At 69.8% G+C, this 56,022-nt stretch carries 49 protein-coding genes, 1 rRNA gene and 2 pseudogenes (1 of these 52 only partly in view); 15 read left to right on the top strand and 37 right to left on the bottom strand.

Annotated features, from left to right (window positions below; translation table 11 throughout):
• The 8 genes and pseudogenes from CHC02_RS20660 to tssB form a co-directional block, all read right to left on the bottom strand.
• Positions 1–1,058, bottom strand: the 5' portion of a protein-coding gene (locus tag CHC02_RS20660; protein ID WP_089393303.1) for a type VI secretion system Vgr family protein. The gene continues 1,336 nt to the left of window position 1, outside the view; 1,058 of the gene's 2,394 nt are visible here — the first part of the coding sequence; its start codon is at positions 1,056–1,058; its stop codon lies off the left edge, out of view.
• A gap of 2 nt (positions 1,059–1,060) precedes the next feature.
• Entirely contained in the window at positions 1,061–3,697 is a 2,637-nt protein-coding gene (gene tssH, locus CHC02_RS20655; protein ID WP_089393302.1) for a type VI secretion system ATPase TssH, read from the bottom strand.
• 108 nt (positions 3,698–3,805) lie between these two features.
• A pseudogene (locus CHC02_RS20650) lies at positions 3,806–4,297 on the bottom strand (Hcp family type VI secretion system effector).
• 12 nt (positions 4,298–4,309) lie between these two features.
• Entirely contained in the window at positions 4,310–6,067 is a 1,758-nt protein-coding gene (locus CHC02_RS20645; protein ID WP_208604347.1) for an OmpA family protein, read from the bottom strand.
• A 2-nt stretch (positions 6,068–6,069) separates the two neighbouring features.
• Positions 6,070–6,741, bottom strand: coding sequence for a type VI secretion system protein TssL, short form (gene tssL, locus CHC02_RS20640; protein ID WP_089393301.1), 672 nt, complete (start codon positions 6,739–6,741; stop codon positions 6,070–6,072).
• Complete coding sequence (tssK, locus tag CHC02_RS20635) at positions 6,738–8,093, bottom strand: type VI secretion system baseplate subunit TssK (protein WP_089393300.1); 1,356 nt, start codon at positions 8,091–8,093, stop codon at positions 6,738–6,740. Before tssK ends, tssL begins: the two co-directional genes overlap by 4 nt.
• Positions 8,094–8,116: 23 nt before the next feature.
• Positions 8,117–9,655 (bottom strand): type VI secretion system contractile sheath large subunit, encoded by a 1,539-nt coding sequence (gene tssC / locus CHC02_RS20630; protein WP_089393299.1) that lies wholly within the window; start codon positions 9,653–9,655, stop codon positions 8,117–8,119.
• A gap of 22 nt (positions 9,656–9,677) precedes the next feature.
• A complete protein-coding gene (gene tssB / locus CHC02_RS20625; RefSeq protein ID WP_089393298.1) occupies positions 9,678–10,178 on the bottom strand; it encodes a type VI secretion system contractile sheath small subunit in 501 nt (166 codons plus the stop codon).
• A 470-nt stretch (positions 10,179–10,648) separates the two neighbouring features.
• Between tssB and CHC02_RS20620 the strand changes: the two genes are divergently transcribed.
• A complete protein-coding gene (locus CHC02_RS20620) occupies positions 10,649–11,989 on the top strand; it encodes a chloride channel protein (RefSeq protein ID WP_089393297.1) in 1,341 nt (446 codons plus the stop codon).
• A 602-nt stretch (positions 11,990–12,591) separates the two neighbouring features.
• Here the strand turns inward: CHC02_RS20620 and epsC are convergent.
• A complete protein-coding gene (epsC, locus tag CHC02_RS20615) occupies positions 12,592–13,542 on the bottom strand; it encodes a serine O-acetyltransferase EpsC (RefSeq protein ID WP_089393296.1) in 951 nt (316 codons plus the stop codon).
• A gap of 252 nt (positions 13,543–13,794) precedes the next feature.
• Here epsC and chrA point away from each other — a divergent pair, with 252 nt between their 5' ends.
• Positions 13,795–14,997 carry a chromate efflux transporter gene (gene chrA, locus CHC02_RS20610; RefSeq protein ID WP_089393295.1) on the top strand — a complete coding sequence of 401 codons (1,203 nt, stop codon included), beginning with the start codon at positions 13,795–13,797 and terminating at the stop codon, positions 14,995–14,997.
• A 9-nt stretch (positions 14,998–15,006) separates the two neighbouring features.
• Here chrA and CHC02_RS20605 read toward each other — a convergent pair whose 3' ends face one another.
• Positions 15,007–15,444 (bottom strand): YqaA family protein, encoded by a 438-nt coding sequence (locus CHC02_RS20605; RefSeq protein ID WP_089393294.1) that lies wholly within the window; start codon positions 15,442–15,444, stop codon positions 15,007–15,009.
• 520 nt (positions 15,445–15,964) lie between these two features.
• Here CHC02_RS20605 and CHC02_RS20600 point away from each other — a divergent pair.
• On the top strand, positions 15,965–17,536 hold the full coding sequence (locus CHC02_RS20600) for a GGDEF domain-containing protein (RefSeq protein ID WP_089393293.1): 1,572 nt from the start codon (positions 15,965–15,967) through the stop codon (positions 17,534–17,536).
• A 33-nt stretch (positions 17,537–17,569) separates the two neighbouring features.
• On the opposite strand, the gene CHC02_RS20595 is transcribed toward CHC02_RS20600, so the two are convergent.
• From CHC02_RS20595 to CHC02_RS20585, 3 genes and pseudogenes are all read right to left on the bottom strand, one after another.
• Positions 17,570–17,809 carry a hypothetical protein gene (locus CHC02_RS20595; RefSeq protein ID WP_089393292.1) on the bottom strand — a complete coding sequence of 80 codons (240 nt, stop codon included), beginning with the start codon at positions 17,807–17,809 and terminating at the stop codon, positions 17,570–17,572.
• 132 nt (positions 17,810–17,941) lie between these two features.
• A complete protein-coding gene (locus CHC02_RS20590; RefSeq protein WP_089393291.1) occupies positions 17,942–18,583 on the bottom strand; it encodes a DUF1109 domain-containing protein in 642 nt (213 codons plus the stop codon).
• Positions 18,570–19,162 (bottom strand): annotated as a pseudogene (locus CHC02_RS20585) (sigma-70 family RNA polymerase sigma factor). Before CHC02_RS20585 ends, CHC02_RS20590 begins: the two are co-directional and overlap by 14 nt.
• A gap of 220 nt (positions 19,163–19,382) precedes the next feature.
• Between CHC02_RS20585 and CHC02_RS20580 the strand changes: the two are divergent.
• From CHC02_RS20580 to CHC02_RS20565, 4 genes are read left to right on the top strand one after another with little or no spacing between them, the layout of a single operon-like run.
• The gene (locus tag CHC02_RS20580; protein ID WP_089393290.1) at positions 19,383–19,670 is read left to right on the top strand and encodes a BufA1 family periplasmic bufferin-type metallophore; all 288 of its coding nucleotides are present in this window, start codon (positions 19,383–19,385) and stop codon (positions 19,668–19,670) included.
• Between the two features lie 16 nt (positions 19,671–19,686).
• On the top strand, positions 19,687–20,520 hold the full coding sequence (gene bufB / locus CHC02_RS20575; protein ID WP_089393289.1) for an MNIO family bufferin maturase: 834 nt from the start codon (positions 19,687–19,689) through the stop codon (positions 20,518–20,520).
• Entirely contained in the window at positions 20,517–21,275 is a 759-nt protein-coding gene (locus tag CHC02_RS20570; RefSeq protein ID WP_089393288.1) for an HvfC/BufC N-terminal domain-containing protein, read from the top strand. The genes bufB and CHC02_RS20570 overlap by 4 nt, the downstream gene beginning before the upstream one ends.
• Before the next feature lie 10 nt (positions 21,276–21,285).
• Positions 21,286–21,753, top strand: coding sequence for a DoxX family protein (locus CHC02_RS20565; RefSeq protein WP_089393287.1), 468 nt, complete (start codon positions 21,286–21,288; stop codon positions 21,751–21,753).
• Between the two features lie 22 nt (positions 21,754–21,775).
• On the opposite strand, the gene CHC02_RS20560 is transcribed toward CHC02_RS20565, so the two are convergent.
• From CHC02_RS20560 to CHC02_RS20505, 12 genes are all read right to left on the bottom strand, one after another.
• Entirely contained in the window at positions 21,776–22,561 is a 786-nt protein-coding gene (locus CHC02_RS20560; RefSeq protein ID WP_089393286.1) for a cyclase family protein, read from the bottom strand.
• On the bottom strand, positions 22,558–23,541 hold the full coding sequence (locus CHC02_RS20555) for an NAD-dependent epimerase/dehydratase family protein (protein WP_089393285.1): 984 nt from the start codon (positions 23,539–23,541) through the stop codon (positions 22,558–22,560). Before CHC02_RS20555 ends, CHC02_RS20560 begins: the two co-directional genes overlap by 4 nt.
• Positions 23,532–24,524 carry a fumarylacetoacetate hydrolase family protein gene (locus CHC02_RS20550; protein ID WP_089393284.1) on the bottom strand — a complete coding sequence of 331 codons (993 nt, stop codon included), beginning with the start codon at positions 24,522–24,524 and terminating at the stop codon, positions 23,532–23,534. The genes CHC02_RS20555 and CHC02_RS20550 overlap by 10 nt, the downstream gene beginning before the upstream one ends.
• On the bottom strand, positions 24,521–25,093 hold the full coding sequence (locus CHC02_RS20545; RefSeq protein ID WP_089393283.1) for a cupin domain-containing protein: 573 nt from the start codon (positions 25,091–25,093) through the stop codon (positions 24,521–24,523). The genes CHC02_RS20550 and CHC02_RS20545 overlap by 4 nt, the downstream gene beginning before the upstream one ends.
• An 82-nt stretch (positions 25,094–25,175) precedes the next feature.
• Positions 25,176–26,366 (bottom strand): MFS transporter, encoded by a 1,191-nt coding sequence (locus CHC02_RS20540; RefSeq protein WP_089393282.1) that lies wholly within the window; start codon positions 26,364–26,366, stop codon positions 25,176–25,178.
• Between the two features lie 160 nt (positions 26,367–26,526).
• Positions 26,527–28,998 carry an efflux RND transporter permease subunit gene (locus CHC02_RS20535; RefSeq protein ID WP_089393281.1) on the bottom strand — a complete coding sequence of 824 codons (2,472 nt, stop codon included), beginning with the start codon at positions 28,996–28,998 and terminating at the stop codon, positions 26,527–26,529.
• A gap of 3 nt (positions 28,999–29,001) precedes the next feature.
• A complete protein-coding gene (locus tag CHC02_RS20530) occupies positions 29,002–30,063 on the bottom strand; it encodes a WD40/YVTN/BNR-like repeat-containing protein (RefSeq protein WP_089393280.1) in 1,062 nt (353 codons plus the stop codon).
• 129 nt (positions 30,064–30,192) lie between these two features.
• On the bottom strand, positions 30,193–31,560 hold the full coding sequence (locus CHC02_RS20525) for a DUF1329 domain-containing protein (protein WP_089393279.1): 1,368 nt from the start codon (positions 31,558–31,560) through the stop codon (positions 30,193–30,195).
• Positions 31,561–31,574: 14 nt separating this feature from the next.
• Entirely contained in the window at positions 31,575–33,245 is a 1,671-nt protein-coding gene (locus CHC02_RS20520) for a DUF1302 domain-containing protein (protein WP_089393357.1), read from the bottom strand.
• 80 nt (positions 33,246–33,325) lie between these two features.
• A complete protein-coding gene (locus tag CHC02_RS20515; RefSeq protein WP_089393278.1) occupies positions 33,326–34,450 on the bottom strand; it encodes an FAD-dependent oxidoreductase in 1,125 nt (374 codons plus the stop codon).
• 141 nt (positions 34,451–34,591) lie between these two features.
• Positions 34,592–34,939, bottom strand: coding sequence for a Rieske (2Fe-2S) protein (locus CHC02_RS20510; protein ID WP_089393277.1), 348 nt, complete (start codon positions 34,937–34,939; stop codon positions 34,592–34,594).
• Between the two features lie 3 nt (positions 34,940–34,942).
• Complete coding sequence (locus CHC02_RS20505) at positions 34,943–35,884, bottom strand: VOC family protein (RefSeq protein ID WP_089393276.1); 942 nt, start codon at positions 35,882–35,884, stop codon at positions 34,943–34,945.
• A 283-nt stretch (positions 35,885–36,167) separates the two neighbouring features.
• Between CHC02_RS20505 and CHC02_RS20500 the strand changes: the two genes are divergently transcribed.
• The 3 genes from CHC02_RS20500 to CHC02_RS20490 all read left to right on the top strand — a co-directional run bounded on the left by CHC02_RS20500 (position 36,168) and on the right by CHC02_RS20490 (position 39,844).
• Complete coding sequence (locus tag CHC02_RS20500; RefSeq protein ID WP_089393275.1) at positions 36,168–37,106, top strand: LysR family transcriptional regulator; 939 nt, start codon at positions 36,168–36,170, stop codon at positions 37,104–37,106.
• 183 nt (positions 37,107–37,289) lie between these two features.
• Positions 37,290–38,447: an alpha/beta hydrolase family protein gene (locus tag CHC02_RS20495; protein ID WP_089393274.1), complete on the top strand. Its 1,158-nt coding sequence runs from the start codon at positions 37,290–37,292 to the stop codon at positions 38,445–38,447.
• Between the two features lie 203 nt (positions 38,448–38,650).
• Entirely contained in the window at positions 38,651–39,844 is a 1,194-nt protein-coding gene (locus CHC02_RS20490) for a Fic family protein (protein WP_089393273.1), read from the top strand.
• Between the two features lie 46 nt (positions 39,845–39,890).
• Here CHC02_RS20490 and CHC02_RS20485 read toward each other — a convergent pair whose 3' ends face one another.
• Positions 39,891–40,271, bottom strand: coding sequence for a nuclear transport factor 2 family protein (locus tag CHC02_RS20485; protein ID WP_089393272.1), 381 nt, complete (start codon positions 40,269–40,271; stop codon positions 39,891–39,893).
• A 259-nt stretch (positions 40,272–40,530) separates the two neighbouring features.
• Between CHC02_RS20485 and CHC02_RS20480 the strand changes: the two genes are divergently transcribed.
• Complete coding sequence (locus CHC02_RS20480; protein WP_089393271.1) at positions 40,531–41,874, top strand: metal-dependent hydrolase family protein; 1,344 nt, start codon at positions 40,531–40,533, stop codon at positions 41,872–41,874.
• A 2-nt stretch (positions 41,875–41,876) separates the two neighbouring features.
• Positions 41,877–42,320 carry a GlcG/HbpS family heme-binding protein gene (locus CHC02_RS20475; protein ID WP_089393270.1) on the top strand — a complete coding sequence of 148 codons (444 nt, stop codon included), beginning with the start codon at positions 41,877–41,879 and terminating at the stop codon, positions 42,318–42,320.
• On the opposite strand, the gene CHC02_RS20470 is transcribed toward CHC02_RS20475, so the two are convergent.
• From CHC02_RS20470 to salA, 5 genes are all read right to left on the bottom strand, one after another.
• Positions 42,311–43,240 carry a LysR family transcriptional regulator gene (locus tag CHC02_RS20470; protein ID WP_089393269.1) on the bottom strand — a complete coding sequence of 310 codons (930 nt, stop codon included), beginning with the start codon at positions 43,238–43,240 and terminating at the stop codon, positions 42,311–42,313. The genes CHC02_RS20475 and CHC02_RS20470 overlap by 10 nt on opposite strands.
• 365 nt (positions 43,241–43,605) lie before the next feature.
• Positions 43,606–44,631 carry a GlxA family transcriptional regulator gene (locus tag CHC02_RS20465; protein WP_089393356.1) on the bottom strand — a complete coding sequence of 342 codons (1,026 nt, stop codon included), beginning with the start codon at positions 44,629–44,631 and terminating at the stop codon, positions 43,606–43,608.
• An 18-nt stretch (positions 44,632–44,649) separates the two neighbouring features.
• The gene (locus tag CHC02_RS20460) at positions 44,650–44,982 is read right to left on the bottom strand and encodes a hypothetical protein (RefSeq protein ID WP_425262399.1); all 333 of its coding nucleotides are present in this window, start codon (positions 44,980–44,982) and stop codon (positions 44,650–44,652) included.
• 276 nt (positions 44,983–45,258) lie between these two features.
• Entirely contained in the window at positions 45,259–46,605 is a 1,347-nt protein-coding gene (locus tag CHC02_RS20455) for an MFS transporter (protein WP_089393268.1), read from the bottom strand.
• Between the two features lie 67 nt (positions 46,606–46,672).
• Positions 46,673–47,962 (bottom strand): salicylate 1-monooxygenase, encoded by a 1,290-nt coding sequence (gene salA / locus CHC02_RS20450; protein WP_089393355.1) that lies wholly within the window; start codon positions 47,960–47,962, stop codon positions 46,673–46,675.
• A 134-nt stretch (positions 47,963–48,096) separates the two neighbouring features.
• Between salA and CHC02_RS20445 the strand changes: the two genes are divergently transcribed.
• Positions 48,097–48,999 (top strand): LysR family transcriptional regulator, encoded by a 903-nt coding sequence (locus tag CHC02_RS20445; protein WP_089393267.1) that lies wholly within the window; start codon positions 48,097–48,099, stop codon positions 48,997–48,999.
• Between the two features lie 161 nt (positions 49,000–49,160).
• Here the strand turns inward: CHC02_RS20445 and CHC02_RS20440 are convergent, their stop codons facing one another.
• The 3 genes from CHC02_RS20440 to CHC02_RS20430 all read right to left on the bottom strand — a co-directional run bounded on the left by CHC02_RS20440 (position 49,161) and on the right by CHC02_RS20430 (position 51,265).
• Positions 49,161–49,370 carry a cold-shock protein gene (locus CHC02_RS20440; protein ID WP_009620169.1) on the bottom strand — a complete coding sequence of 70 codons (210 nt, stop codon included), beginning with the start codon at positions 49,368–49,370 and terminating at the stop codon, positions 49,161–49,163.
• Between the two features lie 343 nt (positions 49,371–49,713).
• Complete coding sequence (locus CHC02_RS20435) at positions 49,714–49,971, bottom strand: hypothetical protein (RefSeq protein ID WP_089393266.1); 258 nt, start codon at positions 49,969–49,971, stop codon at positions 49,714–49,716.
• A 166-nt stretch (positions 49,972–50,137) separates the two neighbouring features.
• Positions 50,138–51,265, bottom strand: a complete 1,128-nt coding sequence (locus CHC02_RS20430; RefSeq protein WP_089393265.1) for an AGE family epimerase/isomerase — start codon at positions 51,263–51,265, stop codon at positions 50,138–50,140.
• A gap of 193 nt (positions 51,266–51,458) precedes the next feature.
• Here CHC02_RS20430 and CHC02_RS20425 point away from each other — a divergent pair, with 193 nt between their 5' ends.
• A complete protein-coding gene (locus CHC02_RS20425) occupies positions 51,459–52,058 on the top strand; it encodes an NAD(P)H-binding protein (protein ID WP_089393264.1) in 600 nt (199 codons plus the stop codon).
• 5 nt (positions 52,059–52,063) lie between these two features.
• Complete coding sequence (locus CHC02_RS20420) at positions 52,064–52,408, top strand: hypothetical protein (protein WP_089393354.1); 345 nt, start codon at positions 52,064–52,066, stop codon at positions 52,406–52,408.
• A gap of 39 nt (positions 52,409–52,447) precedes the next feature.
• Here CHC02_RS20420 and CHC02_RS20415 read toward each other — a convergent pair whose 3' ends face one another.
• From CHC02_RS20415 to rrf, 3 genes are all read right to left on the bottom strand, one after another.
• The gene (locus CHC02_RS20415; protein ID WP_089393263.1) at positions 52,448–54,142 is read right to left on the bottom strand and encodes an NAD-dependent malic enzyme; all 1,695 of its coding nucleotides are present in this window, start codon (positions 54,140–54,142) and stop codon (positions 52,448–52,450) included.
• 55 nt (positions 54,143–54,197) lie between these two features.
• Positions 54,198–55,484 carry a dicarboxylate/amino acid:cation symporter gene (locus tag CHC02_RS20410; protein WP_089393262.1) on the bottom strand — a complete coding sequence of 429 codons (1,287 nt, stop codon included), beginning with the start codon at positions 55,482–55,484 and terminating at the stop codon, positions 54,198–54,200.
• Positions 55,485–55,944: 460 nt separating this feature from the next.
• Positions 55,945–56,022, bottom strand: a 5S ribosomal RNA gene (gene rrf, locus CHC02_RS30980); the annotation flags it as partial.

Here is a 56,022-nt window from a genome sequence, read left to right as displayed (position 1 = left end):
ATCAGGGCGCCCTGGGCGAAGGCGGCCGGCGCGCCGCCCTGGACTTCGAGCACTTGGCCCGGGGCCAGGGCGGCGCTGCTGCTGGTGCCGAACAGGCGGGTCTGGTCGTTGAGGTAGCGCTCGTGGGCCAGGCGCGCGTAGAAGAAGCCGCTTTCGGCATGCCCTTCCTCGTCGCCGCGCGCATGGGGGTCGCCCAGCGCCTGGTAGGGCTCGTCGGCGTAGTGGTAGGCCTCGCCGTAGGTGGTGGTCGCGCCATGGGCGAGGTCGGCCTGGCCGTCGAGGTTGGCGCCGGCATCGCGTGAATAGTAGGCGCGGTTGCTGACCTGCTGCGGTACCACCTGGTGGCTGGCCTGGAGGTCCCAGACGGCGTCCTGGCCGCTGCTCTGGGTGCCGCTCTGCGGCCGCAGCGGCAGGGCGATGTCGCGCTGGTAGTGCATCGGCGAGTCGTGGAACTCGACCACGTCGATCTTCAGCCGCGCGTCCATGCTGAAGCGGTACCAGATGCCCCGTTCGGCGCACAGGCGTTGCAGGTACGCCAAGTCGCTTTCGCCGTACTGCAGCAGTTGTTCGTGCTGCGCATAGGTCCGGCCGAGGTCGAGCAGGAAATCCTGGCCGCGCAGGCCGTGCCTGCGCAGGATGGCATCGACGATCTCGGGCACGCTCTGGTTCTGGTAGATGCGGTACTGGCAGCCATGGTCGAGCAGCGCCAGGCGCGGCTCCAGCGTCACCTCGTAGCGGGCCTCGTCACGGGATGCCGACAGCCGCTTGAAACGCGTCACCACGCCATGCAGGGTGCGCAGCGGCGCCACCGCCGGCGGCGTGTAGCCGCGCAGGCCCAGCGATTCGGGAGCCGCGCGCAGGCTGAAGCTGGCGTCCTTGCCGAGCACGTCCTGGGCGGCGATATCCAGTTGCGTGCTGGTGACCTCGATGCGGTAGCGGAACGTCTGGCTCAGCGCCTCCGTGCCTTCGAACGCGAGGACGTCCAGGGCCGCGTCGAGGCCATCCACGCTGAGGCTGTGGCGGCTGTGGTCGAAGAACGGACGAATCTGGTCGAGCATGTTCAGGCCTCCGCACCTTCGAGCCCCGAAGGCTCTTCGCTGAATTCCAGGGCGATGCCGTCGTCGGCGCAGTAGCCCAGGGTGACGCCGGTGGTCTTGCGCTGCTGCGCCTGGCGCTGCAGCAGTTGTTGGCTCAGCACCGGCAGGATCTGCTGGTTGAGCAGGCTGTCGATGTTGCGCGCGCCGCTGTCGGGCAGCAGGCAGGCCGCGACCAGGGCGTCGGCGAGGCCGTCGTCGACCTGGCAGGCGATGCCGTAGTGGCGCTGCAGGCGCTTGGCGACCTGGCCCAGCTTGATGGCGACGATGCGCTTGAGCGCGCCGGCATCCAGGGGCCGGTAGACCAGCGTCTGGAAGCGCGCCAGCAATGCCGGCTGGAAGTGTTCGCGCAGCACGGGCCGCAGCAGTTCCTGCAGCTCGCCGTCGCTGGCCTGCGGGCGCTCCTCCAGCAGGCCCTGCAGCAGGTCGCTGCCCAGGTTGGAGGTCATCAGGATGACGGTGTTGCGGAAGTCGATTTCGCGCCCCTCGCCGTCGCGCATGAAGCCACGGTCGAACACCTGGTAGAACAGGTTGAGCACGTCCCGGTGCGCCTTTTCCACCTCGTCGAGCAGCACCACGCTGTAGGGGCGCTGGCGTACCGCCTCGGTGAGCACGCCGCCCTCGCCGTAGCCGACGTAGCCCGGTGGCGAGCCCTTGAGCTGGCTGACGGTATGGGCTTCCTGGTATTCGGAGAGGTTGATGGTGATCAGCGACTTCTCGCCGCCGAACAGGCTGTCGGCCAGCGCCAGGGCGGTCTCGGTCTTGCCCACGCCGCTGCTGCCCACCAGCAGGAAGACGCCCAGGGGGGCATTGTCCGGGGCCAGCCCGGTCCTGGCGGCGCGCAGGCGTTGCGCCAAAGCTTGCAGGGCGGGCTGCTGGCCGATGACCCGCTGCCCCAGGTCGTGCTCCAGCTGCAGCAGGTTGGCCTGTTCGTCCTTGAGCAGGCTGCCCAGCGGCACCCCCGTCCAGTCGGCCACCACCTCGGCGACGGTGCGCGCGTCGACATCCAGCGACAGCAGCGGCTGGTCGCCCTGCAGCTGGGCCAGCTGCCGCTGCAGATCGGGGCAAGCTTCCGGCTCCTTGCGGCGCGCGTCGATCAATTGCCGCGTCAGGCGCAACTCGTCCTGGTACTGCTGCTGCAGCCGCCGCTGGGCAAGCTCCAGCTCGCACAAGCGCACGCCGATGTCGGCCATGCGCTGGATGGCCATCGAGCCGCTGAGCCGGGCATCCTCTTCCAGCGCCTGGCGCTCGAGCTCCAGTGCGCCGTGCTCGGCACGCAGTTGCACCAGCGCCTGGGGCTCGCAGTCCAGGTTCATGCGCACCCGTGCGCTGGCGGTGTCGAGCAGGTCGACCGCCTTGTCGGGCAACTGCCGCCCCGGCAGGTAGCGGCGGGACAGCGCCACGGCGGCCTGCACCGCCGAGTCGACGATGTGCACGCCGTGGTGGTTGACGTAGAGCGGCTTCAGGCCGCGCAGCATCAGGCAGGCGTTGGCCTCGTCCGGCTCATCGACCTTGACCATCTGGAAGCGTCGCTCCAGCGCCGCGTCGCGTTCGAAGTAGCGCTTGTACTCGGACCAGGTGGTGGCCGCGATGGTGCGCAGCTCGCCCCGGGCCAGCGCCGGCTTGAGCAGGTTGGCGGCATCGGCGCCGCCGGCCTGGTTGCCCGCGCCGATCAGCGTGTGCGCCTCGTCGATGAACAGCAGGATGGGCGTCGGCGATTGCTGCACGGCGTCGATCACGTTCTTCAGCCGCTGTTCGAACTCGCCCTTCACGCCCGCCCCCGCCTGCAGCAGCCCCAGGTCCAGGGTGCGCAGGGTGACGGCCCTGAGGGCGTCCGGCACGTTGCCTTCGACGATGCGCAGGGCCAGGCCTTCGACCAGCGCGGTCTTGCCGACGCCGGGCTCGCCCACCAGGATGGGGTTGTTCTTGCGTCGCCGGCCGAGAATGTCGATGACCTGGCGGATCTCGTCGTCGCGGCCATAGACCGGATCGATGCGCCCCGCCCGGGCCTTGGCCGTGATGTCCTGGGTGAAGCGGTCGAGCAGCGCCGACTGGGCCTTGGCCGCAGTGGGCGACGGGCCCTCCGCTTGCGCTGTCGGTTCGGCCAGTGCGGCCTCGGCCTGTGCCTGAGGCCGCTCTTCGGATTGCTCGTCCAGCAGGGGCAGCAGCCGCTCGAGTTGCAGCGCGCCCACGCTGAGCAGCGGCCAGGCGGCATCGCAGGCCAGCAGCGAGGGGGTGTCGCGCAAGGCGCCGAGCAGGTGCGAGGAACGCAGCACCTGGTTATCGCCCTGCATCGATGCCAGCAACCAGGCGTCCTTGATCAGTTGCTGCAGCGCGGCGGAGAGCTGGGGCTTGTCGCGCACGCTGCGCGGCAACTGGTCCAGGTGTTCGAGCAGGCCGTTCCACAGCCCCTCCAGGTCCCATTCGTAGCGCCGGGCGATCAGGGCCAGGTCGCCTTCGCCCTGTTCGAGCAGCTTGAGCAGCCAGTGCTCGATGGTGACGTAGGGATGGGCGCGGGCCTGGCACAGCGAGGCAGCCGCGCTCAGCGCCCTGGCGCAGTGGGGGTTGAGGCGGCGAAGCAGATGGGCGGACGACTGTTCCATGGGGCGTTCCTTGCTGTCGGCAGGCTTGTCGCTCCAGCTGGAGCATGAAAGCCATTCCAATCGGTAGAGAGTGACCGGCGGCTAGCCCGCCGGTCCGTAACGCCGGCCTCAGGCGCTCTGACGCTCGTTCCAGGCATCGGAGTGGATGATGTTGCCGTCCTTGTAGGTCCAGGTGATCTTCTCGTAGCGCAGTTCCACCTCTTCCAGGTGGTTGTGCTTCTCCTTGGTCGGGTCCTTCACGTCGTGCATTTTCGGCGCGACCTTCACGACCTTGACGTTCTCCAGCAGGGTGTTGAAGTACTCGACTTCCTGGCCGGCGTCATCGATGCGGTATCACTTGAACTCGGCGCTCTTGAGGGTCTGGCCGGTGCTCACCGCCTTGTACAGGTAGGGGCTGGAGGCGTCGATTTCCTTGGTGAAGTTGAACGGCGTGTGGATGCGGGTGCCGGTCAGCTTGCCGGTGTTGTTGTCGGTGGGGATGTACAGGCTGTGGTCCTGCGCCACCACTTCGACGCTGCCTTCGCGCTTCTGGACGTCGACCGAACCTTTGATGTCCGCACCGCCGTCGTCTTTGAGCCACAGGTAAACTGGAATAGCCATGTGAAGTTCCTTCTACAGGGACAAATGCGCCGCAGGCTTTTGCCGCGGCAGGGGTTGGCCGCCCGAGACCCGGCCCGGGAGCGTGCAGGCTCCCGACTCGGGTACCAGGCGGATATCGACCCGGCGGTTGGCTGCGCGCCCCTCCGGTGTGTCGTTGCTGGCGATGGGCTGGTCGGCGCCGAAGCCCTGGACGGCGAAGCAGCTGTCGGGGATGTCCCCCATGCGCTGCATCCAGTCGCGCACGGCGCCCGCGCGGGCACGCGACAACACCAGGTTGCGCTGCGCGTCGCCCGTGGCGTCGGTGTGCCCGGCGATGACGATCAGCCAGCCGGGCTGGGCCTTGATGTCCACCAGCGCGTTGACCAGCACCTTCGTCGAGCCGGCCTTGAGTTCGGCGCTGCCGCTGGCGAACAGCGACAGGCTGTCCAGGCGGACGGGGTCGGGAATCCTTTCCGGCGCCAGTGTCGGAGCGGGCGCCCGGTAGGCGGCGAGCGCGGCCAGTAGCGCCGGGCGCGTCCGTTCGGCGGCGTACAGGCCGAGCCCGAGGGACAGGGGCTCGCCTTCGCGGTAATAGCGGTCAAGCCTTTGCGCATCGTCCCGCAGTACGGCCAAGGCCTGCTCCTTCAGGCGGTGTTCGGGCTGTTCGACCGTCGTCGGCTGGGGTATCGCCTGGAAACGGCGCAGGTCGTCGCTCACCTGGCGCAACAGCAGGCGGTTCTGCCAGGCGGAGCTGCACAGCGCGACGGTCGCGGCGAGAACGAACAGCCACAGGGCCTGCAGCGCCGCGCGGCGGGAAGGCGCGAGGCCGGGCTGGCGGGGCAGCAGGGCCAACAGGGGATCGGGGAACGGCAGGGCCTCGGGGCCGGCCGCCTGTGCCGCGGCGAAGGGCTCCAGCGCCGTGCGTTCGTGCAGCCAGTTCGCCCACAGGTTGCCCGCTGGCGAAGCGGGCGAGCCAGGCACCAGCGTCATCGCACAGGCCAGCACCGGGCATGGCGGCTCCCCCGGCTCCCGGGACGCCAGGTGCGGCAATACCGCCTTCGCCAGCCAGGCGCCCAGGCTCTCGACCTGGACGCTGGCGCGCAGGCGCGCGGCGCGCGTGGGGAGGTCTGCGGGGCGCTGCTGCCAGTGGGCCATGGGCAGGTGGTTCGCACCCTCGCGAACCGTCAGCCCCTGACGCTCCGCCTCCCAGGCGAACCAGGGGCCGGCGCCGTGCAGGCTCGGCAGGTAGCAGCCCAGCAGCACGGGCAAGGCCACTCCGCTTCTGCGGACGCGGGCCACCTGCTGACGGAAGGTCCGCAGGTTGCCGGCGAGCAAGGCGTTGTCCTGCTGCCCGGCGGGATCAACGATATAGAAGAGGCTCAGTTGACCTGCCCAGTGCGGACGGTTCGCCAACACGTATTCGATGACCGCTGGCAAGCGATCCAGGCTGGGTATCCGCAGGTAGCAGCCCTGCTCGGTGACGCGCAGCGCCAGTTGGTCCTCGGGCGCCTCGCCGAACAGCGCGCGCAAGCCATCGCCACAGACCGCCACCACCGGTTGCCGGAACCCCGCCGCCGGCAGCGCACAGTCCTCGGCCAGCGCAATGGCCTGGCGTTGCCGCGCGACGTTGCGCCCGGCGAGCCACCAGCCCAGCGCGACCGCGATGACCACGCCAAGCGCCGACAGCGCGCGCCCGGCCGGGGACAACGGCAATACCGCCAGGAGCAGGAACAGCGCCAGCGCCCCCGCCCAGAGCCAAAGGCCGCGTACCCATGTGAGCTGCATGGACATCGCTACACCTGGCCGGGCAGCAGGGTGGTCACGGTATCCACCAGCATCCGGTGCAGCAACAGCCACACCCCTGCCAGCAGGATCGCGGCGGCCACCAGGTGCAACCATGGCATGCCGAGCCAGCGGCGCCAGCCGCCACCGCCGGCGCGCACCAGCACCGGGGCTTCACCCGCGGCGGCGAAGGGTTGTACGTGTTCGTTCAGCGCGTCGAGCAGTTGCTCCCGCTCCGGAGCCTGCTCGTCGCGATAACGGCCCAGGAACCCCAGCATCAGCACGCGCTGGTAGCAGGTCAGCACTCGCAGGTCGGGCGCCGGTTCCGCCAGGGCCGCGCGCATGTCCTCGTAGAGCTGCTCGCCAGCCTGGTGGCGGTTGAAGAAGTGCGCCTGGAGCGGTTTCGCGGCCCAGACGGCATGGGACTGCTCGCCGGCGTTGCGCATCACCGTCTCGTCGAGCAGCGCGCATTGCGCATAGCAGATGCGGTCGATGGCGTTCAGGCTCACGCCAGCCTCGGCCAGGCGGGCACGGCTGTGTTCGACCTGGGCCGCACAGTGCTTCCACAGCTCGGCGCCGTCCTTGGCCGAGGCCTTCTGCTGCAGTTCCACGACCAGCAGGTAGCTGTCCTGCAGCAGTGCGTCGATATCCACCAGCGGTTTTTTTCCGAATGCCTGGGTCATGAGCGCAGCACCGCGAACAGGTCCAGCTGGACTTCCCCGAGGGTGCCGGGGACGTAGAGCGCGCAGACGCCGGACGAGAGCATGGCTCGCGCCTTGGGATGGGCCAGGTCAAGGGCGAAGTACTGGTTGCCCAGGCGCATCGGGATAGCCGCGGGCACATGGCTGAGCGGCAGCAGCGGTACGCCGTCCAGGGCCACGTTGACGAGGTGGTCGACGTCGTCCGGCGCCCCCACCTTGCACAGGCGCGGGAACTGGCCCTGCACTTGCGCGGCGGGCAGGCTGGAGCGTACCGACAGGTAGAAATCGACGCCCTCGGCATCGCGCAGCCGGCCATCGTGCAGCGCCACCTGCCAGCGGTGCGCATTGGGCTGCTCCAGTTCCAGCGCGATGACGCGCGACGGCAGGCTGGCCTCCAGCAGCGTTGAGATCAGCCGGAACAGCGGCGGGAACACCGCTTCCAACTGGTCGTGCCGGTAGCCGGGAATGGCACCGATGTCGTGCTCCAGGGAAAAGGTCAGCAGGCTGCCGGCCAGCTTGATCAGCTCCTGGTAGACCTGCTCGGGGTGCCGCGCGGGGTGCGCCAGCAGGTCCGCCAGCACCGGCTGGTAGCTGTTCAGCGCGTTGAGCAGCCAGAACAGCGAGACGTCGGCCACCGCGAAGTCGGCCATGCGCTGGTTGCTCTCGCGGCGCATGCCCATCAGCCGGCTGCGCTTGGCCGCCAACTGGGTCATCAGGTTGTCCAGCTGGGCGAGCAACTGGGGCTGGGCATCGAAGCTGAGCAGCGGCGGGACGAACTGCGGGTCGAGCGTCCAGACGCCCTGGCCGTCGCGTACCACGCGCGCTACCGGGCAGGTGAGGTACTCGGCGTTTTCATCGCTGTCCAGGCGCAACGAAAGCATGTGTTCCAGCGCGGCCATGGACTGGCTTTCTTCGCCATAGAGGTCCTGCACCTCCCGCCAATCCTGGCGATAGCGCGTGGGCCGGGAGGGCGCGCCCTCCCCCGTCAGGCAGTTGCCGCCATTGGCATGCTCCAGCGGCAATGCCAGCAGCAGCGTGGCCACGGCAACCTCTTCCGTGGCCAGCCGGGCCAGCTCCACCGCCGGTGGCAGCCGGTCGCTCGCGTCGCTGTCGACCAGCGTGCCATCCGGCAGCCGCACGCGCAGCCGGGTGGCCTTGAGCTTGCCCAGGCGTAGTGCGTCCAGGTCGAAGGAGGCCACCTGGACGCCCCAGGGATGTACCCGCGACAGCCGCGCCAGGCATTCGTTGGTCCAGGCCTCCCAGCGGGCCTGCTGCTGGAATTGCTGCGGGGACAGCAGGGTCCCCGCACCCCACAAGGGGCGATCGATCTTCATGCGTTCTTCCCTGAAGCCGTTTTTCAGGCCTTGGCCTTGGGCATCTGCGAAACCAGCGACAGGTTGACGTCCATGCCTTCCACCTGGAAATGCGGTACGGCATAGAGCTTCACGCGGAAGAAGCCGGGGTTGTCGTCGATGTCCTCGACCGTCACCTTGGCGTCACGCAGCGGGTGCGAAGCCTGCAGGTCGTCGCTGGGGTCGGTCATCTCGGTGACCAGGCCACGGATCCAGTTGTTGAGTTCCAGCTCCAGGACGCGGCGGTCCTTGGTGGTGCCGATGTTCTCGCGCTGGATCAGCTTCAGGTAATGGGCGATGCGCGACAGCAGGAAGATGTATGGCAGGCGCGCGTTGATGCGGCTGTTGGCGGTGGCATCGGCGGTGTCGTAGAGCGCCGGCTTCTGCGCCGAGTTGGCGGAGAAGAAGCAGGCGTAGTCGCGGTTCTTGTAGTACGACAGCGGGATGAAGCCCAGGTTGGCGAACTCGAACTCGCGGGTTTCCGGGATCATCACTTCCGAGGGGATCTTCACCTGGTTGCCGGTGCCCAGGTCGTACAGGTGGATCGGCAGGTCGGTGACCGCGCCGCCCGCCTGCGGGCCGCGGATCTGCACGCACCAGCCGTTGTTGATGAAGCTCTTCACCATGTTGGCGGCGAAGGCGAAGGAGGCGTTGGTCCACAGGTACTTGCCGTGGTCCGGGCCCTTGACGCTCTCGATGTAGTTGAAGCTGCGCACCGGCAGGGTGTCGGGGCCGTAGGGCAGGCGGCCGAGCACGCGCGGCATGGTGAGGCCGATGTAGCGCGCATCGTCGGTGTCGCGGAAGGACTTCCACTTCAGGTATTCGGCGCGGTCGAAGTAGTTGCCGATATCCTTGATCGCGGCCACCTCCTCCATGCTCTGCTTGCCGAAGAACGCCGGCCCGACCGAGCCGATGAAGGGCATGTGCGCCGCCGCCGCGACCTTGGAGATGTTGCGCAGCAGGGCGATGTCCTGCGGGCCGCGGTCGAACTCGTAGTTGGAGATCGCAGCGGCGATGGGCTCGCCGCCGGGGGTGTCGTATTCCTGGGTGTAGGTGTGGACGTACAGGCCGCTCTGGGCGATCTCCGGGGCATCCTCGAAGTCCTGCACCAGGTGCTCCTTGCTGATGTCCAGCAGCTCGATGCGCACGTTCCGGCGGAAATCGACCTGGTCGATCAGCGACTTGACGCCGCGCCAGGTCGACTCGACGCGCTGGAAGTCGCCGTGGTGCATGATCGCGTCCAGCTGGCGGCTGATCTGCGCATCCAGCGAGGCGATGTGCTCGTCCAGCAGGTTCTTGTCCAGGCGCTCGACCTTCTGCGAGGACTGCTTGAGCAGGTCCAGGAAGACGCTGACCGCGGCCGTCACGCGTTCGTCGGCGGAGGCTTCGGACAGCGCATCGCTGTCCTGGTAGACCTCGAAGTCGCCCAGTGCCGACACCGGGCTCAGGTTGATCTTGTCGAACAGGCTCGCATAGACGCCCTGGTTTTCTTGCAGCGATACGCTCGCGCTACCGGTTTGCGCGGCAGTCCCTTCGGCGGACATGGGGCTCTCCTTGAATTGGTCTTCAGCGATCTTGCGGGGCGAGCTGGGCCAGTTCGGCACGCAGCTTGTCGCTCAGGGCGTCATCCTTGAGGATGCGCTCCAGCTCGCGGCGGAAGGTGACGTTGTCCAGCAGGTTGGACTTGAGGTCGCGCAGCAGGTTGCGCATGGCCAGCATGGCACGCAGCTCCGGCATCTGCCGTGCCACCCGCTCGGGCTCGAAGTCCTTCATGTTGCGGAAGGTCAGCTCGATGCTGGTGTCGGAACCGTCGTCGGCCAGGGTATTGGGCACGGCCAACTTCACACTGGGACTGAAGTCGGCCAGCACGTTGTTGAAGTTGTTCTTGTTGACGTCGACCTTGCTGCGCTCGGACAGCGGGCGCTGTTCGCGGCCATTGCTGTAGTCGCCCATCACCACCAACTTGAGTGGCAACTCGACCTTTTTCTGCGCACCGCCGGTATGAAGGTCAAGTTTGATATTGACCCGTGCCTTGGGCACTTCGTTTTGGAAACTGTTCGAAGCCATGACTACTCCAGATACCTCCCTGGTGAGGGGTGAGTCAAACGGGCTGGAATTCATGGCAATGGCGGGAAGGCGCGCGCCAACAGCCCGATCCGAAGATCGCGAACTCCATTTCTTACTTCTGAAAGAAAGAACTATTAGAGCGGTGACATTTCCGTAGTTCTCACTGAGGACTACCGATGCCGGGATTTCCAACTGATCGGATATGCGCTTTTCGCCCGATAAAATTATCAGGGCATTGCGCACGTAGATCAGCCATTTGCGAGCTTATCGACGCGAGCAGAGAGATGAAATAAGACTTGTCCCAAACTTATGTAGGAAGGAGGCTACACTGATCACCCATTGAAATTCGCAAACAGACGACAAAGTACCGCCTTATCCCGCCTATCCCGGCGCGGAGCGCCTGGTCACGCAGTGCAAGGCGATAACAAGACAGCCATAATCGGCGCTTGCCCCCGATCCAGGCCCCGTCGATGTCCGAGCAACCCAGCCCAGCCAACGCAGAACCAGCCTCCCCTGCCCACCCCCGGCGCTTCCGCCGGCCCCGCTGGCTGGAATGGCGACAGCGCCTGGCGTTCTGGGTCGGCGCGCTGCTGGTGGGCCTGGTGGCGCTGGCCTTCGCCTGGCTGGCGGACCAGTCCTTCGCCCTGTTCAAGCGCATGCTCGGCGTCGCCCCCTGGCTGCCGCTGCTGGTCACCCCCGCGGGTTTCGCCCTGCTGGCCTGGGTCACCCAGCGCTGGTTCGTCGAGGCCAAGGGCAGCGGCATTCCCCAGGTGATCGCCGCGCTGGAGTCGCCTTCGCGGCGTTTCCGCGCCCAGGTGCTGGCGCTGCCGGTGGCCGCCGTGCGCATGCTCTTCACCCTGGGCGCGCTGCTGGTGGGCGGCTCGGTGGGCCGCGAAGGGCCCACGGTGCACGTCGGCGCCGCGGTCATCTACGCCTTCGGCCGGCGCCTGGGGCTGCACGGCCGGCGCACCATCGCCGGGCTGATCCTCGCCGGTGGCGCGGCCGGCATCGCCGCGGCCTTCAACACGCCGCTGGCCGGCATCGTGTTCGCCATCGAGGAGCTCAGCCGAACCTTCGAGCAGCGCTTCAGCGGCCTGGTGCTGACCGCGGTGCTGATCGGCGGCGCCGTCACCCTCGGGCTGATGGGCCACTACTCCTACTTCGGCGAGATCGGCGGCAGCCTGCCGGCGGGCTGGGGCTGGAGCGAGGTACCGGCCTGCGCGCTGCTCGGCGGCCTGCTGGGCGGGCTCTACGTCAAGCTGGTGCTGCCCACCCGGGCCGGCTGGCTGGGCCGCATGTGCCGCCTGCGCGAGCGCTTCCCGGTGCGCTTCGCCGGCGCCTGCGGGCTGCTGCTGGCGCTGCTGGGGCTGGCCTCGGGCAACCACGTGTTCGGCACCGGCTACGAGGAGACCCGCGCCCTGCTGGAGGGCCACCCGATGACCGAGCAGAGCTTCCTGCTGTGGAAGTTCCTGGCCAACGTGGTGTCCTACCTCGCCGGCATCCCCGGCGGCCTGTTCTCGCCCTCGCTGAGCATAGGCGCGGCCTTCGCCCCGCTGCTGGCCCAATTGCCCGACGTCAACCCGCAGACCTGCGCGCTGCTGGGCATGGGCGCCTACCTCGCCGGGGTGACGCGCTCGCCGCTGACCGCCTCGGTGATCGTCCTGGAACTCTCCCACAGCCCCGACCTGCTCATCCCCATGCTGGCGGCCACGGTCATGGCCGCCACCGTCTCCGGCTGGATCGCCCCGGTCTCGCTGTACCACGCCCTGGCGCGGCAGATTCTGGACAAGCTGGCGCCGGCGCCGACGTAGGCGCTGCAGGCCAGGTACGACCGCAGCCCATTGGAGTGCTCGACCAGGCGCAACACGTCGGCCATGAGGATGTCGGCGATGGAGAAGGCCCCGGCCAGCCATTCGCGGTTTTCCAGCACCCCGTCCATGTGCCGCAGCCGGGCCTGGACTCCGGGCCGATAACGCCTACGGCGTTATCGGCCGTCGTCTGGGGTACCGATGCCGACGGCTCCTGCGGCCGGCGGATCCAATCGCGGACGGAGTCCTACAATCGTGCGTGCCTCCCGGTGACGTAGGCGTTGGATTCAAGAGCGCCCTCTCCCCGACCCTCTCCCGCTTGCGGGAGAGGGGGCTGCCCTCTGCAGGAGGAAAGGCCGGAGTCATCCTCGCACCTTCGTCATTCCCGCGAACGCGGCACACGGCTCCATCGCGAACAACGCTTGCGCTGGCCCGAAGGGGAATAGCCCAATAGACAGTTGCGCCTACATCAGTGGCTGCCATCGAGCCCGCTCTCGAACAAACACGGCGCCATGCGGTTCGCGAGCAAGCTCGCTCCTACGAAGAGCATTTCGGCGCGGGCCGCGAGACAAATTGCTCCTGTGAGGGAAACGACAGGCCGTTGCCTAATCCAGCCCCGCGTCGCCGGCCTGCTGCTGCAGGCTGGCCTGGCTGATCTGGCTGCCCGGCGGCACGCTGCGCGTCAGCCAGACGTTGCCGCCGATGGTGGAGCCCTTGCCGATGGTGACGCGCCCCAGGATGGTGGCGCCGGCGTAGATCACCACCTCGTCCTCGACGATGGGGTGGCGCGGCTGGCCCTTGTGCAACTGGCCGGTCTCGTCCGCGGTGAAGCGCTTGGCCCCTAGGGTGACCGCCTGGTAGATGCGTACCTGCTCGCCGATGATCGCCGTTTCGCCGATCACCACGCCGGTGCCGTGGTCGATGAAGAAGCTGCCGCCGATCTGCGCGCCGGGGTGGATGTCGATGCCGGTGGCCGAGTGCGCCAGCTCCGAGATGATCCGCGCCACCAGCGGCAGGCCGGCGCGGTACAGGTGGTGCGCCATGCGGTGGTGGATGATGGCGAGCACGCCCGGGTAGCACAGCAGCACTTCGTCGACGCTACGCGCCGCCGGGTCGCCCTGGTAGGCGGCCAGCACGTCGGAATCCAGCAGCTGGCGCAGCAGCGGCAGGGCCAGGGCGAAGTCGCGGACGATGTCCTGCGCCCGCGCCTCGATGCCATCCTCCGGTTCGCCGCGCTGGCGCGCGCTGTAGCGAAGCTCCAGGCGGGCCTGGATCAGCAGCGCGTTGAGGGCGCTGTCCAGGGTACGCCCGACGAAGAAGTCCTCGCTCTCCTCGCGCAGGTCGTTGGGCCCCAGGCGCATGGGGAAGAGCGCGCTGGCCAGGCGCTCGACGATTTCCTCGATGGAGCGCCGCGAGGGCAACTCGCGCCCACCCTGCTCGCGTGGCCGGCCGCTGCGGCTACGCCACTCGCTGCGCGCCGCGCGCAGTTCTTCGACGATGCGCTCCAGCTGCCAGCTCACCGGGTTGTTTTCGTTCTGTTTGCCGATCTCGTGCATGTATCGCTACTTCCAATGCCGTGGTTCTTTCCAAGCGTAGGCCGGCTGGGGAGCCTTCGTCACCCTCGCCGGTCTATCCTGAGGTTTCCCGGGCCCGCCGGCAAATCGCTGCCGGTTCTAAGCTCATGCCAGGGGCCGGGATGCCGGCAAGCGGACGCGCGCAAGCCCAGCCCCGGTATCGCGCCCCTCCTTTACGTATTTTTCACCGCCGCCGGTTATCGTCGACGGCCGCCCTGCCACCGGACCCGCCCCATGCCTGACGCCGCTTCCCGCCAATCCGGCCTGCTGACCGTCTTCCTGGTCTTCCTGCGCCTGGGGCTGACCTCGTTCGGCGGGCCGGTGGCGCACCTCGGCTATTTCCACCAGGAGTTCGTGGTCCGCCGGCGCTGGCTCGGCGAGCGGGCCTACGCCGACCTGGTCGCGCTGTGCCAGTTCCTGCCCGGCCCGGCCAGCAGCCAGGTGGGCATGGCGATCGGCCTGTCGCGCGCCGGCTATGCCGGCGCCCTCGCCGCCTGGGTGGGCTTCACGCTGCCATCGGCGGTGGTGCTGATCCTCTTCGCCCAGGGCATCGCGCAGGACGCGGGCCTGGTGCCCGCCGGCGTGCTGCACGGTCTGAAGGTGGTGGCCGTGGCCGTGGTCGCCCAGGCCGTATGGGGCATGGCCCGCAACCTATGCCCGGACACGCCGCGCCTGGGCATCATGGCCGTGGCGGCCGGCCTGGCGCTGCTCGCCCCCGCCGCCTGGCTGCAGTTGCTGGTCATCGCGCTGGCCGGCGGCATTGGCCTGGCCTGCCTGAAGCCCGGGCAGGCCGCCGCCGGCGAGCACCTGGCCGTGCCGCTCGGCCCGCGCGCCGGCTGGCGCTGGCTGGGGCTGTTCGCGCTCCTGCTGCTGGGGCTGCCGCTGCTGGCGGCGCTGAGCCTGGACCCGACGCTGCTGCGCATGGATGCCTTCTTCCGCAGCGGCGCGCTGGTGTTCGGCGGCGGACACGTGGTGCTGCCCTTGCTGCAGGCGGAGGTCGTGGCCAGGGGTTGGGTCGGCAACGAGGCCTTCCTGGCGGGCTACGGCGCGGCGCAGGCCGTGCCCGGCCCGCTGTTCAGCTTTGCCGCCTTCCTCGGGGCGTCCATGCAGGCCGGCCCTTCGGGCTGGGCGGGCGGCCTGCTCTACCTGGCCGCGATCTTCGCGCCGGCGTTCATGCTGCTGTGCGGCGCGCTGCCGCTCTGGGAGCGTCTACGCCGCCTGCCACGGGCCCGGGCGGCGATGATGGGCATCAATGCCGGCGTCGTCGGGCTGCTGCTGGCAGCGCTGTACCAGCCGGTGTGGACCAGCGCCATCCTGCAGCCGCGGGACTTCGCCCTGGCGCTCGTCGCGCTGGCCGCCCTGCAGTTCTGCAAGGTGCCCGCCTGGCTGGTGGTGCTGGCCACGGCGGCCGCCGGCGGCGCTCTGCAGGGCGGCTGACGCGGTGGCTCAGGCCCAGCCCAGGGTCATCGCGTAGAGCACGCCGTAGCGGGCGGCCTTGGCGAAGGCGACGATCAGCAGGAAGCTCCAGAAGGGTTCGCGCATCAGGCCGGCCACGACGGTGAGCGGGTCGCCGATCAGCGGCGCCCAGCTCAGCAGCAACGACCAGCGGCCGTAGCGATGGTAGGTGCCCTGGACCTTCGCCAGGCGTTCGGCCGAAACCGGGAACCAGCGCTTGTCCCGCCAGTGCTCCAGGTAGCGGCCCAGCACCCAGTTCAGCGCGGAACCGGCGACGTTGCCCAGCGTGGCCACCAGCAGCAGCGCCGGCGCGGCGTGCTGCCCGGCCAGCAGCAGTGCCACCAGCAGCGCCTCGGACTGCAGCGGCAACAGGGTGGCGGCGCCGAAGGCCGAGGCGAAAAGACCGAGATATCCGCTTGCGTGCCACATACAGGTGTCAGCCGCCCGAGCCGGCCATGGAATGGAACGCGCAAGCCTACCCCAGCGGCGGGCATGCCCGACAGCCACCCAGGGTGAAGCCAAGGTGCCATCAGGCACTACCAAGATGCGCCAGCCGGCCCCCTGGTGGTCCGCCGCCTTGAAGAACCCGCCCCATTCGCCTCGGGCGTACCTCGACAAGCTGTTGCAGTAGGGGTTGCCCCAGACCGGGAAACGACTGTCGACCTTCGAGCAGGTGCTCTGGGCAAAAGCCCTGCCGGCAAGGTGGATTCCCCGAACAGGCGCCCATGATCTCGTTTGCGGAAGCCCCCGGGCCTGGGGCCAGACGACCCGTCGCACACCATTGGTCAAATAATGGCCATATGCCACCAAATTTTCACCTACCATGAACCTTGGCAGGATATGCGGATGCAGCACCGAAGGACCGACCCTTGACGGGTCGCTGCCTGCCGGAAGCCGGCGGCCCGGCCGTTGCGGGCCGCCAACTACCACGTGCCACTGGAATACACCCATGCCAGCCGGGGCCATCCCCAAGCTCAACCTGCGCACGCTGATCCTGCTGTTCACCTCGGTGGCCATCCTCGCCACCCTGCTGAACGACCTCTATGCCACCTACCGGATCCAGCGCGAGACGCTGGTGCGCAACTCGCTGGAAACCAACCGCGCCTACGCGGCGAAAGTCGCCCTGACCCTCGGCCAGAGCCTGGACGCCGACCTTGGCCGGCTGCGCTACAGCGCCCAGGTGATGGGCGGGGACTTCGCTTCCCGGGCAACGCTGGAAGCGGAAACCCGGCGCCTGGCGGAGCAGGACCAGAGCTTCAACACCCTGGTGGTGGCCAATGCCCAGGGCCGCATACTGGCCTCCTACCCACCGGCGCTCAGCCTGGCCGGCCAGAGCCTGCGCTCGCGGGAGCCGCTGGAGCGCAAGCAGGCGATGATCAGCCCGGCCTTCCATTCACTGGTGGGCAACCTGATCGTGTTCGTCTCCCACCCCATCCACAGCTCCCGGGGCGAGTACCTGGGGCTGGTCGGGGGCACCATCTACCTGCGCAAGAACAACGCCCTCAACGAGATCGTCAGCAAGCACTTCCAGACCGACGCCTCCTACCTCTACCTGGTGGACGGCAACCGCCACCTGCTGTTCCACCCCGACGCCGACCGCATAGGCAAGGCCGTGGGCCCGAACGCGGCGGTGGACGCCGTGCTGCGCGGCGAGAGCGGCGCCATGCCGGTCACCGACGACGAAGGGGTGGAGATGCTGGCGGGCTTCGCGCCGGTGTCCAGCAGCGGCTGGGGCGTGGTTTCCCAGCAACCGCTGAGCGTTCCCCTCGCCGCCCTGCGGGCGCTGATGCTGGAGGTGGTGCAGGGCATAGTGCCCATGGCCCTGCTGGGGTTCGTCCTGCTCTGGTGGGCCGCCTCGCGGATCAGCGCACCCCTGAGCCGCCTGGCCGACTACGCCGAGCAACTGGACGACTCCCGCGGCATCGGCAAGGTGCGCGCCTGGTACTACGAGGCCTGGCGCATCCGCCGTGCCCTGGTCCAGGGCGCGCTGCTGACCCAGGAGCGCATCGGCAAGCTCAACCACCAGGTGCTCAGCGACCCGCTGACCGGCCTGGCGAACCGGCGCATGCTGGAGGACTGCCTGCGCGACTGGGCGCTGCTGGAAAAACCTTTCGCGGTGATCAGCATGGACATCGACCACTTCAAGCGGGTCAACGACGCCTTCGGCCACGACGTCGGCGACAAGGTGCTGCAGGCCTTCGCCGAGCTGCTGCGGCAGAACTGCCGCGACGGCGACGTGCCCTGCCGGGTGGGCGGCGAGGAGTTCATCCTGTTGCTGCCGCTGACGGGCCTGGCCGACGCGGCGGAAGTGGCGGAACGGATCCGCCGCTCGATGGCCGAAGCCGTCGTCCCCCCGGCCGGGCAGGTCACCCTGTCGGCGGGGGTCGCCTGCTGGACGGCGGACCGGACGGATGTCGCCGCCACGCTCAAGGAGGCGGACGAACTGCTCTACCAGGCGAAGCAGGCCGGCAGGAACCGGGTGATGGTCCGCGGCCGGGGAACCTCGACCACGGCCGCCTGAACGGCGCCACCGCCACCCTCCCCGCCAGGCGGCTCATTCCAGTGGCGCGAGCCCTGCCAGGCTTTCTTCCCGGGCGTCGGGGTGCAGTGTCAGCTCGATCCGGTGCGCGGCCTGCAGCAGCGCATCGGCACTCTCCTCCAGGCGTTTCGCGGCGGTGAGCAGGGCTGCGGCGGTATCGGGCGAAGCGACTTCCGCCGCGGCCTGCCGCAGGACCTGCACGGCGGAAGTCTCGTTGATTGCAGAGGCCAGCAACACCTTCCTTAGTCGTTCCATTTCCTCCTCCATCGTTGACGGGAGCAGTGCATGAATAGCTCCGATTTCTCCCGGCCAGCGGACGAGCCGACAACCGGCAGTGCCCGGGCTTCGCCAATAGCGACACATGCGCCCCCCGACAGGGGGCACGCCTCACCAGCGCAGCAGGCGCGGGCCCAGCATCGCGCCCAGCAGTGTCGGCAGGAGCATGCCCAGCAGGTACCAGATCCCCCAGAAGGGCACGCCCATTTCCGGGCAGTGCAGGCAGTAGGCCAGGGTGGCGGTAGCCCCGGCGAGCAGGCCGCCAGCGGCGCCGGCCTGGCGCAAGCGCGTCGGCGCCAGGCCGCGCAGGGCCCAGAACACGCCGACGAAGGCCGGCAGCGACAGCAGCGCGATGTTCAGCGGGCAGGTGCGCCAGGTGCGGCCGAACACCAGGTCGGCGCGCGCTTCCAGCGGCGCACCGGCCAGCGCCAGGGCGCCGCCCAGCCATACCAGCAGCACCGGCAGGCACAGCGCGGCCCAGGCCGCGCCGCCACGCACACCGGGGCGCGCCAGGCGGCCGCACAGCCACAGCGCCAGCGGCGCCAGGCTGCCCGGCAGCGCCAGCTTGGCCCAGAACAGCGGCGTGCGCGCCACCTCGGCGAGGTCCGCGCGCACGCCGTAGAGCGCCGCCACCAGCAGCAGCGCGCCCAGGCCGCCGCCCAGCAGGGCCAGGGCGAAGCGCCGCGCCAGGGCGTGCCGGTCCACCGCCGTTTCGCCGGCGGCGAGCAGGTCGATCAGTTCATCGGTCTTCATCGTTGCGCTTACCTCGAATCATGCCCGCCAGGGCCTTGAGCCCGCGGTGGATGCCGACCTTCACCGCGGAGCTGGAGAGCCCGGTGAGCCGCGCGGTCTCCTCCACCGACAGGCCCTCCAGCTTCACGTGGACGATCGGCAGGCGCTGCCGCTCGGGCAGCCGCTGCAGCAGCCGGCCCAGGTCGCGGCTGGCATGGGCCGGTTCGTCGTCCTCGCCGGCGAACAGTTCCCCGTCATCCTCCTCCAGGGGCTGCTGCAGGGCCTCGCGGCGGGCGAAGGCACGGAAGTGGTCGGCCAGCTTGTAGCGCGCTATGGCCTGCACCCAGGCGGTCAGCGGCTGCTCGGCGCGGTAGGTATGGCGGGCGTTGTGCACGGCCAAAAGCACCTCCTGCAGCAGGTCCTCGACCTCCGCCGGACGCTGCGCCAGGCGCCGCGGCGCAAGAAGGCCCGCAGGTGCGCGCCGAGGGCGCCGAGGAAGTCACGGTAGGCCGCGGCGTCGCCGGCCAGGCCACGCAACAGCAAGGCCTGGAGCTGTGCCTCGCGTGCGTTCAACTGCTCCTGGCTGGTAGTTCGTTGCATCGGTCGCCCTGGTTACACCGCGGATGAAATTTTCCCCAGGGCCGAACACGCCCTCGGACAGCCTGAAAAAAACGGCCGTCGTTCAATACGTTAGGGCGGCGGGCGAGAAACCTCAAAAAAATTTTCGCGGTGCTGTAACCGGACGGCCGCAGGCGGCGAACTGGTTCATGAGCCGACGGTAACCCTCCGCCGGCCATCCCAACCTTTCGGAGACCGCACCATGAAAAGCATCGCCCTCGCCAGCGCCGCCCTGGCCCTCGCCTCCCTCGCCGGCGCCGCCCTGGCCGACGACATGAACACCCAGGCCGGCGCAGGTGCCGCCCTGGAGAAATGCTACGGCGTGGCCCTGGCCGGCAAGAACGACTGCAAGGCCGGCGCCGGCACCACCTGCGCCGGCAGCGCCAAGAAGGACTATGACGGCCTGCACTGGAAGAACGTCCCGGCCGGTACCTGCACCTCGATCAAGACGCCCCACGGCATGGGCTCGCTGACCCCGATGAAGTCCTGAGCCAAGGCCGCCGACCATGAACGCCACCCACGCACCAGGCGCCGGCCTGGGCCTGAAGGCCGAGCACTATGCCCAGGCCCTGGACTGCGGCGCCGAAGGGCTCTGGTTCGAAGTCCACCCGGAGAACTACATGGTCGGCGGCCCGCGCCTCGCCTGGCTGGAGCGCATCGCCGAGCGCCATCCGCTGTCGCTGCACGGGGTCTCGTTGTCCCTGGCGGCCGACGCCCCGCCCGACACGGCGCACCTGCAGCGCCTGCGCGCCCTGGCTGAGCGCGTACGGCCAGTGCTGGTCTCGGAACACCTGGCCTGGTCCGCCTGGCGCGGCCACTACCACCCCGACCTGCTGCCCTTCCCGCGCAGCGACGAGGCCCTGGCGCGCATCGCCGATAACATCCAGCGTACCCAGGACGCGCTGGGCCGGCGCATCGCCGTGGAGAACCCCAGCCACTACCTGCACCTGGACGGCCATGAACGGGACGAGATCGACTTCCTCGCCGAACTGGCACGGCGCACCGGCTGCGGCCTGTTGCTGGACGTCAGCAACGTGCACGTCAGCGCCCACAACCTCGGCTTCGACGCCGGCGCCTACCTGGACCGTTTTCCCGCCGAGGCCGTGGTCGAGATCCACCTCGCCGGGCATAGCCGCGACGACGGCGGCGAGTTGCTGGTGGACTCCCACGACGCCCCCATCGCCGATGCGGTCTGGACGCTCTACCAGCGCCTGGTCCGGCGCATCGGCCCGCGGCCGACGCTGATCGAGCGCGACGGCCAGATCCCCGCATTCGACATACTGCTGGCCGAACGCGAACGCGCCCAGGCCATCCTCGACCTGCAACGGAGGGCCTCATGAACGGTTCCCTCGGACGCTTCCAGGATGACTTCGTCGAAGCGCTCTACCAGCACCCGGCGGGGGAGCTGGCGGCGCTGGCCACCCAGCCCGGCTTCGCGGTCTACCGCAACACCGTGCTCAAGGGCTGCGTCGACGCCCTGTGCGACAACTTCCCCGCCGTCGAGCGCCTGGTCGGCCGCGGCTGGCTGGAAGGCGCCGCGGCGCTGTATGCCCGGCAGGCCCCGCCGACCGATGCGCGGCTGGTTCTCTATGGCGAAGGTTTCGCCGACTTCCTCGGCGCTTTCGAGCCGGCCCGCCCACTGCCCTACCTGGCCGAGGTGGCGCGCCTGGACCGGCTCTGGCTGGAGGCCTTCGCCGCCGAGCAGGAGCCCGCCCTCGGCCTGGCCGAACTGGCCGGCATGACCGCCAGCGACCTCTCCCGCTGCCGCCTGCGCCCGCGGGCCTGCGTGCGCTGGCGCTGGTTCGCCGGGCAGCCGATCTACAGCCTGTGGCGCCATAACCGCCAGGCCCTGGCCCTGCCCGAGGAACTCCCCTGGCACGGCGAAGGCGCCCTGCTGGTGGGCAGCGCCGCGGGCGTGGCCTGGCAGCCGCTGGAGATCGGCGGCTGCGCCTTCCTCGACGCCTGCGCCGCCGGGCACGACCTCGACCGGGCCTCCACCCTGGCCCTGCAGGCCCAGCCCGACCTCGACTTCACCGCCCTGCTCGGCCGCCTGCTGGCCGCCGCGGCCTTCGCCCCGCTCATCCTGCCCCACTGAGGAACCCGCCATGGACATCATCCATTCCCCGGCCAGCCGCCACCGCCTGCTGCACCACTGGAACCGGCTGGCCGACACCCTGCAGCGCCTGCTCGGCGACAGCTTCCTGTGCCTGCTGGCGCGGCTGGGCATCGCCTCGATCTTCTTCCTTTCCGGGCGCACCAAGGTCGAGGGCTTCCTCAGCATCACCCCGGGCACCTACGAGCTGTTCCGCAGCGAATACGCGCTGCCGCTGGTTTCGCCGTACCTGGCCGCGCACCTGGCCACCTACGCCGAACACCTGTTCCCGCTGCTGCTGGTGCTGGGCCTGGGCACCCGTCTCTCGGCCCTGGCGCTGCTGGGCATGACCACGGTGATCGAAGTCTTCGTCTACCCCGACGCCTGGCCAACCCACCTGTCCTGGGCCGGGCTGCTCCTGCTGCTGGTCGCCCGCGGCGGCGGCAGGCTGTCGCTGGACCGCCTGCTGGGCATCCGCTGATGCGGCACCGCCCGCCCGGCCCTCAGCCCTCGAAAATCGCCACCGCGCGGACGAAGCCCGCCGAGGCGTGGCGGATCTTGTAGGGGAAGCAGCTGACCAGGAAGCCATGGGCCGGCAGCTGTTCCAGGTTGGCCAGCTTCTCCATCTGCCCGTAGCCGATGTCGCGCCCGGCCTTGTGGCCTTCCCAGATGATCGAGGCGTCGCCGCTGGCGGCGAAGCGCTCGCGGGTGTATTTGAAGGGCGCGTCCCAGCTCCAGGCATCGGTGCCCACCACCCGCACGCCGCGCTCCAGCAGGTAGAGCGTGGCCTCGCGGCCCATGCCGATGCCGGCGTCGAGGTAGCCCGGCTGGCCGAACAGGCTGCCGGCGCGGGTGTTCACCAGCACGATGTCCAGTGGCTGCAGGGCGTGGCCGATGCGCGCCAGCTCCGCCTCCACCTGCGCCGCCGTCACCACGTGGCCGTCGGGCAGGTGGCGGAAGTCCAGCTTCACCCCCGGCTGCAGGCACCATTCCAGCGGCAGCTCGTCGATGCCGAAGGCCGGCTTGCCGCCGTCGGTGGTGGAGGCGTAGTGCCAGGGCGCGTCCATGTGGGTGCCGCTGTGGGTGGTGACCTGCAGGCGCTCGGCGGCCCAGGCCTCGTTGCCCGGCAGGTCTTCCTTGCGCAGGCCGGGGAACATCGCGGCCATTTCCGCCCAGCCCTGCTGGTGGTCCATGTAGTCGATCCTCGGCAGCAGCGGCGGCGGGTCGCTGTAGGGGTTGTTGTCCAGGCTCACCGAGAGGTCGAGCAGGCGGCGCTTGCTCAGGTTCATGCGGAAACTCCTTTGCGGGCGGCCGCGCGGCTGCGGCGCGGCGTGAGGTCGAGGGCATTGCGCAGCAGCGCGGCGGCCGTGCCGTCGTGGCGGAAGCCCAGGGCGCGGGCGTGGGGCGTGCGCAGCGGCGGGAAGCGGCCGAACAGGGCCTCCAGCTGCGCGTCGGGCTCGAAGGCGATGCGCTCGCGGTGGGCCTCGCCGAAGCTGGCGGCCAGGGCGTCGAGCACCTGGGCGATGGACAGCTGCAGCACCGGCAGCTGCCATACCCGCCGCTCGCCGGGGCTCTCCAGCTCGGCGGCGTGCAGCAGGTTGTCCACGCAGCAGCGCGCCGACATCCACCAGGCCGTGGCCTGCGGCGACACCGGGCAGGTGTAGGGCTCCCCTGCCGCATAGGCGTGCAGCAGGTCGCTCATGAACGCCGAGCGCAGGCCGTTGGGCTGCCGCGGCCGGGCGACTATGCCGGGCAGGCGCAGGGCGCGGCCGTCCACCTCGCTGCGGCGGGCCAGGTCCTCCAGGGCAGTCTCGACCATCAGCTTGTGCGCCGCGTAGGACAGCTGCGGGCGGGCCGGCTGCGCCTCGTCCATGCGCGCCGGCAGCTCGCCGCCGTATACCGCCACGCTGCTGGCGTACACCAGCACCGGCGGGCGTTCGCGGTTGCGCAGTTGCTGCAGCAGCTCCAGGCTGGCCTGCAGGTTGACCTGGTAGCCCAGCTCGTACTGAGCCTCGGCGGCGCCACCGGGCACGCTGACCAGGTGGAAGACCACGTCGATGCCGTCGGCCAGCACCCGGCGCAGCAGCGCCGGATCGGTGATGCTGCCGAAGTGGCGGCGCAGGCGGCGGTCGTCCGGCAGGCCGTCCAGCTGTTGGTCGAGCAGCAGCAGCGCCTCTATTCGCTGCCCGCGCAGTTCGCCCTGCGCCAGCAGGCGCCCGACCAGCTCGCGGCCGACGAAGCCGTTGGCCCCGCTGACCATCACGCGCATGGCCAGCCCCCCTGCACCACGCGCTGGTCGATGGCGCCGAACAGCACCTCGCCGTCCGGGCCACGGGCCTCCATGCGCACGCGGTCGCCGAAGCGCATGAAGCCGGTGCGCGGTGCGCCCTGGGCGATGGTCTCGATGGCGCGGCGCTCGGCGATGCAGGCCGAGCCGACGCTGCGGTCGGCGTTGGAGACGGTGCCCGAGCCGACCAGGGTGCCGGCGCTCAACCGTCGCGTCAGCGCCGCGTGGGCGATCAACTGGTGGAAGCCGAAATGCATGGCCCCGCCATGGGGGTGGCCGAACCATTCGCCGTTCCATTCCACCTGCAGCGGCAGGTGCACGCGGCCGTCGCGCCAGGCCTCGCCCAGCTCGTCCGGGGTCACCGCCACCGGGGCGAAGCTGCTGGCGGGCTTGGCCTGGAGGAAGCCGAAGCCGGTCTTCATCTCCCGCGGCGCCAGGGCGCGCAGGCTGACGTCGTTGAGCTGCAGGACCAGGCGTACGTGGGCCAGGGCGCATTCGGCCGGGCAGCCCATGGGCACCGCGTCCACCAGCACGGCGAATTCGCCTTCGAAATCGATGCCGTGGGCCTCGCTGGGCAGCGGGATGTCCGCGCGCGGGCCGAGGAAGTCGTCGCCGGCGCCCTGGTACATCAGCGGGATGCTGTCGGCGCCGGCGATGGGTTCGAGATTGAAGGCCTTCTGCATCAGCTCGCCGTGGCTGAGGAAGCAGGAGCCGTCCAGCCACTGCCAGGCACGGGGCAGCGGCGCGGCCAGGCGGGTGGGATCGAGGGCGAAGGCGTCGGCCAGTTCGTTGGCGTTCAGGCGCTGGTAGAGGCGTTGCAGGCCGGGTTCGACGGCCTCCCAGTGTTCCAGCCCCGCCTGCAGGGTGGCGGCGATGCCGCCGGCCTCCACCGCCCGTTGCAGGTCGCGGGAAACCACCAGCAGGCGGCCGTCGCGGCTGCCGTCGTCGAGGGTCGCGAGCTTCATGGCAGCAGCGCCTCCAGCGCTTCGGCGTAGCGGCCGTCGAGAAGGATGAAGACCATCCGCGCCATCTGCTCGGTGCGGTTGCTCCAGGCGTGGTTGGTGCCGCGCTGGACCACGATGTCGCCATGCTTGAGGTGTACCTCGCCGTCATCGAGCACCAGCCACACCTCGCCTTCGGTGACGATGCCGTAGTCGAGGGTCCGGGTGCGGTGCATCAGCCTGTGCCTCGAATCGGCCTTGCCGGTGCCGGCGTGGGCCTGGCCGATCTCGGCGAAGGCGGCCGCGGCCTCTTCGGCGCTGACCTGGTTCTGCACGCTGTCCGGCGGGATGTCCACCACGCGGATCACGCTGCCCAGCGGGCCGGGGCTCAGCTGCAGCGGCTGGTCGGTCGGGTCGTCGCCGTCGTCCAGCGGCGCCGGGCTGGTGGCGCTGCTCCATATCTCATGGAAGACGGTGCCGGGCACGGCCTTGAGCGGGAAGACGTTGGGCGTCGGGCCGCAGCTGGCGACCACCGCCCGGCCCTGGGCGTCGTGCCCGGTGACGATGCGTTTGAATTCGGGAAGCGGGTGCATGGCTACTCCTGTGGATTGCCGTCGACGATGAGGTTTCGCCCGCAGGTCGGGCGCGGACGTGGGGCCGGGAAGAGAGACTCGCTCATAGCGCCTCCACCACCGGCACGGGCCGGCCGCGGCGCAGCAGCGCCAGGCACAGCGGGGCCAGCACCAGCTGGGCGCTGGCGACCAGCAGCAGGGCCTGGGGCAGCCGCGGGTTGTCGCCGCCGGTCAGCGCCAGCACCAGCAGCGGGCTGAGGAACTCGCCGGCGAAGATGGACGCGGTGAAGCCGCCGGTGGCGCGGCCGCGCTGGTCGAAGCCGACCTGCAGCATCACCTGGGTGATCAGCGTCGGCAGCAGCAGGCCCACGCCCAGGCCGTTGACCAGCACCGCCAGCACCACCGGCGCGTGGCTGCCGGCCAGGGCCATGAGCGCACCGCCCAGGCCTGCGGTGGCGAAGCCCAGGGCCAGCAGGCGCCGCGCCGGCAACGCGGCGAGCAGGCGGAAGGCCAGGGCCCCGGCGAGCACGCCGAGCTGGTTGGCGCCCATGGTCATGCCCACCTGCTGCGGCGCGTCCACGTGCAGCAGTTGCAGCAGGTAGCCGGCCTGCACCGGGACGATGAACAGGCTGACACCGGCCAGCAGGGTCAGCAGGTACAACGGCGCCAGCGCGGCCCAGGGGAAGCGCCCGGCGGCGGGCTGGACGCGCTCGCCCCGATGGCCCCGGGGCTCCCACAGCAGCGCCGCCATCAGCGGCAGGCACAGCAGGCCCACCGCGTAGAGCGCGAAGGGCGTGCGCCAGCCGCTCTCCCCCAGCGCCCCGCCCAGGCCCATGAACAGCGCGGCGGACAGCGAGGTGGCGACCATCTGCAGGGCGAACAGGCGCTCGCGGCGCGGGCCGTCGAAGTAGTCGCCCATCAGGGTGGTGCAGCAGGTCATGATGCCGGCTTCGGCCAGGCCGATGCCGGCGCGGCTGGCGACGATCGCCCCCAGCGAGTCGAGCCACAGCGGCAGCACCCCGCACAGGCTGTACAGCAGCATGCTGGCGAGCAGCAGCGGGCGGCGCCCGACGCGGTCGGCCAGCAGCCCGGCCAGGGGCGCCAGGAAGGCGATCACCAGCGCCGGCAGGGTCAGGGCGACGGGCACCAGCACGGCGGCGCCCGGGGTTTCGGCGAAGTGCGCCTGCATGCGCGGCAGCACCGGCGCTATGAGCACGGCGCCGAGCACCGGCAGGCAGCTGCCGAACAGCAGTAGCAGGGCCTGGGCGCTGCCGGCGGGGCGTGGGGCGGTCATTGCGCACCTCCGCGCCGGAAACCCATGGGATCGTGGCGATGGGTATCGCTTCGCTCAACCCATCCTACGGCGGCGTTCCCAGCACACCTGTAGGAGCGGGCCCTGCCCGCGATTCGCGCCCAGGGGGCGCTCCTACAAGTGGATCCGGCAGTCGATTCGTTCAGGCATGGCATCGGGCGGTCCTCTGGTTGGTGTTCGGCTGGCAGCAGTCGCGGTCGTGGTGGATTTCCTCCAGGTGGTGCGCCGGCACGGCGGGCTGCGCCTGGCGCCGGGGCAGCAGGAAGTAGGCGAGCGCCGGCAGCAGCACCAGTGCGCCGACCATGTTCCAGACGAACATGAAGGCCAGCAGCACGCCCATGTCGGCCTGGAACTTGATGGGCGAGAAGATCCAGGTGCCCACGCCGATGGCCAGGGTCACGCCGGTGAGCATCACCACCTTGCCGGTGAACAGCAGCGCCCGGTAATAGGCGGTGGAGAGGCTGGCGCCCTGGCGCAGCTGGGCCAGGACGATGCTCATGACGTAGAGCGCGTAGTCCACGCCGATGCCCACGCCGAGGGCGATCACCGGCAGGGTCGCGACCTTCACGCCGATGCCCAGCGCCACCATCAGCGCCTCGCAGAGGATCGAGGTGAGCACCAGCGGCAGCACCGCGCAGAGCACCGCGCGCCAGGAACGGAAGGTCACCAGGCAAAGCAGCACGACCGCGCCGTACACCCACCAGAGCATGTCGTGGTTGGCCTGCCTGACCACGATGTTGGTGGCCGCTTCGATACCCGCGCTGCCGGCGGCCAGGAGGAATTTCGCCTGCTCGCCGTCGTTGTCGCGGGCGAAGGCCTGCACGCTGTCGACCACCCGCGCCAGGGTGTCGGCCTTGTGGTCGGTGAGGTAGGCGTAGAGCGTCAGCAGGCTGCAGTCGTCGTTGTACAGGCCTCGCGGGGCGTTGGCGGTGACCATGTTGAGGGTGGCCTGGTTGTTCACCAGTTCGTACCACTTCGGGCTGCCCTCGGAGAGGCCGACCAGCACCCGGCGCTCGAGCAGCGCCAGGGAGTTGGTCGAGTCCACGCCCGGCAGGCCGCGCAGTTGCCAGTCCAGGTCGTCGACGCGCTTGAGGGTGTCGTAGGCCGAGCAGGCGCCGGCCGGGGTCTGCACCATCACCGCGAAGACGTCGCTGCTGGCGCCGTAGTGCGCGGTGACGAAGGCGTTGTCGCGGTTGTAGCGCGAGTCCGGGCGCAGCTCCGGGGCGCCGGCGTCGAGGTCGCCGACCTTCAGGTTCAGGCTCACCGCGTAGCCGCCGGCCGCCAGCAGCGCGGCCACGGCGATGCAGAGCGCGGCCCAGCGGCGGCGGGTGAACAGGTCGAGGAAGCGCCACGCGGCATGCTTGTCCGCCCCGCTCGCCTCGGCCTCTTCGGCGCGCAGGCTGCGCCGCGCCGCCCTGGGGCTGACGCCGACGTAGGACAGCAGCACCGGCAGCAGGATCAGGTTGGTGAAGATCAGCACCGCCACGCCCAGGCTGGCGATCACCGCCAGGTCCTGGATGACCTGGATGCGGATGATCATCAGCACCGCGAAGCCGACCGCGTCGCACAGCAGCGCGGTGAGCCCGGCGAGGAACAGCCGGCGGAAGGTGAAGCGCGCCGCCACCAGGCGGTGCATGCCGCGGCCGATGTCCTGCATGATGCCGTTCATCTTCTGCGCGCCGTGGCTCATGCCGATGGCGAACACCAGGAAGGGCACCAGCACCGAGTACGGGTCCAGTTCGTAGCCCAGCAAGGGCAGCAGGCCCAGCTGCCAGACCACCGCCACCAGCGAGCACACCACCACCAGCGCGGTGCTGCGCACGCAGCGGGTGTACCAGTAGAGCACCGCCGCGGTGATGGCGATGGCGGCGGCGAAGAACAGCAGGATCTGCCGCAGGCCGTCGATCAGGTCGCCGACCACCTTGGCGAAGCCGGTGATGTGGATGTCCACGCCCCGCGCCTGGTACTTGCCGCGCAGGGCCTCCAGCTCATGGGCGAAGGCGGTGTAGTCCAGCGCCTGGCCGTCCGGGGTCTTCTCCAGCAGCGGCACGTAGAGGATGCTGGAGCGCTGGTCGAAGGCCACCAGTTGGCCGATCTCGTTGGAGCGCTCGACGTTGCGCTTGAGCGCGGCGAGGCTTTCGCCGCCGCCGTCGTAGCCGTCGGGGATCACCGGGCCGCCTTCCAGGCCCTCCTCGGTGACGCCGGTCCAGCGGGTGGAGGGCGTCCACAGGGACTTCATCGCCGCGCGGTCCACGCCGGGCAGCAGGTACACCTCGTCGTTGAGTTGCTGCAGCACCTGCAGGTAATGCTTGTCGTAGATGCTGCCCGCGGGGTTGGCCACGGCGATGCGCACGGCGTTGCCCAGGCCGGCCAGCTCCTGGCGGTGCGCCAGGTAGTTGAGGATGAAGGGGTGCTCCCGGGGGATCATCTTCTCGAAGCTGGCGTTGAGCGTCAGGCGCGTGGCCTGCCAGCCCAGCAGCAGGGTCGCCGCCAGGCACAGCAGCAGGACCAGGCCGCGGTGGTTGAACAGGGCGCGCTCCAGCAGCGAGCCGGAGGCGCTGTCGAAGTCGTCGAGGCGGCCGCTGGACGGCGCGGGGGAAGTCGGGGCGTGCATGGCTCAGTCCGCTGTGCTGGAGGAGGAAGAAGGCGCCAGGCGGCGCGCGCCGGCCATGCCGACAGCCACCAGGGCGCCGTCGGCGGCGAGGGTGGCGGCGGTCAGCGGCAGGCCGTCGGAGACCGCCAGCGGCCTTGGGACGAAGTCGTCCAGGCCGCTGCGCAGCAGCATCCCGGCCTGGTTGGCGAGCAGCAGTTGGCCGCCGGCCACGCGGATGCCGTTGAGCGACGCGGGCACCGGGTTGGCCAGGGCCCGGAAGCTGGCGCCGCCGTCGTCGGAGGCGAACAGCTTGCCGCGCAGGCCGCCCACCAGCAGGCGCCCGCCGGGCAGCACGGCGGCGGCGAAGTAGCTGCCGTCGTAGGGGCCCTGCAGGGCCTCGAAGTGCTCGCCGGCATCGCGCGAGCGCAGCAGCAGGCCCTGCTCGCCGGCGAGGTAGAGCGCGCTGCCCTGCCCCGCCACGGCATACAGGTGCAGGCCGTTCGGGTTGGGCAGGTGGCCCATCCATGACTGCCAGCTGCGCCCGCCATCGCCGGTGGCCAGGGCCAGGCCGTAGGCGCCCAGCACCAGGCCGTGGCGGGCATCGCTGAAATGCAGGGCCAGCAGCGGCTTGTCGGCGCCGTCGGCGACCAGGCGCTGCGCGGCGGCGACGCGCCCGGCGTCGGCGGCGGCCTCGGCGGCCTGCAGCTCCAGGGCCGCGGCGCGCTTGCCGTCCAGTTGCAGGCGCCAGTGCTCGCCGCCGTCCTCAGTGTGCAGCACCACGCCGGCGTGGCCCACGGCCCAGCCGTTGCGCGCATCGACGAACTGCACGGCGCTCAGGCTGGCGCTGACCGGCACCACGCTCGCCTGGCGCCAGCTGCTGCCGTTATCGTCGGAAAGCAGCACCACGCCGCGCTCGCCCACCGCCACCAGCCGCGGGCCGGCGCGGGTCACGTCCTGCAGTACCGCGCGCAGGGCCTGGGGGCCTTGCACGGCGGGCTGCGCCAGGACATCGGCAACGCTCGCCGCGTGGACCGGCGGCGCCGCGCAACAGGCCGCCAGGAGCAGGCCGGAAAGCATCTTCTTCATCGCACGCAACCTTGGTTTTTCTTGTAGTCGGGCCTGACGAGGCCGGGTACAGCGAGGTCTCCCGTAGGAGCGGGCCCTGCCCGCGATTCGCGCGCAGGGCGCGCTCCTACAGCCCCCCGGTGCTAACGCTCAGCGCACGCCCTCGCCCGCCATGGCGTCGGCGGTGAACACCGAGTCCTTGTAGGGCGGCACGATGCGGTACTGCTCGCTCTTGCCGGCGAACAGGTCACCGGCGAACCAGGCCCCGGAGAGCAGGTCGTAGAAGCCGTTGGTGAGGGTCACCACGCCGGGCAGGTCGGGCAGCACCACCGGCGAGGTCCAGAGCACCTTGGCCAGTTGGCCGCGGGCGTCGTAGCGCTCGCCGAGCACGGCGGCCCAGGTGTCCTCGTCGAGGTAGTAGGTGCTCTTCGGCATCACGTGGCGCTGGCCGCTCTTGAGGGTCGCTTCCACCACCCAGACGCGGTGCTTCTCCCAGCGGATGGCGTCGGACTTCAGGTGGTGCGTGTCCAGCAACGCCTCGGGGCCGGCGGCGGTGAACACCTTGTTGGCGTTGTAGGGGATGTACATCTCCCGCTTGCCCACCAGTTTCCAGTCGAAGCGGTCGATGCGGCCGTTGAACACGTACAGCTCGTCGAAGCTCATGACCCCCGCGGTGGCCGGCGTCGGGGTGTCGCAGCAGGCGTTGGGCAGGCGGCGCACGCGGCGCTGGCCAGGCAGGTAGGTCCACACCGAGGCCTTGTCGGCGTTGAGGTTCTCAAGGCCCGTGATGGCCTCGCCGGCGCGCAGCGGCGGGCCGTCGTTGATCATGCGGATGGACCAGAACACGCCCTTCTCGCCCGCGCCGCCGGGCAGGTACCAGGGCATCTGCAGGTCCGAGCGCGAGTCGTTGGTCAGCACGTGCTTGCCGTCGGCGGTGGTCAGGTACTGGGTGAAGCTGGCGTGCCAGGACGCGCCGCGCCAGCGCAGCAGGTGGTTCCAGATGGCCTCGGCGCCACTCTGCGGAATCGGGAACGGGATGCCGCCGGCGGCGCCCTCGGGCATGGGCCCGGCCGGGCCGTCCACCAGCTTGCCGCTGCTGGCGTTGGCGAAGGTGGCGTCGTACACCGACTGCGGGGCGGCGGCGCTGCGGTGGGTCGGGTAGACCTCCAGGCGGTAGCTGTCCGGGTACTTCTTCAGCATCGCCTGCACCCCGGGGGTGAGCTGCGCGGCGTACTGCGCCATGTTCTGCGCGGTGATGGTGAACAGCGGCTTGTCGGCGGCGAAGGGGTCGCCGCGCTTACCGCCGTCCTTGTAGGCCGGGTCGGCCTGGGTGTAGCCACCGGTCCAGGCCGGGATGCTGCCGTCGGCGTTGCCGGCGCGCTCGCCGCCCAGTGGCGTCAGGGTGGTCTTCAGCTTGCCCGCCTCCTCGGCGGAGACGGCGGCCAGGGCGCCGTGGGCGAACAGCAGGGAGGCACTCAGGGCGGTGAGCAGGCAGGCGAGTTTCTTGTTGTGTTTCATCGGGCAGTCCTCGGTCAGAAGGTGCGGCTGACGGTGAAGGCGATGAAGTCGCGGTCTTTCAGCGACTGTTCGAAGGTGTAGTGGTTGTCGGCGTCGAGGAAGGTGTTCTGCGGGCCGTAGTAGTGCGTGTAGGTCAGGCCCAGGCTCCAGGTGTTGAGGTAGTTGCCCTTGAGGCCGACGTTGATGTCGCCGCCGTGGTCAGTGCCGAAGCCGGTGCCGAGGGCCTCGGAAGCGCCGTTGGTGTAGCTGGCGCCGATCGGTACCGAGAGGTCCAGGCCGGGGTAGATCTGCCGGTACATCGGCTCGTACACCAGGCGCAGGCTGGCGGCGTCGCGGTCGGCGTTGGGGTCGATGGCGTCGCGGTTCCTGCTCACGCTCATCACCCGGTTCCAGGCGATCTCGCCGAGGAAGCTCGCCTCCTGGGCGATGAAGTTCGGCTCGAGGCTCGCCAGCCAGGAGAAGTTGGCGTGCAGGGTACGGCCGGTGGCGTAGAGCGGGTCGTCGCTGTTGTCGATGGCCTCGCCGACGGCCAGGGCGTGCTGGTTGGTGGAGGCCAGTGGCTGGTTCCAGCGGGTGGAGACTTCGCCGGCCAGGTTGAAGTTGCCCACCGTGGTGGAGAAGCTCGCGCCCAGGGCCTCGATGCCTTCGGGGTACACCCAGTAGAACTCGCCAGCCTTGCCGGTGAACGGGTCGAGGTTGGCGAAGTCGGTGCGCACGTTGAGCTGCGGCGACTTGTCGTGGAAGCGGATGGCGTACAGGCCCCAGTCCACCGTCTCGGTGCGCCAGCGCAGCTGCACGCCGCCCTGCCCCGAGTCCTTCGCCTCCTTGTCGTTGCCGTGGTAGAAGGCCAGCGGCTGGCCGCCGGGCATCACCGGCGCGCCGACGAACATGCGCTCGGCGCCGTCGCCGAAGAAGTCGTCGGTGGAGAAGTAGCTGCCGGCGGCCGGCAGACGGTTGGCCTCCCATTCGAACTGGTAGTAGGCGCCGATGGATACATCCGGGGTCAGTTGCAGCTGGCCGGAGACCTGCTGTACCGGACGGATCAGCTCCTTGAACTGGGTGTTGGGCACCGACAGGCCCTTGACCACGTCGATCGGCGCCATGCCGCCGGCGATGCCGTTCATGCCGTAGAACAGGCTCTCGCCCCACTGCATGGCGTACTGGCCCAGGCGCCCGGACAGCGGCATGCCGGCCAGCTCGGTCTTGCCGAAGACGAAGGCGTCGAGCAGCTCGCCCTTGCGCCCGTGCAGGGTGCGGGTGTCGTCGGTGAATTCGTCGTAGTCCGCCGAGTAGCTGTTGGCCCGGCTCGGGTCGCTGGCGTCGGTGCCGCGGTTGTAGACGTCGTCGTACCAGGCCGCCCCGCTGACCCGCGCGCCGACGTCGCCGTAGGTCACGTCCAGCTCGGAGAGCAGGTCCAGGCGGTTGGAGATCAGGCCCTTGTCGAAGTTGCGGTCGCCATCGTCCAGGTTCAGCGCGCTCTGGCCTTCGGTGAGCTTGCTGCTGGCGTCCTGGGTGCGCCAGGCAGCGCTGTACTTCAGGGTGTTGTCCCAGCGCGCCCGCAGGTCGGGGTTGCCGGTGTCGAATTCGAAGGCCTGGGCGTGGCCGGCGGCCAGGGCCAGCAGCGCCAGGGTGAGGGGCTTGAGCGGCGGCAGCGGCCGCGCGGTTGCACGCTTGTCAGTGGACATCGAGGTCACCTCGTTCTTGTTCTTGTGCATTCGTGTTGGCGCCGGCGCGCGGCCAGGGCAGGCGCGCCGGGTACATGGGCTCAGATGGGGCGCGCGGTGACCTCCAGCATCTGCCGGACCAGGCCGATGCGGTCGAAGGACGGGTCCCGGGCGATCTCCTTCTCCCCGGCCAGCAGGGACTTCTCGGCGATGAACCTGCAGCGCTCGAAACGCCGGCCCATGAAGCGCTGCAGCTGCTCGGCCAGGCTGCCGCCGGCGGTGAGTTCCTCGGCCAGCACCACCGCGTCCTCGATGGCCATGCCGGCGCCCTGCCCCAGGTGCGGGGTGGTGGCGTGGGCGGCGTCGCCGATCAGCAGTACCCGGCCGCGGTGCCAGGGCTCGTCGACGAACACCGCCTCCAGCGGCTTGTAGACGACCTCGGCGCTGTCCGTGACCTGCTCGCGCAGTTCGCCGATCAGCCCGCCGAACCCGGCCAGGCGCTGGCGCAGGCCCTCGGCCAGGCCGGCCGGGTCCATCCAGGGGTTGCCCGGCTCGTGGGAGGTGGTGAACAGGTACATGAGGTCGTCGGCCAGCGGCACCAGGCCGGCGTTGCCCGAGGGGCCCTGGTAGTTGGCCAGGTGGTCGATGCCGGCGGCGCGCGGGAAGTTGTGGCGCCACACCGACTGGCCGGTGAAGCGCGGCTGGTACCTGTCGCCGAACAGCAGCCCGCGGACCCGCGAGTACAGCCCGTCGGCGCCCACCAGCAGTTGGTAGCGGCCCTGGCTGCCGTCGCTGAACAGTACGTCGACACCGCCGGCGTCCTGCTCGAAGCGCTCCACCGAGGTGCCCAGGCGCACCCGGGTGCCCAGTTCGATGGCGGTCTCGCTCAGCACCTTGTGCAGCGCGCGGCGGGAGATGCCGACGTTGGCCGGGTACTGCGGCCCCGCCAGGCGCTGGCCGGGGATGCGCGCCAGCTGCTGACCGGCGGTGGTGTAGATGGCTACGTCCTCGAAGGCGTAGGCGGCGTCCAGGTAGGCATCCAGCAGGCCCAGGCGGTGCATCTCGCGCACCACGTTGCTCTGCTGGATGATGCCGACGCCGTAGACGGTCCATTCGCTCTTCAGCTCGACCAGGTCGACGGCGATTCCCTTGCGGCGCAGAGCGATGGCGGCACACAGCCCGCCGATGCCGCCGCCGACGATCAGCACGTTGCTCACAGTGTTCATGGCATCTCTCACGTCTTGTTCTTGTTGTCCGCACCGGCGAGCGGTGCGGCCGTTCTGCGTGCCCCGGGGCACAGCTTCCCGGCGGGGCCGGGCCTTGACCAATCGAGTCCGCGGATGCGACCTATCGCGCGGCGCGATACCTCAGCCTTGCAGTTGCGCCAGCGGCAATAGCAGCCAGCCGTCCTTCTCCTCGTGCGCCAGCGCTTCCAGCGCCTGGCCACGGCACGGGCCGTACACGCACTCGCCGCTGTCCGGGCGGAAGCGCGCGCCGTGGGCGTAGCAGACGACCCATTGGCCGTCGGCGCTGAGGAACCTGTCCTTGCGGTACTCCAGCGGCACGAGCAGGTGCGGGCAGCGGTTGCGGTACAGGCGCACCTGGCCGCGGTGGCGCAGGGCGAACAGGCCGTCCGCCCCCCTGCCCTGCGGGTCGAAGCCGCGCGCCTGGCCCTCGGCCAGCTCGTCGAGCCGGCACAGCGCCACGCAGTCCACGGCTCAGCCCTGCTTTGGCGGCGGGCCGCTGGGGGCCCACTTCTCCCGCGAGGTGAAGAGGAACAGCTGCGAGTTGTCCGCCGACATCGGCGCCTGGCGCGCGGCCCAGGCGTCGTCATGCTTGTCCATGTCGGCGTCGTACTCGATGTGGCAGCCCAGCGGGCTGTTGAAGTACCAGAACCAGTTGGAGCCCAGCAGGTGCCGGCCCGGGCCCCAGAAGCTGGTCCAGCCCTTGTTCTGGAAACGTGTGCCGGCCAGCAGCACCTCGGTGCCGCTGCCCAGGTGGAAGGTGAAGTGCTCACAGCCCTGCATGTGCGGCGGCGTCTGGATCATGAACAGGCAGTGGTGGTCGTCCATGCCCGCCGTGCGCATGAAGGGGCCGACGCCGACGAAGCTGTCGGTGGTGACGAAGCCCAGGCGCTCGCGGTAGAAGGCCTCGCCCCTGGCGGCGTCGGGCACGAAGTACACGACGTGGGACAAGGTGCGCGGCAACGCCGGCATGTCCGGGGTGATGCCCAGCTGGTTGAGCGGGCGCTGCGGCGCGCTGCCGGGGGCGTTGGTCAGGTCGGCGGGGGCCTCGTACGGACGGCGGCAGCTGACCTGGAAGGCGATGGCGAAGCCCAGGTCGTCGACGCAGTGCAGCGCGCCGGCGGCATCGCGGCGCACCTCGCGGTCGCGCCCCAGTTCGTCGGCGATGGCGTCCAGGTCGGCGGCGCCGGCCACGCCGTAGACGGTCTCGCGCAGGGAAGGCGTCGGGCCCAGGGCCGGCGGCAGGCTCGGATCATCACCGTGGCGGATGACGATGGCGGTGCCGTCGAGGGCTTCGAAGCGCCCGCCGTCGGCGGTGAGTTGCGTGGCCGTGAGGCCGTAGTCGCGCAGGCAATCGGCACAGGCCTGGATATCGTCGACGCCGAAGACCAGGGCGTCGAGGCCAAGGATGTTCATGGCTACCACTCCATTGAAATTATGATTCGGCGCCGGGCAGGGGGCCGCCGGTGGTGGGTCGCCGCGGCACGGGGGCCGCTCGACTGGGGCGCAGGTTGGCCGGCGCCATGGCGCCCTGACCAATCGCATGTGGGGATGCGAGGCATCGCCGAACGCGATACCTGGGCGCGGGCCCATGGCGGCGGGCGTTTGCCGCCCACTCGTGGCGCAGCGGTCTTGACGTATCGGGAATGCGGCGGGAAGGTATCGCGAAAATAACTACAACAAGCCTGAGCCATCTGCCATGCGATTCCACCACCTGGACCTGAACCTGCTGGTGGCGCTGGATGTGCTGCTGGAAGAGCAGAACATCACCCGCGCCGCCGAACGCCTGCACATGACGCAGTCGGCCACCAGCGGCGTGCTCGGCCGCCTGCGCACCTTCTTCGAGGACGAGCTGCTGGTGCAGGTCGGCCGCAAGATGCAGCCCACCCCCTACGCCCTGGAACTGGCGGGGCCCGTGCGCGAGGTGCTGCTGACCATCCGCTCCTCGATCACCGCCAAGCCGGTGTTCGACCCGGCCAGCAGCAAGCGCCACTTCCGCCTGGTGACCTCCGACTACCTGATCAGCGTGCTCTTCGCCCAGGTGATCCAGAAGATCCACCAGCAGGCCCCGCACATCACCTTCGAGATGCTCAGCCCCGGCGACAACAGCGCCGAGCTGCTGATGCGCGGCGAGGTGGACATGATGATCGTGCCCGAGCGCTACATCATCGACGGCCACCCGGCGCAGTTGCTGTTCGAGGAGGACCACGTCTGCGTGGTCTGGCGCGACAACCCGGCGGTGGGCGAGAGCCTGACCCTGGAGCAGTACATGCAGATGGGCCACATCTCGGTGGGCTTCGGGCGCAACCGGCACCTGAGCATCGAGGACTGGTTCATGAGCCAGTACGGCTTCAACCGCCGCCTGGAAGTGATCACCAACGACTTCAACACCCTGCCCCAGCTGCTGGTCGGCACCCAGCGCGTGGCCACCATGCACCGCCGCCTGGCCGAGCTGTACGCGCATTACCTGCCGCTGCGCATCCTGCCGCCGCCGGTGAAGATCCCGGTGATGCGCGAATACATGCTCTGGCACCGCAGCATGGAAGGCGACCCCATGCACCGCTGGCTGCGCGAGCGCATCCGCGACTTCATCCAGAGCCTCGACCAGCAGCCCGAAGCCCTGCGCCACACCGGCTGACCCCGCCCCATCGCCCCCGGCCGCCGCCAGGGCGCCGGGGCATCGCGTTTGGCGATACCTCGCATCCCCACTCGCGATTGGCGCCGCACCGCCCCGCCTGCGTACCTTGCCGTCGAACCGCGCCCTGCGTGCCTGCCGCCATTCCCGGGCGCCGGAAAACCCGACCGCAGAAGGACAACAAGAATGTTCCGCTACTTCCCCACCAATTACGTCTGGAACCTCTCGGTGGACCTGGCCATCGAGATGGGCGCCCGCCTGGGCGAGATCGAGGAAATGTGCGCCCCGCTGCAGGAGGCCGCCAGGCAGCCCGACGCCGCCGGCACCCGGGCCTTCCGCGAGACCTGGTCGAAAATGGCCGACAAGCTCTGCGGCCTGGCCGAGGAAGACGAGGGCGCCGGCCGCCTGTTCTCCGCCGGCGAGAAGTACAACCGCGCCGCCACCTACTACCTCACCTGCGAACGCCTGCAGGCCCACGGCGCCCCGGGCCGCGAGGCGCTGTACCGGCGCTTCCTCGACACCTTCGCCCGCGGCGTCGCGCTGTCGAAGGAAAACTGCGAACGCGTGGAGATCCCCTACGAAGGCAGGCACATCGCCGGTCTCTACGTGCGCGCCGAGGGCGTGGAGGGCCCGGCGCCGCTGCTGGTGCAGGTCAACGGCCTGGATTCGACCAAGGAAATGAAGTACCGCGTCGGCCTGCCCGCCTGGCTGGCCAAGCGCGGCGTGGCCTCGCTGATCATCGACCAGCCCGGCACCGGCGAGGCCCTGCGCCTGCACGGCCTGACCGCGCGCTACGACAGCGAGCACTGGGCCAGCCGCGTGTTCGACTGGCTGGAAACCCGCGAGGACGTCGACGCCAAGCGCATCGGCCTGGAAGGCGTGTCCCTGGGCGGCTACTACTGCCCGCGCGCGGTGGCCTTCGAGCCGCGCTTCGCCTGCGGCGTGGTATGGGGCGCCAACCACGACTGGCGCGACGTGCAGAAGCGCCGCCTGGAGAAGGAAGGCGACTTCCCGGTGCCGCACTACTGGGCCCACGTGCAATGGGTCTGGGGCGCGAAGGACATCGACGAATTCATGGGCATCGCCGAGAACGTCCACCTCGACGGCGTGCTCGAACGCATCCGCGTGCCCTTCCTGGTCACCCACGGCGAGAAGGACTCGCAGATTCCGCTGAAATGGGCGCAGCGCACCTACGAGCAACTGGTGAACAGCCCGAAGCGCGAGCTGAAGATCTTCACCGAGCGCGAAGGCGGCGTGCAGCATTCGAGCTTCGACAACAGCATCAACGCCGGGCACTACATCGCGGACTGGGTGGCGGAGACGCTGGGTGGGCGTACGGCCTGAGGGCTCCGGGGTCTTCCTTGCTGCGGCACCGGATCACGGTGCCGTTCCCCGCTGCCGGGCGTGCCGGCGCCCTGCCGGTAAAAATATGAAGAAAGACTTTCTTAATGACCCTCTAAAACCAAATACAAGCCGCAATACATAAGGGTTTGCAGCCTTACGAAATGTGAATTTAAATGTGAAGAAATTCACCCAGGAAAGCAGCAATGCCGCTGATCACCGACAAGGGCTGGCTGGACCCGATACTGCCGGAAGAGCTGCCGGCCTCGATCATCGAGCGGGCTGACGCGCTGCCGGGCAAGGCGGCCTTCCTGGCAGGCCGCCTGGCCAGGCAAACGAGCGAGCAGCTCGGGCAACTGCTGCAGATAACCAACAGCTACTATTCGAACCTCATCGAGGGCCGCCATACCGAGATCGCAATGATGCAGCAGGCGCAGGCCGCGCCACGCCGCGAGCGTCTCCTGCTGCAAGACCTGGCCATCAGGCACATGCAGGCGCAGGCGGTGTTCGAGCGGACCCTGCGGCGCTTCCCCCCCGCGCAATGGAGCGACTTGTTCGAACCGGCGCTGGTGCAGCGCGTGCACGAACGCCTGTTCGACGATACCGATGATGCCAGCCGGCGCCTCGACGACGGCCGCTTCCTGCAACCGGGCCAGCTGCGCGCCAGGCCGGACGAGGAAGTCGCCATCGGCGGCAGGCCCGCGCCGGCCGCCTCTGTCGTGCTGCCGATGCTGCGTCACCTGCGCGATGGCTTCGGACGCGCCCGCGACCCACGCCGCCGGCTGATCGGCGCCCTCGCCTACCATCACCGGCTGGCCTTCGTGCACCCGTTCCTCGACGGCAACGGGCGCACCACACGGCTGATGACCCATATCCACCTCGTTGCCCTGGGCCTGCGGCCGACGCTCTGGTCCCTGTCTCGCGGCCTGGCGCGCCAGCACCAGGACTACTATCGGATGCTGGCGCTGGCCGACCGCCCTCGCGAAGGCGACCTGGACGGACGCGGCAAGCTGAGCCGCAAGCACTACTTCGCCTTCATCGAGTTCATGCTCGACGTCTGCCACGACCAGATCGACTACATGACCCAGGCCGTCGACCCGACAGCACTGCGCGAGCGAGTGGTACGGGCATTCCGCTATAACGCCCAGCTACGCGCGGCCGGCGCCCGGGAGGAAAGCGCAGCGGCGGTCCATGCCCTGCTGGTGCAGGGCGAGATGCCACGCAGTGACTTCAAGACCTTCACCGGCCTGACGCCGCGCCCGGCGATCGATGAACTGAGCCGCCTGGTACGCCTGGGCGTGGTACTCAGCCCGACGCCGAAATCCCGCAGCGTGCAGCCAGGGTTGCCGGCCTGGTTCGCCCAGGAGATATTCCCGGACCTCCATCGACGCTTCCAGTAGCCCGGAGGCACAAGCTAGCGGGCAAAGGCAAAATTACCGCGCCATCTCATGCTGGCGTGCGAGTGCCATGGAAGGCAGCGATCCGCCAACCACCGTCCTCCCTCACCCACAATTGCGTGGCGAAGCCCTCGGCGCGCACCGGTTCGCCGCCGCCGCGCTTCTGTAGCAGGTTGCACTGCGGCCCGCTCATCAGCGCCAGGGCGTCGCCGAACAGGCGCACCCGCAGTTCGCCGCGCTCCACCGCCAGGTAGCGCACCGCGTGGCGGGCATAGTCCAGGTACTGCGGCTTGTCCTGCACCAGGCCTGAGGTATGCACGTAGAGCAGATCGTCGGCGAACAGCCGCTCCAGGCCGGCGTGGTCTTCTTCCATCAGCGCGCGCTGGCGTTCCTGCTCCAGGGCCAGCAGTTCGGTACGGATGTCGTTCATGGTGGTTTCCTCGTGGGTTGATGGCGGCGGCATCCTCGCCCTGCCCGCCCCGGCGGGAAAAATCGCCATTGGCCATGCCTGGCATCGCCACTGCCGATACCTGCCCCGCATCGCTTGCCCCCTGCCCGGAACCCAGGCGCCATGCGCCCGCGCCAGGTATCGACGGCATCGATGGCCGGGCATCGACAGCATCTGTTGGTCAGCCAGGGCGCAGCGCCCTAGCCTGCCGGCACAACGAGAAGCCGAGGAGAAACCGCCCATGGGCGCCCTGCACCTGCACTGTTCCACCCTGTTCGACGGCACCGGCCTGCAGGCCCGCCACGAGCAGACGCTGATCATCGACAACGGCCTGGTCCGCCATGTCGGCCCGACCGCCCAGGCCCCGCGGCCGCAGCCGGGCGACCGCGAGGAGCGCGCCGCCTTCGTCATGCCCGGGCTGGTGGACGTGCACACCCACCTGGCCTTCGGCAACGCCCAGAGCGAGGAAGACATCGATCTCTGGACCAGCGACGAGTTCCGCGCCCTGCGCGGGCTGTTCTTCGCCCAGCACGTGCTCGCCGCCGGGGTCACCTCCATGGTCTGCCCCGGCGACAGCGGCCAACTCAGCATCGCCGTGCGCAACACCGTCAACGCCGGCCTGTTCGAGGGCCCGCGCATCGCCGCCAGCAGCCGCGTGATCACCAACCGGCAGAGCCTCAACGACTGGTTCCCCAGCCGCGTCGGCGCCCCCGAATACTTCACCGCCGCCCTGGTCACCAGCCGTACCGAGGCCATCGCCGAGATCCGCCGGCAGGCCAAGGACGGCGTCGACCTGATCAAGATCGCCATGGACGGAACCCACCGCCGGCCCAACGGCGAGATCATCGCCGCCTTCACCGCCGAGGAGACCCGCGAGATGGTCGGGGAAGCCCACCGCCTGGGCTGCCGGGTGGCCACCCACGCCTATGGCCGCGAGGCGGTGATGTATGCTGCGAAGGCCGGCGTGGACCTGGTGTTCCATGCCTTCTACATGGACGACGCCTGCATCGAGGCGCTGCTGGAAGCCGACAGCGTGCTGGCCCCGACCATGACCTTCCCGCAGAACACCGTGGACTTCTGCCAGGCCCACGACCCGGCCATCGCCACCGGCTACGCCGGCTACTGCGCGCGCACCCTGGAGCTAGGCACACCGGTGCTGCGCCGCGCCAAGGCCGCCGGCATCCCCTTCGCCTGCGGCAGCGACAGCGGCTTCGCCGTCACCCCCTACGGCGAATGGCACGCCCGCGAGCTGGAACTGCTGGTGACGCGCCTGGGCTTCACCCCCGCCGAGGCGCTGTACGCCGCCACCAACGTCGGCGCCCGGCTGATGCCGCGCGGCGAAACCCTGGGCACGCTGGAAGCGGGCAGGCAGGCCGACCTGCTGCTGCTCGACGGCTCGCCCCTGGAGGACATCCGCATCCTCCAGGACCGCCAGCGCCTGCAGGCCGTGTACAAGGCCGGCGAGCCGGTGCGCCTGCAGCGCACGGCGTACAACCCCAGGCAGGTGTCGGACTTCAACTCGCTGAAATGGACCGATCTCTATACCCGCGACCGCGTCGCCCAACTCGGCAAATGGAGCCTGTGAGCATGACCACCCTCGACTTCGAGCGCGCCACGCGCCTGGCCGCCGCCACCCTGCGCCACGCCCGCGAGCTGGGCGTGCGCCCGCTGGCCGCCGCGGTACTGGACGCCGCCGGCCACCCGCTGGCCGTGCTGCGCGACGAGCGGGCCAGCTTCCTGCGCCCGCAGATCGCCAGCGGCAAGGCCCGCGGCTGCCTCGGCATGGGCTTCGGCGGCCGCGAACTGGCGCGCCGCGCCCAGGCCATGCCGGCGTTCTTCGATGCGATCAACAGCCTGACCGGAGGCGAGGTGATCCCGGTACCCGGCGGCATCCTGCTGCGCGACGGGGCCGGCGGGCTGCTCGGCGCCATCGGCGTGAGTGGCGACACGTCCGACAACGACGAGCGCTGCGCCCTGCTGGCCATCGAGGAACTGGGCCTGCGCGGCGACACCGGCGACCCTCAGGCCTGATCCAGCCCCGCGGCCTGCTCCGCCAGCAAGGCGCGGAGCCAGGCCAGCGCCGGGTCCAGGCCCTGCTGCGGGTGCCACTGCAGCACCTGCGGCGCCGCCGGAAAGGCCAACGGCGCCGGCAGCACGCGCAGCGGGTAGCGCCGCGCCAGGGCCTGCGCCTGGCGGCGGAACAGCGTGGCCACCCGCGGCGTGCCGACGATGAACTCGGCCATCAGCGAAAAACTCTGCACCGCGACGGCCACGCGCCGCTCGATGCCCAGTTCGCGCAGATGCAGGGCGTCCATGGCCAGGTTCTGGCCGTCGGCGAACTCGCGCAGCACGTGCTCGGCGGCGCAGTAGTCGGCCAGGCTCAGGCCGCCGGCGAAGGCCGGTTGCCCGGCGCAGACGATGCAGCACAGCTCGTCGCCGAGCAGCGGCATCTGCGGGTAGCGGGGGTTCACCCGGCGCTGCGGCACTATCACCAGGTCGCTGCGGCGGTATTCCAGGGCTTCGGCCACCACGTCGCCGTCGCGCGGCAGCGGCAGGTCGCGCAGCACCAGCGAGGCGCCCGGCGCCTGTTGCGACAGTGCCCGGCTGGCCGCGGGCAACAGGGTCGCCACCACATAGTCCGACGCCACCAGGGTGAAGCGCCGGTCGCACTGCGAAGGCTCGAAGAGCACCGCCGCATCCACCACTTCCCCCGCCAGGGCCAGGGCCTCGTGTACCTTGGGCAGCAACTGGCGGCCCAGGGCACTGGGCGCCAGGCCCCGCCCCAGGGGCACCAGCAGCGGGTCGTTGAAGTGCTCGCGCAGGCGCGCCAGCGCCGCGCTGGTGGCCGACTGGCCCAGGTTGAGGCGTTCGGCGGCCCGGCTGACGCTGCATTCGTCGAGCAGCGCGGCCAGGGCCACCAGCAGGTTGAGGTCCAGACGTCTGTAGCGCATGGGCGCTTTATACCCCGCGCGCCGCCGCCGACGGAGCGCGTTTGCCGCTGGCAGGTATCGCGCCGGGCGATACCTCGGCGCCGGCATCCTCCCGTAGGACGCCGTCCGCGATTGCCGGGAACACCGGCGCGGGTCGCGGATGGAATCCGCTCCTAGGCCGCCCCTTCCAACCCGTAGGGCGCATAACGCCTACGACGTTATCCGCCAATTGTCCTGGGCACCGGTGTTCCGGCCGGCGGCGGATAACCGCGAACGGTTATGCGCCCTACGCACACCTCCCGCCCGGAGCGGACGCCGTCCGCGATTCGCGCGCAGGGCGCGCTCCTACAGGGGAATGACGTGGCTGGGGTCTTCGCCGGCACGCCCTACCTCGCCGACTTCACGCACCCGTAACGCACCTCTTTCGACGGCGGATAGCCGTAGAAGGACGTGTAGCACTTGCTGAAATGGCTGGGCGAGACGAAGCCGCAGGCCAGGCCCACCTCGAACATCGGCAGGTCCGAGTGCTGCAGCAGGCGGCGGCTCTCGGTGATGCGCAGCTCCAGGTAGTAGCGCACCGGCGTGGTGCCCAGCTGCTGCTGGAACAGCCGCTCGATCTGCCGCTTGGAACGGCCGACGTAGCGCGCCAGCTGGTCCTGGCTGAGGGGCTCCTCGATGTTGGCGCTCATCAGGTTGATGGCCTCGCGCAGCGGCTCGCTGAGCTTCTCGTGCAGCGCCGGGCGGGCGCGGCGGAAGCGCGATTCCTCGAAGGCCAGGATGTCCGCCACGGCGTCCACCAGTTCGCGGCCGTGCAGCGCGTCCATCCATTCCAGCACCATGTTGAAGGCCCCGGTCGGGCTGGCGGCGGTGAAGCGGTCGCGGTCGACCATGTAGCTCTCGCTGGTGACTTCGCTGTGCCGGGCGATCTCCGCCAGCGCTGCGCGGTTCTCCGGATGCACCGCGCAGCGGTAGCCGTCCAGCAGGCCGGCCTGGCCGAGGAACCAGGCGCCGTTCCACAGCCCGGCCAGGGCCACGCCCTTCTCCGCTGCCAGCTGCAGCAGGCGCGTCAGTTCCGGCGTGGCGCGCAGCGGCGTGCGCAGGCCGCCGCAGAGCACCAGCAGGTCCAGCCCGGCGAGCGCCGCCGGCGCCAGGGCCGCACCCGTGCAGATGACCAGCCCCAGGTCGCTGGTGACCGATTCGCCGTCCAGGCTGAAGGTGCCGGTGGCGAAGGTGTCGGCGCGGATCAGGTTGGCCGTGACCAGGGTGTCCAGCGCCTGGGTGAAGGCCGGCAGGGAGAAGTGCTCCAGCAGCAGGAAGCCCACCCGCCCCTGGCGTTGCGTGCCCGCCCGGGGCGCGGAAACGAACCTGAGGTTGCGGCCCTGCATGGCGCCGCTGAATTGCCGCCGTTCCACCAATCGCGACTCCTGCCGTCAGCCGGCCGAACGCAGCGGATCGAGGCGCCCGCCGGCCTGGGCGCCCTGGCGCCGGGTGGTGAAGCTCAAGAGCACGGTCGCCACGGCCAGCCCGAGGGTGGAGCTCACCTCGATGCGGTGCTCCGGCAGGATGAACATCACCACCAGCACGCCGCTGATGAAAGCGATCACCGCCCAGGTCAGCCAGGGGAACAGCCACATGCGGCAGGCGATCGCCTGGTTGCGCCGCTGCAGGGTGGCGCGCATGCGCAGCTGCGAGATGGTCACCTGGCGCGGCTTGAAGCCCTGGGCCAGTTCGCCACTGGCGCCTTTGGCACTTGGAATACTCATCGGTCGGCCATTTATTGGACTTGTCATGAGGTGGCACGGCGCCACCTGGCGGGCGTCGGAGACTGACAGACGCTGGCACGACCCTATTCCAGAGCGTCTCCCGGACATTTGCCCAGGATCGCCATGGGCATGAGCAAAAACGACATGGCCCCGCCCGCGAGCGCCCAGGGCCAGGGCTGGCGATGCCATGAAAGCGACATCGACGGTGGGAGCAAGGAAACAGGTCCCCCGGCCGCCGCATCCTTGCCAGGGCGACCAGGGAACGGAGGACGGCATTCAGCCGAAGGTGGACTCCAGCGGCTTACCGGCCGGGCCGTGCGCCCGCCCGGGCCGCCAGCGGAGGAACGCCAGGATGGCGCCGGCGCCCACCAGCCCCGGCAGTGCGAAGGCCAGGAAGCTGGCCTGCAGCGGTAGTTGCGCCGCGTGCAGCGCGCCGCCCAGCAGCGGGCCGATGATGGCGCCCAGGCGCCCCACGCCCATGGCCCAGCCCAGGCCGGTGGAGCGGATGTGCGCCGGGTAGAACTGCACGGTGCAGGCGTTGGCGAGGATCTGCGTGCCGATGGTGCAGGCCCCGGCCACGCCGATCAGCCCGTACAGCACCGGCAGTGGCGAGCGTAGCGCCAGCAGCGCCAGGGCCAGCGCCCCCACCACGAAGAAGGCCAGCAGCACGCGGCCCAGGCCGATGCGATCGCCCAGCCAGCCGCCACCGATGGCCCCGAAGATGGCGCCGAAGTTCAGCGCCAGCAGGAACCCCAGGCTGGTATCGAGGCCGTAGCCCGCGGCATTCATCAGCTTGGGCAGCCACGAGCCCAGCGCATAGACCATCAGCAGGCAGCAGAAGAATGCCAGCCAGAGCATCAGCGTACGCAAGGTGCGGCCCTCGCGGAACAGCTCGGCGACGGCCACCCGCGGGTTGCGCCCGCCGGCTGCCTGCAGGCGGTCGCCGGGCTGCGCGCGGTAGTCGGGCGCGGCCCAGGCCAGCAACTGCTGCGCCCGCCCGGCCTGGCCGCGGCGCAGCAGGAAGTCCAGCGACTCCGGCAACTGCCGCACCAGCCACGGCATCATCAGCAGCGGCATCCCGGCGACGAAGAACACCGCCGGCCAGCCCCAGGCCGGCATCAGCAGCATGCCCAGCCCGGCGGAGAGCATGCCGCCCAGCGAATAGCCGCTGAACATGATGGCCACCAGGGTGCTGCGCAGCCGCCTGGGCGCGTACTCGTTCATCAGCGCCACCACGTTGGGCATCACCCCGCCGATGCCCAGGCCGGCGATGAAGCGGCACAGGGCGAACTGCTCGGGCGTGCGGGCGAAGCCGTTGAGCACGGTGAAACCGCTGAACAGCACCACGCAGGCCATGATGGTCCGGCGCCGGCCGATGCGGTCCGACAGCGGGCCGAAGAACAGCGCGCCCAGCATCATCCCCACCAGCGCGCAGCTGCCGAGCAGGCCGGCCTGCAGCGCCGTGAGGCCCCAGGCCTGCATCAGCGCTGGCAGCACCACGCCGTAGATGACCAGGTCGTAGCCGTCGAAGATGATGATCAGCGCGCAGCAGCACAGCACGCGGGCATGGAAGGCATTGAAGCGGGCCCCGTCCAGCAGGGCGGAAACGTCGATATCACGCATGGCATGGCTCTTCTTGTCGTTGTTATGGAGCCAGGGCCGGCATCGTGGCCGGCCCCGGTGGGGCGGATCAGGCGCAGTGGCTCAGGGCCTGCCAGCCCAGGCGCGCGCGGGCCGCGGCCAGGTCGGCCTCCAGGTCGTGGTTCCACAGCCAGTCGAAGCGGCTGGCGAGGGTCGCGCCCAGTGCGCGCTCGTCGTCGCCCACGGCCGCATCGCGCAGTTCATAGAGTTCACCGGCTTCCCACGAGGTGCGCTGTACACGGCAGGCGCGCGGGCGGCGCAAGGCGTCGTAGGCGGCCAGCAGCTCGCCCAGGTTGCCGTGGCAGGCCCGGGGATCGCCCAGCAGGCGGGCGAGGAACCAGGCGTCTTCCAGCCCCTGCCCCGCGCCGGCGCCCTGGTGCGGCAGCATGGCGTGGGCGGCGTCGCCGATCAGCGCCACGCGGCCGTGGACGTAGCCGGGCAGCTCGGCCAGGTCGTGAAGCGCCCAGTGGCTGGGCGTTGGAATGCATTGCAGGAGGATGCGCGCGGCATCACCCCAGCCGGCGAAGACGTCGAGCATCTCGCGCTGGCTGGCCTCGCGCACCCAGGGCGCGTCCTGGGGCCACTGTGGGTTCGGCTCGCTGCGGTCGGAGACGAAGGCCACCACGTTGACGATGCGCCCCTGCTTCACCGGGAAGGTGAGGATGTGGGCGTCCGGGCCGAGGTACATCTGCGGCACGTCCACCAGGTGCTCGTCGACGCCGGCGGCGCGGTAGGCCTCGCGCAGGCGCTGGCTGTCGACCAGGCCGCGGTAGGCGCGGGTACCGCTGTAGCGCGGCGCGGCCGGCGCCGCCCCCAGGCCTTCCAGCACGTGGCCGCGCAGGGCGGACTTGATGCCGTCGGCGGCGATCAGCAGGTCGCCGCGGTAGTCGCTGCCGTCGGTGAAGCGCACGCAGGCTTCCTCGCCCTGCTGCGCCACGCCGGTGGCGCGCTTGCCGAAGCGGGCCACGCCGGCCGGCAGGCGGCTGGCCAGCACGTCGAGGAAGTCCGCGCGGTGCACCGAGGACTGCCCCACCCCCGGCGCCACGCTGGCGCCGAGGTAGCCGGCGTCGCTGCCGCGGCGCCATTCGAACCACACGTCCTGCCAGGGTTCGGGGGTGCGGTCGGCGACCTGGGCATAAGCCTCCGCCAGGCCCAGGCCGGCGATGGCGCGCACCGCGTTGGCGCCGAAGGACACGCCGGCGCCGACCTCGCCGAAGGCCGGGGCGGACTCGAACAGCTGGACGTCCAGGTGGGAGTGGCGGCACAGGTCCAGTGCCAGGGCGACGCCGGAGATTCCGCCGCCGATGATGCCGATACGCAGGGCAGGCTTGGTGGTCATGTGGGTACCCATGATGGTGTTGTTGTTGGAGTGGGGCCATCATGGCGGGCCGAGGAATATTGATAAATGCAGCGACCTGCATACAGACTATTTCAAATGTGAATATTCCTCTCCACGGGAAAATGCGAGGCGCCATGGATATCCGCGACCTGGACCTGAACCTGCTGGTGGTCTTCAACCAGTTGCTGATCGACCGCCGCGTATCCACCGCCGCGGACAACCTGGGGCTGACCCAGCCCGCCGTCAGCAATGCCCTGAAGCGCCTGCGCAGCAGCCTGCAGGACGACCTCTTCGTGCGCACCTACCAGGGCATGGAGCCCACGCCCTACGCGGCGCAACTGGCCGAGCCGGTGGCCCTGGCGATCCACACCCTGCGCGAGGCTCTGGGCCGCCAGGACAGCTTCGAGCCGCAGCGCAGCGAACGCACCTTCAGGATCGCCATGACCGACATCGGCGAGATCTACTTCACCCCGCGGCTGATGGACGCCCTCTCCCGCCTGGCGCCCGGCTGCCGCATCAGCACCGTGCGCAACACCGCGGTCGCGCTGCCCGAGGCCCTGCAGAACGGCACCGTCGACCTCGCCGTGGGGCTGCTGCCGCACCTGCAGGCGGGCTTCTTCACCCGCCGCCTGTTCCACCACCGCTACGTCTGCCTGTGCCGCCGCGACCACCCGGCCACCCGCGAGCCGCTGACCCTGGAGCGCTTCTGCGCCTACGGCCACGTACGGGTGGTGGCGGCCACCACCGGCCACGGCGAGGTGGATGCGCACATGGCACGCCTGGGCATCGAACGGGACATCCGCCTGGAAGTGCCGCACTTCGTCGCCGTGGGCCACATCCTCCAGCGCACCGACCTGCTGGCCACCGTGCCCGAGCGCTTCGCCGACTCCTGCACCGGCCCCTTCGACCTGGTGGCCCTGCCCCACCCGGTGTCGCTGCCGGAAATCGACATCAACCTGTTCTGGCACGCCAGGTACCACCGCGACCCGGCCAACCGCTGGCTGCGTCAGTTGATGGTCGAGCTGTTCGAGGGGTGACGGCGCGTGGCCATGGGCAGCGCTGGGTTAGCGCGAGGGGAAGCGATGACGCCGGGGCGGGAATGCCCGGCTGGCGAGCGAAGGGAGAAGGCGGGAATTTTTGGGGCACAAACGAAAAGCCCCGCAATGCGATGCGGGGCTTCGGGCACTCGGGAGTGCGCTTACAGGGCTTGAACCTGCTCGGCTTGCGGGCCTTTGGCGCCGGCAGTCACGAGGAAGCTGACGCGCTGGCCTTCGTCCAGGGACTTGTAGCCGGTGGATTCGATCTGGCGGAAGTGAACGAAGACGTCCGGGCCGCTTTCCGGGGTGATGAAGCCGAAGCCCTTCTCAGCGTTGAACCACTTGACGGTACCAGTTTGGCGGTTTGCCATGATGTAGATCTCCAAGGTAGGAACGAGCACAGGCGACATGCCTGGCTGGAACTGAATGCAGAGTGAAGAGAAACCGAGGAGATGGAAATCAGAACTGGCTGAGCATCAATACGGAGCCGCTAAACCGGGCAGGCAGTGGTGGCAGGATACAGGGTTCAGCGGATTTGGACAGCATTTTCTTTTCCGCGCCGCGATTCTGGACGATCGGTCGCATTGCCACACCGCCCAGCTTCCGTCTTTACCCCCCTGGCCAGGCGCTCGGGAACGGCGCCGACGACAAGCGCCGGCGGCCGGGTGAATGCCTCGGCACGCACCCGCGCCGGCCGTTGCCCATCGATCCGCGTCAGGCGTGGCCGTCCAGTTGCCCTACCCAGCGCTCGGCCGCGGCGAAGGAGGCCTCGAAGGCGGCTTCATGGGATTCCCAGGGCCCGATGACGACGTCCAACGGCGATACGCTGGGTGGCACCTTCGCCAGCGAAAGCAGCATCTCGGCGACCTTGCCGGGGCCTATGTAGCGCGGCGAGATGAGCACCGCCACCCCGCTGGAGGTGGTGTACTCGCTGGGCGGCATGAAGTTCGGCTCGCTGGTGTGCTGTTGCATGCATCGTTCCCCCCGGCCCGCTGGCGGGCCGTGCAGATGGTTGGAGTGGCGCAAGGTGGCGGACGGTCGCCCACCCTTTCACGGACTCTCCAGCTTGCCAGCGGTTCCGGCGGATCGCCCCTGTCGAAGGCATGGCCGCCGGGCGGTAGCCAGGCGGCCGCGGGCTTCAGGCGCGCTCGATCAGGGCCTGCAACGCCTGGTAGGCGCCCAGCAGGTGGTAGGGCGTGGTGGAGGGCATGTCCGCGCGCAAGACCTCGCCGCCCGGCCCCAGCACCTCGTGCCAGCCGCCGTCGTGCAGGAAGCGCGAACGGAAGCGCTCGGTCCACAGCGCCAGGGTGCCGAGGGACTGGGCGCTGCCTTCCACGGCCAGGGCCCGGGCGAACTCGGTCTGCGCCCAGATGCGCTGGGTGGCGTCCTGCAGGGCGCCGTCCGCCGCCAGCGCGGCGCTCACGCCGAGGGTGCCGGCAGCCACGCCATGCCGCTGGGCGAAGACGAAGGCGCGGCGCAGCGCGGCCTCCAGGGCGGAACCGGCGAACAACGCCGGCGCCCCCATGACCAGCGAGAACCATTCGAACTGGTGCCCCGGCTCGATGCGGTTGCCCGCCTCGCCTTGCGGCAACTCGGCCACGCAGCCGCTGGCCGGGTCGACGAAGCGCGCCAGCAGCGCCTGGCCCATCTCCCGCAGGCGCTGCCCGTACCAGGCGTCGCCGTCGATGGCGTAGGCCGCCAGGTAGGCCTCGGTGAGGTGCATGATGGGGTTCTGCAGCACGGGCGCGCCATCGTCGGCGAAATCCTCGGCCAGCGCGGACAGGTACAGCCCCTGGCCATCGGCGAAGCGCTGCTCGATCAGCTCGGTGGTGCGCCTCATCAGCTCCAGCGCGGCGGCGCTGCCACTGAGCCGGTGATACTGCGCGCAGGCGAACACCACGAAGGCGAAGGTGTAGAGGTCGCGGCGGCTGTCCAGCGGCTGCCCGGCCGCATCGATGCTGTAGAGCCAGGCGCCGTTGCCGTCGCCGAAATGGCGCTGCAGCGAGGCGAACAGCGCCTCGGCCCGGGCCGCGTCGGCGGGCCCCGCGTGGCTGAAGATGAACAACTGGCGGGCGCAGGCCATGGCGCGGTAGCGCACCGCCGCCAGGGGCCGCCCGCTGCGGTCGTCGAGCGCCTCGTAGGGCAGCTGCAGCGCCTCGTTCCAGCCGGCGGCACGCCACAGCGGCAGGACGGTATCGGCGTAGTGGCGGGTCAACGCCACGATGCCGGCGGCGAGGGATGGCGAAAGGGACGACGGGACGGGCATGCGACGGGTCTGCGTGAGAAAGGAAGGCGCAAGCGCAGAAGATAGAGGAAAAGCCCCCGGGAAAGAACCCGCCCGCGCAAGGGCGGGCTCCACGCCGGGCTCCGACCGGTCGCCATAAGGGCGGAACCTCGGCCCTCGCCGGGGCTTCGATATGCATAGACTCGCCTTGCCCCACACAAGCGGAGGAAGCGCCATGCACAACCTCGAGACAGCCACGCTGAAGCTGGGCGTGTTCCGCCCCTTCGACAGCCTCGGCCAGGCCCTGGTCGCCGCGGCGCTGCACCGGCAGCACGAGGTCAGCGCCCTGGTGGAAGACCTCAACAGCCTGCGTGCACGCCCCGGCCTGCGCTGCAAGCTGGGCGGCCTGGCGTCGTCCTTGGAGGTCAGCGAGGCCGTGATGGGGCTCGACGTGATCTTCGCCATGCTCGGCGACCAGCCGCCGCGACAACTGCCACCGCAGTGCGGCGCGCTCATCGATGGCGCGCTGCGCGCCGGCGTGCCGCGGCTGTTCCTGGTGGGCCATTGGCAATGGCTGGTGGCGCCGCAGGACGCCGCCGACGAGCAACTCGGCGCCGGCCTGGCCCGCAGCCTGGAGGTGAGCGGGCTGGACTGGACGCTGGTGGAAGCGCCGACCCTGGTCGAAGGCCTGCGCATCGACGATTTCAGCCGCGCCGCGGCGCCCGTCGACGTCGCGAGCCAGCAGGCGCTGGCCTGCGCCGAGGCCTTGCTCGACGAGGTGCGCCTGGGGCTGCACCGTCGCCAGTGCCTGCGCCTTCGCGATCCGGGGAGGTGATGGCCATGTCCGGTCCGGATGCGTTCAGCCAGACGCTGGGCACCCTGCTCCTGGCGCTGGCCTTCAGCGCCTTCATCCTTTTCGTCCGCGGCTATCGCCCCGCCGGGGTCGGCGCCTTCTGGTACGACCTGGTGCTGGGCTTCGTCGGCCTGTGGCTGGCGCTCTGGCCGGAAGCCGCGACCTTCCTGCGCGAGACGAACGCCGCCAGCGCACTGGGCCTGCTGCTGCAGGTCGTCGCCACCCTGCTGGGCGGGTTGCTCGGCGCCGGCGTGGCCAAGGCCCTGCAGCTCACCCTGCAGGAGCGCCGCGCAGGGCGCCCGGCCCGCACCGGCGAGCACCGGAAGCGCTAGTGCCTCGCCGGCCCGGGCACCGGGCCTCGCCCGGCCCGCCTACAACGAGCGGCGACGGTACTCGCGGTAGCGCGGTGCCCAGAAGTTGCGCTCGATGGCGGCGTGGAGCATGGCGTCCGGGGTTTCCAGCGCCACGCCCTCGGCCTGGGCCTGCTTGGCCACGGCGAAGGCGATGCGCCGGCTGACCTGCTGGATGTCGCGCAGCGGCGGCAGCACCGCGTCGCCCTCCCCGGTCACCACCGGCGAGCATTCGGCCAGGGCGTTGGAGGCGGCCATCAGCATCGCCTCGGTGACGCGCCGGGCGCCGGCGGCGATCACCCCCAGGCCGATGCCGGGGAAGATGTAGGAGTTGTTGCACTGGGCGATGTGGATGCTGCGCCCGCCGTGCTCCACCGGCTGGAACGGGCTGCCGGTGGCGACCAGCGCGCGGCCCTCGGTCCACTGGAGGATTTCCGCCGGGGTCGCCTCGACCCGCGAGGTCGGGTTGGACAGCGGCATCACCAGCGGCAGCGGGCAGTGCTTGTACATCTCGCGGATCACCGCCTCGCTGAACAGCCCGCGCTGCCCGGAAACCCCGATCAGCACCGTCGGTTTCGCCCGGCTCACCACCTCCAGCAGGCCGATGCCGTCCTCGCCGCGCTGCCAGTCGGCCACGTCGCCGGCCTTCTGCGCCAGCTTGCGCTGGAACTCCAGCAGGCCGTCCATGCCCTCCACCAGCAGGCCGTGGCGGTCGACCATGAAGATGCGCTGGCGCGCTTGCGCCTCGCTCAGCCCCTCCAGCTGCATGGCGGCGATGATGTGCTCGGCGATGCCGCAGCCGGCGGAACCGGCGCCGACGAAGGTGATCACCTGCTCGCTGAGCTTCTGCTGCTTGACCTTGCACGCCGCCAGCAGGGTGCCGACCGCCACCGAGGCGGTGCCCTGGATGTCGTCGTTGAAGCAGCACAGCTGGTCGCGGTAGCGCTCCAGCAGCGGCATGGCGTTGGTCTGGGCGAAGTCCTCGAACTGCAGCAGCACGCCCGGCCAGCGGCGCTGCACGGCGCGGATGAACAGCTCGACGAAGTCGTCGTAGTCCTTGCCGCTGATGCGCGGGTGGCGCCAGCCCATGTACAGCGGGTCGTCCAGCAGCGCCTGGTTGTTGGTGCCCACGTCCAGCACTATGGGCAGCGTGTAGGCCGGGCTGATGCCGCCGCAGGCGGTGTACAGCGACAGCTTGCCGATGGGGATGCCCATGCCGCCGATGCCCTGGTCGCCCAGGCCGAGGATGCGCTCGCTGTCGGTGACCACGATGATCTTCACCTTGTCCTTGGTGGCGCTGCGCAGCACGTCGTCAATGCGCTCGCGGTCCGGCCAGGAGACGAACAGGCCGCGGTGGGTGCGGTAGATCTTCGAGAAGTCCTGGCAGGCCTGCCCCACCGTGGGGGTGTAGATGATCGGCAGCATCTCCTCCAGGTGGCCTTCGAGCAGGCGGAAGAACAGCGTCTCGTTGTTGTCCTGGATGGAACGCAGGTAGACGTGCCGGTCGAGGTCGGAGGCGCATTGCAGGTACTGCTGGTAGACGCGCTCGGCCTGTTCCTCGATGGTCTCCACGGTCTGCGGCAACAGGCCGATCAGGTTGAAGTCGATGCGCTCCTGCGGGCTGAAGGCGCTGCCCTTGTTCAGCAGCGGCATCTCCAGCAGCGCCGGGCCGGAATAATGGGTGTACAGCGGGTAGTTCGACTTGCGTTCGGTCATGGCTTTCTCCACTGCCTGCATGACGGGCTTCGGTGAAGCGTACCGCGTGAAGCTTTCAATGATCCATCGACGCCTCCAGCGCCGAGGGGCCGGCGGCCAGTTCGCGGTGCAGGGTTTCCTCGTCCAGTTCCTTGCACCACTTGGCCACCACCACGGTAGCCACGCCGTTGCCCACCAGGTTGGTCAGGGCGCGGGCCTCGGACATGAAGCGGTCGATGCCGAGGATCAGCGCCAGGCCGGCGACCGGCAGGTGGCCCACGGCGGACAGCGTGGCGGCCAGGACGATGAAGCCCGAGCCGGTGACGCCGGCGGCGCCCTTGGAGGCGATCAGCAACACCGCCAGCAGGGTCACCTGGTGGATGATGTCCATCTGCGTGTCGGTGGCCTGGGCGATGAACACCGCGGCCATGGTCAGGTAGATGGAAGTGCCGTCGAGGTTGAAGGAATAGCCGGTGGGGATCACCAGGCCGACCACGGTCTTGTCGCAGCCCAGCTTCTCCATCTTGGCGATCATCCGCGGCAGCGCCGACTCCGAGGAAGAGGTGCCAAGCACGATCAGCAGCTCCTCGCGGATGTAGTTGATGAAGCGCAGGATGTTGAAGCCGTGGAAGCGCGCGATGCCACCCAGGACGAGGAGCACGAAGAGGATGCAGGTGAGGTAGAAGCAAGCCATCAGCTCGCCCAGCTGCACCAGCGAACCCACGCCGTAGGCACCGATGGTGAAGGCCATGGCGCCGAAGGCGCCGATGGGCGCGACCTTCATGATCACGTTGATGATGTTGAACATCACCTGGGTGAAGCGCTCGATGAACTGGAAGATCGGCTGGCCGTAGTTGCCCATGCGGTGCAGTGCATAGCCGAACAGCACGGAGAAGAACAGCACCTGCAGGATGTCGCCGTTGGCGAAGGCGCCGACCACGGTGTTGGGGATGATGTTGAGCAGGAACTCGATGGTGCTCTGCTTCTCGCCGGCCGAGGCGTAGGTGGCGACCTTGCTGGCGTCCAGGCTGGCTGGATCGACGTGCATGCCGACGCCGGGCTGGACTATGTTGACCACTGCCAGGCCGATGATCAGCGCGACGGTGGAGACCACCTCGAAGTACAGCAGCGCCATGCCGCCGGTCTTGCCCACCGCCTTCATGCTCTGCATGCCGGCGATGCCGGTGACCACGGTGCAGAAGATGATGGGGGCGATGGCCATCTTGATCAGTTTGACGAAGCCATCGCCCAGGGGTTTCATCAGCACCGCCGTGTGCGGATAGAAGTGGCCCAGGGCAACACCGATGGCGATGGCGATCAGTACCTGCACGTAGAGGCTCTTGTAGAAGGGTTTCTTGCTCATGGCGGCTACCTTTCTCCAGATCGGCGCCGGCCCTCCTGGCCCTGGCGCCCGACTCCACGAACGGGCCTCCCCATCCTCGAGAGCGCGTCCTGTAGACGGTGGACTCCCGGTGAAGCCGTGCGGTGGCCGGGAGTTTGTTACCTGTTGTTTCTGACTATAGGCGCTGTGCAGCGAGGCGAAGTTCCGATTTCCGGGGGATTGCCATCGCGGTTATCCGTCGGCGGCCCAACGGCATCGTCGGCCTGCCGGCCGGATCGCGGATGGAGTCCTACAGGGAAATGCCACGCCTTCCGGCAACCTGTAGGAGCGGGCCCTGCCCGCGATTCGCGCGCAGGGCGCGCTCCTACAGGGGGAGCCGGAGGGGGCATGGCGTAGGAGCGGACCTTGTCCGCGATTGGTTTTCCCCGCGCCAAAGCAAAACCCCCGACCAGCCAGGCTGATCAGGGGTTTTGGGATAGGTGCTTGACGATGACCTACTCTCACATGGGGAAACCCCACACTACCATCGGCGATGCGTCGTTTCACTGCTGAGTTCGGG

Origin of the sequence: Pseudomonas delhiensis (genome assembly GCF_900187975.1) — a bacterium.
Classification (GTDB): Bacteria; Pseudomonadota; Gammaproteobacteria; order Pseudomonadales; family Pseudomonadaceae; genus Pseudomonas; species Pseudomonas delhiensis.
This window is presented reverse-complemented; position numbering and strand designations above follow the sequence as displayed.

Coding starts and splice junctions, on each gene's coding strand:
- CHC02_RS20505 (WP_089393276.1), bottom strand. CDS start 35,884: ATGAACATCCTTGGCCTCGACGCCCTGGTCTTCGGCGTCGACGATATC.
- CHC02_RS20605 (WP_089393294.1), bottom strand. CDS start 15,444: ATGTGGCACGCAAGCGGATATCTCGGTCTTTTCGCCTCGGCCTTCGGC.
- CHC02_RS20570 (WP_089393288.1), top strand. CDS start 20,517: ATGAACGGTTCCCTCGGACGCTTCCAGGATGACTTCGTCGAAGCGCTC.
- CHC02_RS20425 (WP_089393264.1), top strand. CDS start 51,459: ATGCACAACCTCGAGACAGCCACGCTGAAGCTGGGCGTGTTCCGCCCC.
- CHC02_RS20495 (WP_089393274.1), top strand. CDS start 37,290: ATGTTCCGCTACTTCCCCACCAATTACGTCTGGAACCTCTCGGTGGAC.
- CHC02_RS20485 (WP_089393272.1), bottom strand. CDS start 40,271: ATGAACGACATCCGTACCGAACTGCTGGCCCTGGAGCAGGAACGCCAG.
- CHC02_RS20515 (WP_089393278.1), bottom strand. CDS start 34,450: ATGAACACTGTGAGCAACGTGCTGATCGTCGGCGGCGGCATCGGCGGG.
- CHC02_RS20540 (WP_089393282.1), bottom strand. CDS start 26,366: ATGACCGCCCCACGCCCCGCCGGCAGCGCCCAGGCCCTGCTACTGCTG.
- CHC02_RS20480 (WP_089393271.1), top strand. CDS start 40,531: ATGGGCGCCCTGCACCTGCACTGTTCCACCCTGTTCGACGGCACCGGC.
- CHC02_RS20430 (WP_089393265.1), bottom strand. CDS start 51,265: ATGCCCGTCCCGTCGTCCCTTTCGCCATCCCTCGCCGCCGGCATCGTG.
- CHC02_RS20420 (WP_089393354.1), top strand. CDS start 52,064: ATGTCCGGTCCGGATGCGTTCAGCCAGACGCTGGGCACCCTGCTCCTG.
- bufB (WP_089393289.1), top strand. CDS start 19,687: ATGAACGCCACCCACGCACCAGGCGCCGGCCTGGGCCTGAAGGCCGAG.
- tssK (WP_089393300.1), bottom strand. CDS start 8,093: ATGAAGATCGATCGCCCCTTGTGGGGTGCGGGGACCCTGCTGTCCCCG.
- CHC02_RS20435 (WP_089393266.1), bottom strand. CDS start 49,971: ATGCAACAGCACACCAGCGAGCCGAACTTCATGCCGCCCAGCGAGTAC.
- tssC (WP_089393299.1), bottom strand. CDS start 9,655: ATGTCCGCCGAAGGGACTGCCGCGCAAACCGGTAGCGCGAGCGTATCG.
- CHC02_RS20530 (WP_089393280.1), bottom strand. CDS start 30,063: ATGAAGAAGATGCTTTCCGGCCTGCTCCTGGCGGCCTGTTGCGCGGCG.
- CHC02_RS20550 (WP_089393284.1), bottom strand. CDS start 24,524: ATGAAGCTCGCGACCCTCGACGACGGCAGCCGCGACGGCCGCCTGCTG.
- CHC02_RS20545 (WP_089393283.1), bottom strand. CDS start 25,093: ATGCACCCGCTTCCCGAATTCAAACGCATCGTCACCGGGCACGACGCC.
- CHC02_RS20500 (WP_089393275.1), top strand. CDS start 36,168: ATGCGATTCCACCACCTGGACCTGAACCTGCTGGTGGCGCTGGATGTG.
- CHC02_RS20580 (WP_089393290.1), top strand. CDS start 19,383: ATGAAAAGCATCGCCCTCGCCAGCGCCGCCCTGGCCCTCGCCTCCCTC.
- CHC02_RS20440 (WP_009620169.1), bottom strand. CDS start 49,370: ATGGCAAACCGCCAAACTGGTACCGTCAAGTGGTTCAACGCTGAGAAG.
- CHC02_RS20460 (WP_425262399.1), bottom strand. CDS start 44,982: ATGAGTATTCCAAGTGCCAAAGGCGCCAGTGGCGAACTGGCCCAGGGC.
- salA (WP_089393355.1), bottom strand. CDS start 47,962: ATGACCACCAAGCCTGCCCTGCGTATCGGCATCATCGGCGGCGGAATC.
- CHC02_RS20535 (WP_089393281.1), bottom strand. CDS start 28,998: ATGCACGCCCCGACTTCCCCCGCGCCGTCCAGCGGCCGCCTCGACGAC.
- CHC02_RS20525 (WP_089393279.1), bottom strand. CDS start 31,560: ATGAAACACAACAAGAAACTCGCCTGCCTGCTCACCGCCCTGAGTGCC.
- CHC02_RS20455 (WP_089393268.1), bottom strand. CDS start 46,605: ATGCGTGATATCGACGTTTCCGCCCTGCTGGACGGGGCCCGCTTCAAT.
- CHC02_RS20555 (WP_089393285.1), bottom strand. CDS start 23,541: ATGCGCGTGATGGTCAGCGGGGCCAACGGCTTCGTCGGCCGCGAGCTG.
- CHC02_RS20620 (WP_089393297.1), top strand. CDS start 10,649: ATGTCCGAGCAACCCAGCCCAGCCAACGCAGAACCAGCCTCCCCTGCC.
- CHC02_RS20475 (WP_089393270.1), top strand. CDS start 41,877: ATGACCACCCTCGACTTCGAGCGCGCCACGCGCCTGGCCGCCGCCACC.
- CHC02_RS20410 (WP_089393262.1), bottom strand. CDS start 55,484: ATGAGCAAGAAACCCTTCTACAAGAGCCTCTACGTGCAGGTACTGATC.
- CHC02_RS20645 (WP_208604347.1), bottom strand. CDS start 6,067: ATGTCCATGCAGCTCACATGGGTACGCGGCCTTTGGCTCTGGGCGGGG.
- CHC02_RS20560 (WP_089393286.1), bottom strand. CDS start 22,561: ATGAACCTGAGCAAGCGCCGCCTGCTCGACCTCTCGGTGAGCCTGGAC.
- chrA (WP_089393295.1), top strand. CDS start 13,795: ATGCCTGACGCCGCTTCCCGCCAATCCGGCCTGCTGACCGTCTTCCTG.
- CHC02_RS20415 (WP_089393263.1), bottom strand. CDS start 54,142: ATGACCGAACGCAAGTCGAACTACCCGCTGTACACCCATTATTCCGGC.
- tssL (WP_089393301.1), bottom strand. CDS start 6,741: ATGACCCAGGCATTCGGAAAAAAACCGCTGGTGGATATCGACGCACTG.
- CHC02_RS20520 (WP_089393357.1), bottom strand. CDS start 33,245: ATGTCCACTGACAAGCGTGCAACCGCGCGGCCGCTGCCGCCGCTCAAG.
- CHC02_RS20490 (WP_089393273.1), top strand. CDS start 38,651: ATGCCGCTGATCACCGACAAGGGCTGGCTGGACCCGATACTGCCGGAA.
- CHC02_RS20590 (WP_089393291.1), bottom strand. CDS start 18,583: ATGAAGACCGATGAACTGATCGACCTGCTCGCCGCCGGCGAAACGGCG.
- CHC02_RS20445 (WP_089393267.1), top strand. CDS start 48,097: ATGGATATCCGCGACCTGGACCTGAACCTGCTGGTGGTCTTCAACCAG.
- CHC02_RS20470 (WP_089393269.1), bottom strand. CDS start 43,240: ATGCGCTACAGACGTCTGGACCTCAACCTGCTGGTGGCCCTGGCCGCG.
- CHC02_RS20600 (WP_089393293.1), top strand. CDS start 15,965: ATGCCAGCCGGGGCCATCCCCAAGCTCAACCTGCGCACGCTGATCCTG.
- tssB (WP_089393298.1), bottom strand. CDS start 10,178: ATGGCTTCGAACAGTTTCCAAAACGAAGTGCCCAAGGCACGGGTCAAT.
- tssH (WP_089393302.1), bottom strand. CDS start 3,697: ATGGAACAGTCGTCCGCCCATCTGCTTCGCCGCCTCAACCCCCACTGC.
- CHC02_RS20595 (WP_089393292.1), bottom strand. CDS start 17,809: ATGGAACGACTAAGGAAGGTGTTGCTGGCCTCTGCAATCAACGAGACT.
- CHC02_RS20565 (WP_089393287.1), top strand. CDS start 21,286: ATGGACATCATCCATTCCCCGGCCAGCCGCCACCGCCTGCTGCACCAC.
- epsC (WP_089393296.1), bottom strand. CDS start 13,542: ATGCACGAGATCGGCAAACAGAACGAAAACAACCCGGTGAGCTGGCAG.